The sequence below is a fragment of the Sphingopyxis terrae subsp. terrae NBRC 15098 genome, from assembly GCF_001598815.1.
GTDB classification, from domain to species: domain Bacteria; phylum Pseudomonadota; class Alphaproteobacteria; order Sphingomonadales; family Sphingomonadaceae; genus Sphingopyxis; species Sphingopyxis terrae.
Genome location: NZ_BCZQ01000004.1, coordinates 113,687 through 169,493, shown reverse-complemented (window position 1 = coordinate 169,493; position 55,807 = coordinate 113,687). Strand labels below are relative to the sequence as shown.

Annotated in this window: 54 protein-coding genes and 4 tRNA genes (2 of these 58 cut by a window edge); 26 read left to right on the top strand and 32 right to left on the bottom strand. The window is 64.4% G+C overall.

Going from position 1 to position 55,807, the window contains the following annotated elements; all coding sequences use genetic code 11:
• The 9 genes in view from nuoG to STE01S_RS03530 are tightly spaced (at most 35 nt apart) and all read right to left on the bottom strand, a layout consistent with a single transcriptional unit that may run on beyond the window.
• Positions 1-1,517, bottom strand: partial view of an NADH-quinone oxidoreductase subunit NuoG gene (gene nuoG, locus STE01S_RS03565; protein WP_062764934.1) — the 5' portion only. Its footprint begins 496 nt before the window's first position; the window shows 1,517 of its 2,013 coding nt (coding positions 1-1,517); the start codon lies at positions 1,515-1,517; its stop codon lies beyond the left edge, outside the window.
• Positions 1,517-2,806 carry an NADH-quinone oxidoreductase subunit NuoF gene (gene nuoF / locus STE01S_RS03560; RefSeq protein WP_003051586.1) on the bottom strand — a complete coding sequence of 430 codons (1,290 nt, stop codon included), beginning with the start codon at positions 2,804-2,806 and terminating at the stop codon, positions 1,517-1,519. The genes nuoG and nuoF overlap by 1 nt, the downstream gene beginning before the upstream one ends.
• Positions 2,806-2,967 (bottom strand): hypothetical protein, encoded by a 162-nt coding sequence (locus STE01S_RS20260; RefSeq protein WP_156001421.1) that lies wholly within the window; start codon positions 2,965-2,967, stop codon positions 2,806-2,808. Before STE01S_RS20260 ends, nuoF begins: the two co-directional genes overlap by 1 nt.
• Positions 2,967-3,635 (bottom strand): complex I 24 kDa subunit family protein, encoded by a 669-nt coding sequence (locus STE01S_RS03555; RefSeq protein WP_062764931.1) that lies wholly within the window; start codon positions 3,633-3,635, stop codon positions 2,967-2,969. The genes STE01S_RS20260 and STE01S_RS03555 overlap by 1 nt, the downstream gene beginning before the upstream one ends.
• Entirely contained in the window at positions 3,628-3,864 is a 237-nt protein-coding gene (locus STE01S_RS03550) for a hypothetical protein (protein ID WP_062764929.1), read from the bottom strand. Before STE01S_RS03550 ends, STE01S_RS03555 begins: the two co-directional genes overlap by 8 nt.
• Entirely contained in the window at positions 3,861-5,078 is a 1,218-nt protein-coding gene (locus STE01S_RS03545; protein ID WP_040590797.1) for an NADH-quinone oxidoreductase subunit D, read from the bottom strand. Before STE01S_RS03545 ends, STE01S_RS03550 begins: the two co-directional genes overlap by 4 nt.
• A 35-nt stretch (positions 5,079-5,113) precedes the next feature.
• Positions 5,114-6,031, bottom strand: coding sequence for an NADH-quinone oxidoreductase subunit C (locus tag STE01S_RS03540; protein WP_062764927.1), 918 nt, complete (start codon positions 6,029-6,031; stop codon positions 5,114-5,116).
• Positions 6,031-6,585 carry a NuoB/complex I 20 kDa subunit family protein gene (locus tag STE01S_RS03535; protein ID WP_003051575.1) on the bottom strand — a complete coding sequence of 185 codons (555 nt, stop codon included), beginning with the start codon at positions 6,583-6,585 and terminating at the stop codon, positions 6,031-6,033. Before STE01S_RS03535 ends, STE01S_RS03540 begins: the two co-directional genes overlap by 1 nt.
• The gene (locus STE01S_RS03530; RefSeq protein ID WP_062764924.1) at positions 6,582-6,956 is read right to left on the bottom strand and encodes an NADH-quinone oxidoreductase subunit A; all 375 of its coding nucleotides are present in this window, start codon (positions 6,954-6,956) and stop codon (positions 6,582-6,584) included. The genes STE01S_RS03535 and STE01S_RS03530 overlap by 4 nt, the downstream gene beginning before the upstream one ends.
• 215 nt (positions 6,957-7,171) lie before the next feature.
• Between STE01S_RS03530 and STE01S_RS03525 the strand changes: the two genes are divergently transcribed.
• Positions 7,172-7,657 (top strand): YbjN domain-containing protein, encoded by a 486-nt coding sequence (locus STE01S_RS03525; protein WP_062764922.1) that lies wholly within the window; start codon positions 7,172-7,174, stop codon positions 7,655-7,657.
• 75 nt (positions 7,658-7,732) lie between these two features.
• On the opposite strand, the gene STE01S_RS03520 is transcribed toward STE01S_RS03525, so the two are convergent.
• From STE01S_RS03520 to STE01S_RS03510, 3 genes are all read right to left on the bottom strand, one after another.
• Positions 7,733-8,551, bottom strand: coding sequence for an inositol monophosphatase family protein (locus STE01S_RS03520; RefSeq protein WP_003051566.1), 819 nt, complete (start codon positions 8,549-8,551; stop codon positions 7,733-7,735).
• 99 nt (positions 8,552-8,650) lie between these two features.
• A complete protein-coding gene (gene efp / locus STE01S_RS03515; protein ID WP_003051563.1) occupies positions 8,651-9,214 on the bottom strand; it encodes an elongation factor P in 564 nt (187 codons plus the stop codon).
• A 104-nt stretch (positions 9,215-9,318) separates the two neighbouring features.
• Positions 9,319-11,280 carry an OPT family oligopeptide transporter gene (locus STE01S_RS03510; protein WP_062764920.1) on the bottom strand — a complete coding sequence of 654 codons (1,962 nt, stop codon included), beginning with the start codon at positions 11,278-11,280 and terminating at the stop codon, positions 9,319-9,321.
• A 137-nt stretch (positions 11,281-11,417) separates the two neighbouring features.
• Here STE01S_RS03510 and STE01S_RS20255 point away from each other — a divergent pair, with 137 nt between their 5' ends.
• Positions 11,418-11,564 carry a hypothetical protein gene (locus STE01S_RS20255; protein WP_156001419.1) on the top strand — a complete coding sequence of 49 codons (147 nt, stop codon included), beginning with the start codon at positions 11,418-11,420 and terminating at the stop codon, positions 11,562-11,564.
• A gap of 10 nt (positions 11,565-11,574) precedes the next feature.
• Here STE01S_RS20255 and thiE read toward each other — a convergent pair whose 3' ends face one another.
• A complete protein-coding gene (gene thiE, locus STE01S_RS03505) occupies positions 11,575-12,204 on the bottom strand; it encodes a thiamine phosphate synthase (protein ID WP_062764917.1) in 630 nt (209 codons plus the stop codon).
• Positions 12,205-12,239: 35 nt separating this feature from the next.
• On the opposite strand from thiE, the gene STE01S_RS03500 reads away from it, so the two are divergent.
• Complete coding sequence (locus tag STE01S_RS03500) at positions 12,240-12,641, top strand: hypothetical protein (RefSeq protein ID WP_255265869.1); 402 nt, start codon at positions 12,240-12,242, stop codon at positions 12,639-12,641.
• On the opposite strand, the gene STE01S_RS03495 is transcribed toward STE01S_RS03500, so the two are convergent.
• The 6 genes from STE01S_RS03495 to tkt all read right to left on the bottom strand — a co-directional run bounded on the left by STE01S_RS03495 (position 12,638) and on the right by tkt (position 19,006).
• Entirely contained in the window at positions 12,638-13,294 is a 657-nt protein-coding gene (locus tag STE01S_RS03495; protein ID WP_062764911.1) for an O-methyltransferase, read from the bottom strand. The genes STE01S_RS03500 and STE01S_RS03495 overlap by 4 nt on opposite strands.
• Positions 13,294-14,184 (bottom strand): fructose bisphosphate aldolase, encoded by an 891-nt coding sequence (locus STE01S_RS03490; protein WP_062764908.1) that lies wholly within the window; start codon positions 14,182-14,184, stop codon positions 13,294-13,296. Before STE01S_RS03490 ends, STE01S_RS03495 begins: the two co-directional genes overlap by 1 nt.
• 85 nt (positions 14,185-14,269) lie before the next feature.
• Positions 14,270-14,635, bottom strand: a complete 366-nt coding sequence (locus STE01S_RS03485; RefSeq protein ID WP_162928194.1) for a hypothetical protein — start codon at positions 14,633-14,635, stop codon at positions 14,270-14,272.
• 24 nt (positions 14,636-14,659) lie between these two features.
• The gene (locus STE01S_RS03480) at positions 14,660-15,856 is read right to left on the bottom strand and encodes a phosphoglycerate kinase (protein WP_062764903.1); all 1,197 of its coding nucleotides are present in this window, start codon (positions 15,854-15,856) and stop codon (positions 14,660-14,662) included.
• A 137-nt stretch (positions 15,857-15,993) separates the two neighbouring features.
• Positions 15,994-17,001, bottom strand: a complete 1,008-nt coding sequence (gap, locus tag STE01S_RS03475; protein ID WP_062764900.1) for a type I glyceraldehyde-3-phosphate dehydrogenase — start codon at positions 16,999-17,001, stop codon at positions 15,994-15,996.
• A gap of 37 nt (positions 17,002-17,038) precedes the next feature.
• A complete protein-coding gene (gene tkt / locus STE01S_RS03470) occupies positions 17,039-19,006 on the bottom strand; it encodes a transketolase (protein WP_062764897.1) in 1,968 nt (655 codons plus the stop codon).
• 147 nt (positions 19,007-19,153) lie between these two features.
• Between tkt and STE01S_RS03465 the strand changes: the two genes are divergently transcribed.
• From STE01S_RS03465 to STE01S_RS03445, 5 genes are all read left to right on the top strand, one after another.
• The gene (locus STE01S_RS03465; protein ID WP_062764894.1) at positions 19,154-19,354 is read left to right on the top strand and encodes a hypothetical protein; all 201 of its coding nucleotides are present in this window, start codon (positions 19,154-19,156) and stop codon (positions 19,352-19,354) included.
• Positions 19,347-19,775, top strand: coding sequence for a cell division protein ZapA (locus STE01S_RS03460; RefSeq protein WP_003051532.1), 429 nt, complete (start codon positions 19,347-19,349; stop codon positions 19,773-19,775). The genes STE01S_RS03465 and STE01S_RS03460 overlap by 8 nt, the downstream gene beginning before the upstream one ends.
• A gap of 224 nt (positions 19,776-19,999) precedes the next feature.
• Positions 20,000-20,578 (top strand): 5-formyltetrahydrofolate cyclo-ligase, encoded by a 579-nt coding sequence (locus tag STE01S_RS03455; RefSeq protein ID WP_062764891.1) that lies wholly within the window; start codon positions 20,000-20,002, stop codon positions 20,576-20,578.
• A complete protein-coding gene (locus tag STE01S_RS03450; RefSeq protein WP_003051523.1) occupies positions 20,575-20,817 on the top strand; it encodes a DUF2842 domain-containing protein in 243 nt (80 codons plus the stop codon). The genes STE01S_RS03455 and STE01S_RS03450 overlap by 4 nt, the downstream gene beginning before the upstream one ends.
• Before the next feature lie 58 nt (positions 20,818-20,875).
• Positions 20,876-22,147 carry a hypothetical protein gene (locus tag STE01S_RS03445; RefSeq protein ID WP_162928193.1) on the top strand — a complete coding sequence of 424 codons (1,272 nt, stop codon included), beginning with the start codon at positions 20,876-20,878 and terminating at the stop codon, positions 22,145-22,147.
• 32 nt (positions 22,148-22,179) lie between these two features.
• On the opposite strand, the gene STE01S_RS03440 is transcribed toward STE01S_RS03445, so the two are convergent.
• A tRNA-Asp gene (locus STE01S_RS03440) sits at positions 22,180-22,256 on the bottom strand.
• Positions 22,257-22,299: 43 nt separating this feature from the next.
• Positions 22,300-23,496, bottom strand: coding sequence for an AI-2E family transporter (locus STE01S_RS03435; protein WP_062764885.1), 1,197 nt, complete (start codon positions 23,494-23,496; stop codon positions 22,300-22,302).
• Between the two features lie 209 nt (positions 23,497-23,705).
• Here STE01S_RS03435 and STE01S_RS03430 point away from each other — a divergent pair, with 209 nt between their 5' ends.
• From STE01S_RS03430 to STE01S_RS03415, 4 genes are all read left to right on the top strand, one after another.
• Positions 23,706-24,707, top strand: a complete 1,002-nt coding sequence (locus STE01S_RS03430) for a DUF11 domain-containing protein (RefSeq protein ID WP_062764882.1) — start codon at positions 23,706-23,708, stop codon at positions 24,705-24,707.
• An 11-nt stretch (positions 24,708-24,718) separates the two neighbouring features.
• Entirely contained in the window at positions 24,719-25,183 is a 465-nt protein-coding gene (locus tag STE01S_RS03425) for a hypothetical protein (RefSeq protein WP_255265868.1), read from the top strand.
• 73 nt (positions 25,184-25,256) lie between these two features.
• Positions 25,257-26,321, top strand: a complete 1,065-nt coding sequence (locus STE01S_RS03420; protein WP_062764878.1) for a DUF11 domain-containing protein — start codon at positions 25,257-25,259, stop codon at positions 26,319-26,321.
• A 61-nt stretch (positions 26,322-26,382) separates the two neighbouring features.
• Positions 26,383-31,512 (top strand): DUF11 domain-containing protein, encoded by a 5,130-nt coding sequence (locus STE01S_RS03415; RefSeq protein ID WP_062764875.1) that lies wholly within the window; start codon positions 26,383-26,385, stop codon positions 31,510-31,512.
• Positions 31,513-31,572: 60 nt separating this feature from the next.
• On the opposite strand, the gene STE01S_RS03410 is transcribed toward STE01S_RS03415, so the two are convergent.
• The 4 genes from STE01S_RS03410 to thyA all read right to left on the bottom strand — a co-directional run bounded on the left by STE01S_RS03410 (position 31,573) and on the right by thyA (position 36,245).
• A complete protein-coding gene (locus STE01S_RS03410; RefSeq protein WP_062764873.1) occupies positions 31,573-32,883 on the bottom strand; it encodes a dihydrolipoamide acetyltransferase family protein in 1,311 nt (436 codons plus the stop codon).
• A 5-nt stretch (positions 32,884-32,888) separates the two neighbouring features.
• Positions 32,889-33,893, bottom strand: a complete 1,005-nt coding sequence (locus STE01S_RS03405) for an alpha-ketoacid dehydrogenase subunit beta (protein ID WP_003051495.1) — start codon at positions 33,891-33,893, stop codon at positions 32,889-32,891.
• Positions 33,894-33,919: 26 nt separating this feature from the next.
• Positions 33,920-35,215, bottom strand: coding sequence for a 3-methyl-2-oxobutanoate dehydrogenase (2-methylpropanoyl-transferring) subunit alpha (locus STE01S_RS03400; protein ID WP_062764870.1), 1,296 nt, complete (start codon positions 35,213-35,215; stop codon positions 33,920-33,922).
• Positions 35,216-35,309: 94 nt separating this feature from the next.
• A complete protein-coding gene (gene thyA, locus STE01S_RS03395; protein WP_255265867.1) occupies positions 35,310-36,245 on the bottom strand; it encodes a thymidylate synthase in 936 nt (311 codons plus the stop codon).
• Between the two features lie 131 nt (positions 36,246-36,376).
• Between thyA and STE01S_RS03390 the strand changes: the two genes are divergently transcribed.
• Positions 36,377-36,805, top strand: a complete 429-nt coding sequence (locus STE01S_RS03390) for a JAB domain-containing protein (protein WP_062764867.1) — start codon at positions 36,377-36,379, stop codon at positions 36,803-36,805.
• Positions 36,806-36,911: 106 nt separating this feature from the next.
• Positions 36,912-36,988, top strand: a tRNA-Pro gene (locus STE01S_RS03385).
• 181 nt (positions 36,989-37,169) lie between these two features.
• Here STE01S_RS03385 and STE01S_RS03380 read toward each other — a convergent pair.
• A complete protein-coding gene (locus STE01S_RS03380) occupies positions 37,170-38,045 on the bottom strand; it encodes an N-formylglutamate amidohydrolase (RefSeq protein ID WP_255265866.1) in 876 nt (291 codons plus the stop codon).
• A gap of 151 nt (positions 38,046-38,196) precedes the next feature.
• Here STE01S_RS03380 and cpdR point away from each other — a divergent pair, with 151 nt between their 5' ends.
• The 5 genes from cpdR to STE01S_RS03355 all read left to right on the top strand — a co-directional run bounded on the left by cpdR (position 38,197) and on the right by STE01S_RS03355 (position 42,945).
• Positions 38,197-38,574, top strand: a complete 378-nt coding sequence (gene cpdR / locus STE01S_RS03375) for a cell cycle two-component system response regulator CpdR (protein ID WP_062764864.1) — start codon at positions 38,197-38,199, stop codon at positions 38,572-38,574.
• A gap of 73 nt (positions 38,575-38,647) precedes the next feature.
• Positions 38,648-38,722, top strand: a tRNA-Val gene (locus STE01S_RS03370).
• A 51-nt stretch (positions 38,723-38,773) separates the two neighbouring features.
• Complete coding sequence (locus STE01S_RS03365) at positions 38,774-39,688, top strand: Rossmann-like and DUF2520 domain-containing protein (RefSeq protein WP_082813204.1); 915 nt, start codon at positions 38,774-38,776, stop codon at positions 39,686-39,688.
• 13 nt (positions 39,689-39,701) lie between these two features.
• Positions 39,702-42,011, top strand: coding sequence for an ATP-dependent helicase (locus tag STE01S_RS03360; protein WP_062764862.1), 2,310 nt, complete (start codon positions 39,702-39,704; stop codon positions 42,009-42,011).
• Positions 42,012-42,084: 73 nt separating this feature from the next.
• Entirely contained in the window at positions 42,085-42,945 is an 861-nt protein-coding gene (locus STE01S_RS03355) for a DUF4349 domain-containing protein (protein WP_082813203.1), read from the top strand.
• A gap of 71 nt (positions 42,946-43,016) precedes the next feature.
• On the opposite strand, the gene STE01S_RS03350 is transcribed toward STE01S_RS03355, so the two are convergent.
• Positions 43,017-43,092: transfer RNA gene (locus STE01S_RS03350), tRNA-Ala, on the bottom strand.
• Between the two features lie 90 nt (positions 43,093-43,182).
• On the opposite strand from STE01S_RS03350, the gene STE01S_RS03345 reads away from it, so the two are divergent.
• Entirely contained in the window at positions 43,183-44,199 is a 1,017-nt protein-coding gene (locus STE01S_RS03345; RefSeq protein ID WP_082813202.1) for an NADP-dependent oxidoreductase, read from the top strand.
• 30 nt (positions 44,200-44,229) lie between these two features.
• On the opposite strand, the gene STE01S_RS03340 is transcribed toward STE01S_RS03345, so the two are convergent.
• Complete coding sequence (locus STE01S_RS03340) at positions 44,230-45,591, bottom strand: DEAD/DEAH box helicase (protein ID WP_062764856.1); 1,362 nt, start codon at positions 45,589-45,591, stop codon at positions 44,230-44,232.
• A 135-nt stretch (positions 45,592-45,726) separates the two neighbouring features.
• Entirely contained in the window at positions 45,727-46,257 is a 531-nt protein-coding gene (locus tag STE01S_RS03335; protein ID WP_062764853.1) for a hypothetical protein, read from the bottom strand.
• A gap of 177 nt (positions 46,258-46,434) precedes the next feature.
• On the opposite strand from STE01S_RS03335, the gene STE01S_RS03330 reads away from it, so the two are divergent.
• From STE01S_RS03330 to STE01S_RS03320, 3 genes are all read left to right on the top strand, one after another.
• A complete protein-coding gene (locus STE01S_RS03330) occupies positions 46,435-47,877 on the top strand; it encodes an FAD-binding oxidoreductase (protein ID WP_062764851.1) in 1,443 nt (480 codons plus the stop codon).
• A gap of 92 nt (positions 47,878-47,969) precedes the next feature.
• On the top strand, positions 47,970-48,746 hold the full coding sequence (locus STE01S_RS03325) for a SapC family protein (RefSeq protein ID WP_003051455.1): 777 nt from the start codon (positions 47,970-47,972) through the stop codon (positions 48,744-48,746).
• 12 nt (positions 48,747-48,758) lie between these two features.
• Complete coding sequence (locus STE01S_RS03320; protein WP_058811671.1) at positions 48,759-49,313, top strand: cytochrome b; 555 nt, start codon at positions 48,759-48,761, stop codon at positions 49,311-49,313.
• Positions 49,314-49,331: 18 nt separating this feature from the next.
• On the opposite strand, the gene STE01S_RS03315 is transcribed toward STE01S_RS03320, so the two are convergent.
• Positions 49,332-49,541 carry a DUF1674 domain-containing protein gene (locus STE01S_RS03315; RefSeq protein WP_062765139.1) on the bottom strand — a complete coding sequence of 70 codons (210 nt, stop codon included), beginning with the start codon at positions 49,539-49,541 and terminating at the stop codon, positions 49,332-49,334.
• A 55-nt stretch (positions 49,542-49,596) separates the two neighbouring features.
• Between STE01S_RS03315 and STE01S_RS03310 the strand changes: the two genes are divergently transcribed.
• Positions 49,597-50,892: an RsmB/NOP family class I SAM-dependent RNA methyltransferase gene (locus STE01S_RS03310; RefSeq protein WP_062765137.1), complete on the top strand. Its 1,296-nt coding sequence runs from the start codon at positions 49,597-49,599 to the stop codon at positions 50,890-50,892.
• Between the two features lie 6 nt (positions 50,893-50,898).
• Here the strand turns inward: STE01S_RS03310 and STE01S_RS03305 are convergent, their stop codons facing one another.
• Positions 50,899-51,894 (bottom strand): glycosyltransferase family 2 protein, encoded by a 996-nt coding sequence (locus tag STE01S_RS03305; RefSeq protein ID WP_062764848.1) that lies wholly within the window; start codon positions 51,892-51,894, stop codon positions 50,899-50,901.
• Between the two features lie 183 nt (positions 51,895-52,077).
• Positions 52,078-53,796, bottom strand: a complete 1,719-nt coding sequence (locus tag STE01S_RS03300) for a DUF885 domain-containing protein (protein WP_062764845.1) — start codon at positions 53,794-53,796, stop codon at positions 52,078-52,080.
• A 128-nt stretch (positions 53,797-53,924) separates the two neighbouring features.
• On the opposite strand from STE01S_RS03300, the gene STE01S_RS03295 reads away from it, so the two are divergent.
• Both STE01S_RS03295 and STE01S_RS03290 read left to right on the top strand, forming a co-directional pair.
• Complete coding sequence (locus tag STE01S_RS03295) at positions 53,925-55,214, top strand: MFS transporter (RefSeq protein ID WP_062764842.1); 1,290 nt, start codon at positions 53,925-53,927, stop codon at positions 55,212-55,214.
• A 132-nt stretch (positions 55,215-55,346) separates the two neighbouring features.
• On the top strand, positions 55,347-55,807 hold the 5' portion of the coding sequence (locus STE01S_RS03290) for an RBBP9/YdeN family alpha/beta hydrolase (protein WP_003051425.1). It continues 199 nt past the right edge of the window; 461 of the gene's 660 nt are visible here — the first part of the coding sequence; its start codon is at positions 55,347-55,349; the stop codon falls past the right edge of the window.

The window sequence follows — 55,807 nt, the reverse complement described above, 5'->3', positions numbered from 1 at the left end:
AGGAAGAAGGTCAGCTTGGGCTTGGCGGCGATGATGTCCTTGATCCCGCCCGGCTGCGCATAGCCGAGCATCAAGGCCCCCATGCGCGCTGCCGAGAAATGGACGACATTGAAGCCGTTCCAGCCGTCCTTGACCGCATCGACGCTCTTGGCGAGCGCCAGCGCGGCGCCATGGACGCCCGGCACCGACAGCGCGCCGCCGCCGAAGATCAGCATCGGGCGCTCGGCGCCCTTGAGCGCATCCATCGCTGCCTTGGGCAGTTTCGCGACCAGCGAGGCATCGTCGCCGAGCCATTCGGTCTTGTAGGTGAGATCGACTTCGGGCCCGATGCCGAACACTTTCGCGCCCTTCTTCCACACCGCCTTGCGAACGCGCGTGTTGATGAGCGGCGCTTCCCAGCGCAGATTGGTGCCGACGAGCAGGATCACGTCGGCATTTTCGGCCTGCGCAATCGTGGTATTGAAATTAACCGCCGACAGGCTGGTGACGTCATAGGCGAGGCCCGTCTGGCGCCCTTCGAGCAGGTCGGAGCCGAGCGCATTCACCAGCGCCTTCGCCGCGAACATCGTCTCGCAATCGGCCATGTCGCCGGCGATCGCCGCGACCGACTTGCCGGCGTTCGCCGCCTTGATCGCGGCAAAGGCTTCGGCCCAGCTCGCCTCGACGAGCCTGCCGTCCTTGCGCACATAGGGGCGGTCGAGGCGGCGGCGCATGAGGCCATCGACATGGTGGCGCGTCTTGTCGCTCGCCCATTCCTCGTTCACATCGTCGTTGACGCGCGGCAGCACGCGCAGCACCTGGCGGCCGCGGCTGTCGATACGGACATTGGTGCCGACCGCGTCCATCATGTCGATGCCTAATGTCTTGGTCAGTTCCCAGGGCCGCGCCTCGAACGCATAGGGCTTGCTGGTCAGCGCGCCGACCGGGCAAAGATCGACGACATTGCCCGACAGCTCGCTCGCGACCGCGCGCTCGAGATAGCTGGTGATCTGCATATTCTCGCCGCGATAGATCGCGCCGATATCCTCGACCCCGGCGACTTCCTCGGCAAAGCGGACGCAGCGCGTGCACTGGATGCAGCGCGTCATCACCGTTTTGACGATCGGCCCCATATATTTCTCGGTCACCGCGCGCTTGTTCTCGTCATAGCGCGAGGCACCGCGGCCATAGGCGACCGACTGGTCCTGCAGGTCGCATTCGCCGCCCTGATCGCAGATCGGGCAGTCGAGCGGGTGGTTGATGAGCAGAAACTCCATCACCCCTTCGCGCGCCTTTTTCACCATCGGGCTATCGGTCTTGATTACCTGCCCTTCGGCGGCGGGCAGCGCGCACGACGCCTGTGGCTTCGGCGGGCCGGGCGCGACTTCGACCAGGCACATGCGGCAATTGCCGGCGATCGACAGGCGTTCATGGTAGCAGAAGCGCGGAATTTCCTTCCCCGCCATCTCGCACGCCTGCAGAACGGTTGCGCCCTGCGGAACGTCGATTTCTACGCCATCTACGGTAACTTTAGGCATTATTCGGCTGCCTCCATCACGCCGCCATTTTCGCGAATGCGGCGTTCGAGTTCGGGGCGGAAGTGGCGGATCAGGCCCTGGATCGGCCACGCCGCCGCATCGCCGAGCGCGCAGATGGTGTGGCCTTCGACCTGCTTCGTTACGTCGAAGAGCGTGTCGATCTCGCTGATGTCGGCGTCGCCGGTGCGCAGTCGCTCCATCACGCGCCACATCCAGCCGGTGCCTTCGCGGCACGGCGTGCACTGGCCGCAGCTTTCATGCTTGTAGAAGTAACTGATGCGGCTGATCGCCTGAACGACGTCGGTCGACTTGTCCATCACGATCGCGGCGGCGGTGCCGAGGCCCGAGCCGAGTTCCTTGAGGCCGTCGAAATCCATCGGCGCGTCCATGATCTGAGCCGCCGGGACGAGCGGCACCGACGAACCGCCGGGGATCACCGCGAGCAGATTGTCCCAGCCGCCTCTTATGCCACCGCAATGCTTTTCTATGAGGTCGCGGAACGGGATACCCATCTCTTCCTCGACGACGCACGGGCGTTCGACATGGCCCGAGATCTGGAAGAGCTTGGTGCCCTTGTTATTCTCGCGCCCGAAGCTGGAGAACCACGCCGCACCGCGCCGCAGGATCGTGGGGACGACCGCGATGCTTTCGACATTGTTGACCGTCGTCGGGCAGCCATAAAGGCCCGCACCCGCCGGAAACGGAGGCTTCAGGCGCGGCTGGCCCTTCTTGCCTTCCAGGCTTTCGATCATCGCGGTTTCTTCGCCGCAGATATAGGCACCGGCGCCGCGATGGACGAAGACGTCGAAATCATAGCCCGACTTCGCCGCATTCTTGCCGAGCAGGCCGGCGTCATAGGCCTCCTGCACCGCCGCGAAGAGTGTCTCGGCCTCACGGATGAACTCGCCGCGAATGTAGATGTACGCCGCGCGCGCACGCATCGCATAGCCCGCGATCAGCGCGCCCTCGATCAGCTTGTGCGGATCGTGGCGGATGATCTCGCGGTCCTTGCACGAGCCGGGTTCGGATTCGTCGGCGTTGATGACGAGGAAGCTCGGGCGGTCGGCGCGCGGTTCCTTCGGCATGAACGACCATTTCAGGCCGGTCGGGAAGCCCGCGCCGCCGCGGCCGCGCAGGCCGGACGCCTTGATTTCCTCGATGATCGCGTCCTGGCCGCGAGTCATCAGATCCTTGGTCTTGTCCCAATCGCCGCGCGCCTGCGCACTTTTGAGGTTCCACGGCTGATAGCCATAGAGATTGGTAAAGATGCGATCCTTGTCGGCGAGCATCAGTTGGTCCCACCCTTGTTTTGCATCATCTTGTAAACGACGTAACCGAGCGCGAGGATCAGCAGCGGACCGATCAGCGCAAAGGTCACGCGCAGCACGAAACCCAGCACGACAAGCGCGCCGATGATCGCCAGGATCGTGATGATGTCCTTCTGGGTCATCACCAATCCTTCCGATAGTCGTGGTTGGCCTTGACCATGTCTTTCAGGGTCGTCGGGCCGCCTTCGGGATCGCTCGTATGACGCTGCGCATTCTGGGTGCCGGTCTTGGGCTGCTTGCCCGCCGCCAGATCCTCGAGGATGCGGGTCATGCTGTCATAGTCGAGATCTTCGTAATTATCGTCGTTGATCTGGACCATCGGCGCGTTGGTGCAGGTGCCCATACATTCGACTTCGGTCAGCGTGAACAGCCCGTCGGGCGTCGTCTTGCCCTTGGTCATCCCGCGGTTCTTGCACGCCGCCATGACATCGTCCGACCCGCGCAGCAGGCACGGCGTCGTGCCGCAAACCTGCACATGATAGCGGCCGACCGGCGCGAGATTGTACATGGTGTAGAAGGTCGCGACTTCGTAGGCGCGCATGAACGGCATATCGAGCTCGGCCGCGACATATTCGATCACCGGCACGGGCAGCCAGCCCTGCGTCTGCGTCTCGGCACCGACCTGGCGCTGCGCGAGATCAAGCAGCGGCATCACCGCCGAGCGCTGACGCCCCGCCGGGTAGCGCGCGATCACGGCCTTCGCCTTCTCGGCATTTTCCTTCGTCCACGCAAAAGCGCCCCAGCGCGCGCGGACCTCGGCTTCGTCGGGGATTTGGGGTGCGTCAGCCATTGTTGCTGCCCATATTTGAATTGCGTTCCCGATACTTGAGCTGCAGCCAACGGCTGCCGAACAGCACCAATTCGATCATCACAACAACCTTACCGATGCCAATCAACCAAACGATCGCTTTGCTGGTGTCGGGATCGCGAACATCGAAAAACCACTGTGCGACCAAGAGCACAACGAACGTGGATGCCGCCTGTGCGAGCCAGCCCTCGGTGTGCTTGAGCGTTCTCACCGGTCGCACTCCCCGAACACGACGTCGATGGCGCCGATGATCGCGGTGGTGTCGGCGAGCATGTGGCCCTTGCACATGAAGTCCATCGCCTGCAGGTGCGAAAACGCGGTTGGGCGGATCTTGCAGCGGTACGGCTTGTTGGTGCCGTCGCTGACCAGATAGACCCCGAATTCGCCCTTGGGGCTTTCGGTCGCCACGTAAACTTCGCCCGCCGGGACGTGAAAGCCCTCGGTGTAGAGCTTGAAGTGGTGGATCAGCGATTCCATTGATTGCTTCATCTCGCCGCGCTTGGGCGGTGAAACCTTGCGGTCGAGGCTGGCAACTGGGCCGCTGGGCATGTCGCGCAGGCACTGCTTGATGATGCGCGCCGACTGATAGACTTCCTGTACGCGGACCATGAAGCGGTCGTAGCAGTCGCCGCGCGTGCCGACGGGAATGTCGAATTCCATCTTGGCATAGGCGTCATAGGGCTGCGACTTGCGCAAATCCCACGCGATGCCGCTGCCGCGGATCATCGGGCCCGAGAAGCCCCACGCCAGCGCGTCTTCCTTGCTGACCACGGCGATATCGACGTTGCGCTGTTTGAAGATGCGGTTGTCGATGACGAGGCTCATCGCGTCGCCGAACAGTTCGGGCAGGCGCTTGTCGACCCATTCGCCGATGTCGACGAGCAGCTTTTCGGGAACATCCTGATGGACCCCGCCGGGGCGGAACCATGCCGAGTGCATCCGCGCTCCGCTCGCGCGTTCGAAGAAGTTGAGGCAATCCTCGCGCAGTTCGAACACCCAAAGGTTCGGCGTCATCGCGCCGACGTCCATGACGTGCGACCCGATGTTGAGCATATGGTTGCAGATGCGCGTCAGCTCGGCGAACAGCACGCGCAGATATTGCGCGCGTTCGGGCACTTCGAGATCGAGCAGCTTCTCGATCGCCAGCACATAGCTGTGCTCCATGCCGAGCGGCGAACAATAGTCGAGCCGGTCGAAATAGGGCAAAGCCTGCAGATAGGTCTTATACTCGATCAGCTTTTCGGTGCCGCGATGGAGCAGCCCGACGTGCGGGTCGACGCGTTCGATGATCTCGCCGTCGAGTTCCATCACCATGCGCAGCACGCCGTGTGCCGCGGGGTGCTGCGGACCGAAGTTGATCGTGTAATTGGTGACGACCTGATCGCCCGCCGTGTCGGCGGTATCGACCGGATAGCCTTCGAACATGTCGCTTCCGTGGTGCCGGACCGTCGCATTATCGGTCATGCGTCACCTCCTGCTTTGGGCTTGCGCGGCTTGGCCGGAGCCTTGGCAGCCGCCTTGGGCTTTGCCGGAGCCTTTTCGGCCTTCTTGGTCGCGGGCGTCTTCGCCTTTGCCGCAGGCTTGGCCTTGGCACTGTCCTTGCTCGGCTTCGCGGCTTCCTTATTCGCCTTGTCGCCCGCACCGGTCTGTTTGGCATTGTCGGTCGTCTTGGGCGTCGGCGGCGGCGCCTTCTTGGCCTCGTCGGCCTTCTTGACGGCCTCTGCGGTCATCGGCGTCGGCGCGCCCTTGCCCGGCGCCTCACCGGTGCCGCCCGCCTTTTCGTCGCCGGGAAGGATATAGTCGGCGCCTTCCCACGGGCTGAGGAAGTCGAAGCTGCGGAAATCCTGCGCCAGCTTGACGGGTTCATAGACGACGCGCTTGTCCTCTTCGGAATAGCGCAGTTCGGTATAGCCGGTCAGCGGGAAGTCCTTGCGCTGCGGATGCCCCTGGAAACCATAGTCGGTCAGGATGCGGCGCAGGTCGGGATTGCCGCTGAACAGCACCCCGTACATGTCGAACACCTCGCGTTCGAGCCAGCCGGCGTTGGGCCACACGGCAACGATGCTCGGCACCGGGGTTGCTTCGTCGGTCAGCACCCGGACGCGCAGACGATGGTTCCGGGTCACGCTGAGCAGATGATAGACGACTTCGAACCGCTCGGGACGGTCGGGATAATCGACCCCGGCGATCTCCATGAGCTGCTGATAGGCAAGTTCGTCGCGCAGGCCGACCATCACCCCGGCAACCGCTTCGCGGCGCACGGTGATGCTGTCCTCGCCCACGGCGAAGACATGCGCGATCAGATCGCCGCCGACGACTTTCTTCAGTGCCTCGACAATGCCGTCGCGCGGCGCGATCAGGGGAGCGGGACTGGCCATCAGCGTTCGATCGTTCCGGTGCGGCGGATTTTCCGCTGCAACTGCATGACGCCGTAGAGCAGCGCTTCGGCGGTCGGGGGGCAGCCGGGGACATAGATGTCCACGGGCACGATACGATCGCAGCCGCGCACCACCGAATAGCTGTAGTGGTAATAGCCGCCGCCATTGGCGCAGCTACCCATCGAAATCACATATTTGGGGTTCGACATCTGGTCGTAAACGCGGCGCAGCGCCGGGGCCATCTTGTTGCACAGCGTGCCCGCGACGATCATCACGTCGGACTGGCGCGGGCTGGCGCGCGGCGCAACGCCGAAGCGTTCCATGTCATAACGCGGCATGTTGACGTGGATCATCTCGACCGCGCAGCACGCGAGGCCGAAGGTCATCCACCACAGCGAGCCGGTGCGCGCCCAGTTGAACAGATCCTCGGTCGAGGTGACGAGAAACCCCTTGTCGCCGACCTCTGCATTGAGATCGTCGAAAAAGCTCTGGTCCGGGGCGGTCCCCGGAGCGACCGGCATCGAGCCGGGGGTCAGGATGGTCGAATTGCTCATTCCCAATCCAACGCCCCTTTCTTCCACGCATAGACAAGACCGATCGCGAGCTCGGCCAGGAAAATCATCATCGTCGCCCAGCCGGCCCAGCCGATTTCCTTCAGGCTGACCGCCCAGGGAAAGAGGAAGGCCGCTTCGAGATCGAAGATGATGAACAGAATCGCGATGAGATAGAAGCGCACGTCGAACTGGCTGCGCGCATCCTCGAAAGCGGGAAAGCCGCACTCATATTCGGTCAGCTTCGCCGGATCGGGCTGATGCGCCCCGGTCAACCGCGCCACGCCCATCGGCAGGAACACGAACGCCGCCGACAGCGCAACGGCGACGCCCAGGAATATCAGGATCGGCAAATATTGAGTCAGATCGACCATGGGAGCTCGCAGTCATGATTTCGGGCGTTTGCCACCCCGTTTCTGCGGGCGCTTTAGGCCAGCATGGCGCTGCCCGCAAGCGCTGCGGACAGGAAAATCGCGTTGCGAACGCCAAAAGCGCGGGGAACACTGGCAAGGACGGGCGAAGCTATGTTAGGCGGCTGAACGGGACGCGTGTTGCGGCACGATTTGCCGCCATCCAACTGGGGGACTTTATGCGCCAACTGCCATTTGCCACTGCTCTTGCCACACTTGCCGCGACCGCGCTCGGCGCGGCGCCGGCCCATGCCGAACTGGTTACGCCCAAGAATCCTGCGGCGATCGTCGCGATCGTCGAATCGCAGGGCTGGCCGGCCAAGCTGGTGACCTCCAGCGATGCCGATCCCTATATCGAGAGCAGCCGCAACGGTCTGAAATTCCTCGTTCTGTTCATGAACTGCAACGACGCGCACAAGGAGTGCAAGACGCTGCAATATTATATGGGCTTCAACGACGCGAAGAATGTGTCGTTCGAAAAGTTCAACAGCTGGAACAAGGAAAAGCGCTTTGCGCGCGCCTATCGCGACAATGAAGGCGATCCGGTGCTGGAAATGGACGTCGATGTCGATTTTGCCGGATTGCCGCGCGAAAATCTGGGCGAAAGCTTCAACACCTGGGCGTCGCTGATGGACGCCTATCGCGAGTTCATCTACGACGATTGATCCGGCGAAACGCGGACAGCGAAAAGGCCATCCCGGTTATCCCGCGGATGGCCTTTTTTGCGCTTGCATAACCGGTCAGGCGTTGCGCAGAGCGCCCGCGACCAGCTTTTGCAGCTTGGAATGCACCGCGCCGCTGCCCGCGATGAACTCGCTGCGCTCGATCGCCCGATCACCGCCGCGGAAATCGCTGACGAAGCCGCCGGCTTCGCGCACGAGCAACATGCCCGCCGCGACGTCCCAGATCGACAGATCGGCTTCCCAGAAGCCGTCGAACCGCCCCGCGGCGACCCATGCGAGGTCAAGGCTGGCGGCGCCGAAGCGGCGGATGCCCGCAACTTCGGGCGCAACTGCACCGAAAATACGGCTCCACTGACCGAAATCGCCATGGCCCATATAGGGGATGCCGGTGGCGATCAGGCATTCATTGAGATTGCGGCGCGACGAGACGCGCAGGCGCCGGTCGTGCAACCAAGCACCGCGGCCACGTTCGGCCCAATAGCTTTCGTCGGTAACCGGCTGATAGATCAGCCCCGCGGTGACATCGCCCCAGCCGCCGCCGAGCTTAGGTTCCTGCACCGCGATCGAAATCGCGAATTGCGGGATCGCGTGCAGAAAGTTGGAGGTGCCGTCGAGCGGGTCGATGATGAACCGCGGCTTGCCGGGCTCGCCTTCGATCTCGCCAGCTTCCTCCATCAGGAAACCCCAACCCGGACGGGCGTGGGTGAGTTCGTCATAGAGCGTGCGCTCGGCCGCCTGGTCGGCCTTGGACACGAAATCCGCCGGTCCTTTTTGCGAAACCTGCAGATGCTCGATCTCGCCAAAGTCGCGGCGCAGCTTCGTACCCGCCTTGCGCGCGGCACGTTCCATGACGGTGATGATGCCGGATACGGCCATTTTCGTTTCCTTCAACGCGTCGGCCCCGCGGAGGCGGGGGCCGCTGGCTGCGTTGCGCCAGATTGCTAGCGGCCCCCGCCTTCGCGGGGGCGACGTTACTTAGTCAGCGCGGCGGACATATTCGCGGTCATAGACGTTGACCACGATACGCGTGCCACTGGTGATGTGCGGCGGCACCATGACCCGCACGCCGTTGTCGAGGATCGCGGGCTTGTACGACGAGGAGGCCGTCTGGCCCTTAACCACCGCGTCGGCCTCGACGATCGTCGCTTCGATCTGTTCGGGCAGTTCGACCGAGATCGGGCGCTCTTCCCACAGTTCGAGCACGACTTCCATGCCGTCCTGCAGGAATTCGTGGGCTTCGCCGACGACATCCTTCGAGATGGTGATCTGTTCGTAGCTGTCCTTGTCCATGAACACGAGGTCGTCGCCCTCGGCATAGAGGAACTGGAAATCCTTGGTGTCGAGGCGGACCTTTTCGACCGTATCGGCGCTGCGGAAACGGTTGTTGAGCTTGCGCCCGTCGATCAGATTCTTGGCTTCGACCTGCATATAGGCGCCGCCCTTGCCCGGCTGCGTGTGCTGGATCTTGGTGACCTTCCAGATGCCGCCCTCATATTCGATAATATTGCCGGGACGGATTTCAACGCCGGTGATTTTCATCGCGCACACTCGCTAGTTCAAGGATGGAAAGAGCCGCCGGCGCAGCGGGTGCGCCGGTCACAGGAGCGCGCCCTTAGCCGCCTGCGCGGCCAAGGGCAAGCGCGTTAGACGCTTTCGGTGGCGCGGCGCGTGCGCCGATAGCTGTATGCGATCAGCGCGACGAAGAGCGAAAGGCCGACGATGATCGCCGTCGGCTCGAAGCTCTCCCCGACGAGCGCCAGCGGCGCATCGCTTCCCGAACCCGCGACGACGCCCGCGAACAATACCCCGAAAATGCTCTCGCCAACGATGAAGCCCGTCGCCAGCAAGACGCCCATCCGGCTGTAGAATTCAGGGCGAGCGCTGCGTTCGGCGCGCTTTTCCCAGAAATGGCCGATCACCGCGCCGATCGGAATGAGCAAGGTCAGCGACATCGGCAGATAGATGCCCATGCCGACGCCGAGCGGCGGCAGGCGCAGCTTGCCCATGCGCCCCAATATCTCGTCGGCGGCGATGATCGCGGCGCCGATCAAGGCACCATAGCCGATCAAATCCCAACGCAGGTCGCCGCCGAGCACGCCTTTGGCCAGCGCGCTGATCAGGGCCGCTTGCGGCGCCGGCAGCGCATTGGCGCCCGCCCCCGCGGCACCGGCAAAGCCAAATGCCTGGTTCAACAGGTCGAGCACCGGCGGAATGATGAGCGAACCGAAGCCGACACCGATAACCAGCGCGAGCTGCTGCTTCCACGGCGTCGCACCCACGAGCTGGCCGGTCTTCAGATCCTGGAGATTGTCGTTGGAAATCGTCGCGACCGAAAAGACGATCGCAGTGGTGAACAGCGCATAGGCGACAAGCGCGGCAGTATCGGCTTCACTGTGATTGCGCCCGAAGAAGAGGAGCAGCATCAGCGAAGCGGCAATGATGGCGAGGATGCCGACGCCCGACACCGGACTGTTCGACGCACCGATCAGGCCGGCCATATAGCCGGTGACGGCGGCGATGATCGCGCCGACGAACAGCACGAACAGCAGCGTCGCGAAAATGACGCCGACCGGATTGGCCGCGATCGGGCCGCCCTGCGCAAAGAACCACAGCAGTCCGGCGATCGGGATCAGCGAGCCCAGGATCGTCCCCGCGACGATGCCGAAGGACAGGTCGCGCTCGCCCAGTTCGACCACCTCGCCCGCGCCGCGCGCCCGCGACGACGCGATCGAGCCCTTGATGCCCTTGACGATCGGGCCGACGATCTTGAGCAGCGTCCACAATGCCGCGACCCCGATCGTCCCGGCGCCGATGAAGCGCACCTGCTGCGAAAACACCATGCCGACCACATCGTCGACCGGTCCGGTCAGCCCCTGCGCCGCGGTCAGCGCGGGCATCAGACCCGCCCATGCGATGACCATGCCGATGAACATCGCAACGCCGACCGACAGGCCGACAAGATGCCCGACGCCGATCAGCGCGAAGGACAGGCTGCCGCTGACGCCGGTGGCGCCGGCGCCGAGCTTGAAATTCTTCGACACTTCGAGCGCCGCGAGCTTCATCGCGCCAAGCAGCGAGAAACCGGCGCTGATCAGCGATCCGAGCAGGATCGTACGCAGGCCGCGCTGATTCTCCTCGGCCCCCTCGCCCGCGCGCGACCCGACCTTGAGCACTTCGGCCGCGGCGACGCCTTCGGGATAGGGAAGGTCCGACCCGGCGACGAGTGCGCGGCGCAGCGGGACCGAAAACATCACGCCCAGCGTTCCGCCGATGAAACAGACGGCGGCGGTCGTCCAATAGGGGAAACCCTGCCACCAGCCGACGATGACCAGACCGGGCAGGACGAAGATGATGGCCGCAAGCGTCCCCGCCGCGCTGGCGATCGTCTGGACGATATTATTCTCCAATATCGTTGCCCCCGAAAGGAAGCGCAGGATCGCCATCGAAATGACCGCGGCGGGTATCGAGGTTGCAAAGGTCAACCCGACCTTCAACCCCAGATAGACGTTTGCCGCCGTGAACAGCAGCGTGATCAGTCCGCCGAGGACGATCCCGCGGACGGTGAGTTCGCGCATCGAAACGCTGCGCTGGTCGGTATCGGACATAAATTTCTCCCCGCGCGCTGTGTTGCGGGCGGCGCGGAATTAGGCAAGTCAAAACAGGCGTGGAAACGCGACGAAGCGAAACCGAATTGACGCTTCGATCCAATCATCGCCGCGCAGCGCGGCGCATAGAGCCGGGCATGACGACGACCCTTCCCGATCCCAAGCCGCATCCCGGCCCCGAAGCGGCCGCTTCGGTCAAGCGCCCGGCGCCATGCGTGGGGCTGTTCGGTTGGCGCAAGTGCGACGACGCACCGCGTGACGAGCATCCGCGCACGCGGACCTGACGCGCGCGGCCTAATCCGCTGCCATCAGCGCGGCGAAAGCCTGCACCGCCGCGGCCGGGCCGTCCGGATGGTTCCAGACGCCGCCCGATACCGCAAGGAAATCGGCGCCAGCATCGATCAACAGCTCCGCATTCTCGACCGTGATCCCGCCGATCGCAACGCAGGGCAGCTCGAACAGTCCCTGCCACCAGCTGAGGATTTCGGGCTCGGCGCGATATTCGACCGCCTTTGTCGTCGTGGGGAAGAAGGCGCCGAAGGCGACATAATCCGCCCCCGCTTCGCCGGCATCCATCGCAAGGTGGCGGCTGTTGTGACAGGTTACGCCGATCTGCGCGCCGGGGCCGAGCAGCCGCCGCGCCTCCTGCGGATCGCCGTCCCCCTGCCCCAGATGGACGCCATCGGCCTTGAGCCGCTTCGCCAGCGCCATGTCGTCGTTGACGATGAAGGCGACATCGTGCGCGGCGCAAATCGCCTGTAGCGGTTCGGCAAGGCGCGCCGCTTCGTGCTGGGTCAAACCCTTGACGCGGAACTGGAACGCGGCAACCGGGCCGGCGGCCAGCGCCGCTTCGAGTTGCGCCGGAAAGTCGCCGCCGACATCGGGCGGCGAGATGAGGTAAAGCTGGCAGGTCGGTTCGGTCATGGCGGGTTCATAGCTACGCCGCCAGCATGCCGCAAATGCAGAAGATGTTTCGCGCCACCACCCTGTCCCTCGTCACTGCTGCGACCGTTTCGGCCTGCGCAGCGAGTCGCGACGTTACCGCATTGCCCGACGCCGCCAATGTCGCCATCGGCCAGCGCGCCTATGCCGACGGGCCGCTGATCCAGCCGGTTGCGGTGATCGAGGACAGTCGCTGTCCCGTCGGGGTCGCCTGCGTCTGGGCAGGCCGTGTCCGCGTAAAGATGCTGTGGCTTCGTCCCAATGGCGACGCACAGCCTTTCGAAGTGGTGCTAGGCGAACCGACGCCACTGGCCGACGGCACGATCACGCTCGAATCGGTGCATCCCGACAAGCGCCCCGACCGACCGATCAAGCCCGGCGATTACCGCTTCGCCTTCCGATTCATGGGCGGTCTTTAGGCGACCCGCGCCAGCACGAAGCCGTCCCATCCCTTCGCGCCGACGGTCTGCAGCGCGGTCGCGTCGATGCGCGGGTCGGATTGCAGAAAGTCGAACAGCGCGCGCGTTCCTTGAATACGGGCATCGTCACTCGCGGCATCGAGCACGCCGCCTTCACGCACGACATTGTCGACGATGATCGTCGTGCCGCTGCGGCCGAGGCGGATCGCTTCGGCGACATAATCGACATTCCTCTGCTTGTCGGCGTCGATGAAGACCATGTCGAAAGGCGCGACGTCGGTCATCGCGGCAAGGCTGTCCATCGCCGGGCCGACCCGGATCTCGGCCCGATCAGAGAGGCCGGCGCGATCGAGATTCGCCTGCGCGACGCGGGCATGCATGTGGTCGACTTCCAGCGTCACCAGCGCGCCATCGTCCGGTAGCGCCCGCGCGAGCCAGATCGTCGAATAGCCGCCGAGCGTCCCGATTTCGAGGATGCGCCGCGCGCCCGCCATTTGCGCGAGCAGATAGAGCATCTTGCCCTGCGCCGCCGACACGTCGATCGGTGGCAAGCCGTTTTCGGCATTGTGCGCGAGTGCAGCCGCCAGGATCGCGTCGTCGCCAATCAGCTTCTCGCCGATATAGGTGTCGACGCGGTCCCAGCTGTCAGCCATCAGGCGACCGACGCGGCGTGAATTTCGTCAATCGCGCTGCCGAGCGAGCCATTGAATTCCGCGTCGCTCATCGACGCGCGCAAATCTTCCAGCAGCGCGCGGCTGAAGCTCGCGATGATGCCAGGGTTGCGCGCGAGTTCGGCGCATGCTTCGGGGCGCGCGAAGCCGCCAGACAGCGCGACGACGCGCAGCACCTTGGGATGATCGACGAGCGGCTGGAACAGTCCCGCTTCGGTGGGCAGCGACAGCTTGAGCATGACCGGCGCGCCGGTCCACGCGTCGAGCGCCGCGACGAGTTCGGCAAGTAGCAGCCGGTCCGCTGCATCGCGCTCGGCGCTCTTGATATTCACTTCGGGTTCGATGATCGGCACCAGGCCGTGCGCGGCGATGCGCGCGGCTTCGGCAAATTGCTGCGCGACGATCGCCTTGACGCCCGCCGGGTTGGCGAGATTGACGACGCTGCGCATCTTGGTTCCGAACACGCCCTTCGCAACCGCCCGCTCGCACAGCGCGTCGAGATCGGCATTGGGCTTCATCAGTTGCACACCGTCAGCTTCGGCTTCGAGACCCTTGTCGACCTTGAGGAACGGGACCACACCGCGTTCCCACAGCAGGGCGGGAATCGGCTTGCCATCGGCTTCGCCGTCCATCGTGCGTTCGAACAGGATTGCGCCGATCACCTTATCGCCGTTGAAACAGGGCGCCGTCACGATCCGGCTGCGCATTGCATGGATCAGCGCGAACATTTCCTCGTCGCCCGAATATTCACCTTCGTCGATGCCATAGCCCTTAAGCGCCTTGGGCGTCGAACCGCCGCTCTGGTCGAGCGCGGCGATGAAGCCCTGGCCCGATTTGATCTTTTCCAGCATCTCGGCATTGGCGGTCGTCATAACGTCTCCGTGGATTTGCATACGTATGGTGCGGCGCGCATAGCGGCCCGTCGCCCGGGACGCAATGCGATGGAAAAGCGGCCGATCAGCAACGCGTCAGCGTCGGCCCCTTGGTCAGACTGGTCTTGCCGCCGCGCTTGTCGCGGCTATCGACGCGCACGAGGGTGCCGCCGTTCACCATCTGCTTCAATTCGTCATCGCCGCACATCAGCCGGCGCATCTGCTCGATCGGCTGCAGAAAGGCGGTCTGTGGGTAAGTGTCGAGGTCGCGGTCCATGACAAAGACCTGCACCCCGTTATCGAGACCCTTGTAAGACAATTCCCATCCCTTGGGGATCGAGAATTCGGACATGTAGAAATCCGCGATGATGGCGCCGGGGAACTCCTCGGCGGCCATGGCCGGAATACTGATCGCGGCAAGAGCAAGTGCAGCGAAAAACCTCGTCTTCATCTCGGCAGCCCCCTTCAGCCCCTATCAACTCCGCAACGCATCGACACCGGGAAGCGGCTTTCCTTCCATCCATTCGAGGAAGGCGCCGCCTGCGGTCGAAACAAAGGTGAACTCGTCCGCAACGCCGGCATGGTTGAGCGCGGCGACGGTATCGCCGCCGCCGGCAACCGAAATCAGCGACCCTTCGCGCGTCAACGCCGCCGCCGTCCGGGCGAGCGCGACGGTTGCGGCGTCGAACGGCGCAATCTCGAAAGCGCCGAGCGGACCGTTCCACACCAGCGTGCGGCAGCTTTTCAGCACGTCACCGAGCGCCTCGACCGCCGCAGGCCCGACATCGAGGATCATCTCGTCCGCCGCGACTTCGTGGATGTTCACGGTGCGCGTCGGCGGGTTCGCGGCAAATTCTTTCGCGACGACCACGTCATAGGGCAGATGGATGGTGCAGCCTGCGGCATCCGCCGCGTCGAAAATCGCGTTGGCGGTATCGACGAGGTCGTGCTCGCACAGCGACTTGCCGACATCGACGCCGCGCGCCGCGAGGAAAGTGTTCGCCATCCCGCCGCCGATGATCAGATGATCGACCTTGCCGACAAGGTTGCGCAGCACGTCGATCTTGCTCGACACTTTCGCGCCGCCGACAACCGCCGCAACCGGATGCGCGGGATTGCCGAGCACGGCGTCGAGCGCCTTGAGTTCGGCCTCCATCGCGCGGCCGGCATAGGCGGGCAGCCGATGGGCAATGCCCTCGGTCGAGCCATGCGCGCGGTGCGCCGCCGAAAAGGCATCGTTGACATAGATGTCGCCGATTTCGGCAAGCGCATCGGCGAACGCGGGGTCGTTCTTTTCCTCACCCGCATGAAAGCGCGTATTTTCGAGCACGGCGACGTCGCCGGGCGCGAGGACGGCAACGCCCGCCTTGGCGCCTTCGCCGATGCAATCGGGAATGAACATCACCGAATGGCCGAGGACGTCGGCGACGCCGTCGATGACGAGGCTGAGCGACTGGGTCGGGTTCTTCGCCCCTTTCGGACGGCCGAAATGGGCGAGCAGCAGAACGATGGCACCCTTGTCCGACAGTTCGCGGATCGTCGGCATCGCTGCGCGAATTCGCGTGTCGTCGGCGACGGCGCCGTCGGACATCGGCACGTTGAGATCGACGCGCACCAGCACCTTCTTGCCGGTGACGTCACCGATGTCGTCGAGCGTCTTGAAATCTGCCATCTCTCACTCCGATCCCGGAGTGTTCCCCCGCGAAGGCGGGGGTCCATCTCCTGCGCTCTTGTCCCCTGATCACCGCCGGTTTCATTCCGATGCGGTCGGAGAGGGGCCCCCGCCTTCGCAGGGGCACCAGAATATTGTTAAAGGAACTTCGCGATCACGCCCGCCGTGTCGATCATGCGGTTCGAGAAGCCCCATTCATTGTCGTACCAGCTCAGCACGCGCACCAGCTTGCCGTCGATAACCGCGGTTTCGAGGCTGTCGATGGTCGAGCTGGCGGCATTATGGTTGAAGTCGATCGAAACCAGCGGTTCCTCGGTATAACCAAGGACGCCCTTCAGCGCGCCTTCGGCGGCAGCCTTGAGCACCGCGTTCACTTCTTCCTTGGTCGTTTCGCGCGACGGGGTGAAAGTGAGGTCGATCACCGACACATTGGGGGTCGGAACGCGGATCGACGATCCGTCGAGCTTGCCCTTCAGTTCGGGCAGGACGAGGCCGACGGCGACCGCAGCACCGGTCGAGGTCGGGATCATCGACATTGCGGCGGCACGGGCGCGGCGCGGATCGTCGTGGATCTGGTCGAGGATCTTCTGGTCGTTGGTATAGGCGTGGATCGTCGTCATCAGGCCGCGCTCGATACCGATCGCTTCGTGCAGCACCTTCGCGAAGGGCGCGAGGCAGTTGGTGGTGCAGGACGCGTTCGAGATGATCCGGTGATCGGCGGTGATCTGGCTGTCATTGACGCCGTAAACGACGGTCAGGTCGACTTCCTTGGCGGGCGCCGAAATGAGTACGCGCTTCGCGCCCGCGTCGAGATGCTTCTGGCCGCCGGCTTTGTTGGTGAAGAAGCCGGTGCATTCCATCACGATGTCCACGCCGTTGGCGGCGTGCGGCAGGGCGGCGGGATCGCGCTCGGCAGTGACCTGGATGCGCTTGCCGTTGATGATCAGGTCGTTGTCATCGACTTCGACGGTGCCGTTGAAGGCGCCATGAACCGAGTCATGGCGAAGCAGGCGGGCATTGGCCTTGGCATCGCCCAGATCGTTGATCGACACCAGTTCAAGGTCGTGATCGGTGCGCTCGAGAAGGGCGCGCGCCACATTGCGGCCGATGCGTCCGAAACCGTTGATTGCGACTTTCACTGCCATGTCGGTTAGTCCTTTCTGCGGAAGGTGGCGGCCGGTCTTATGCGCCGAGCCGCGCCAGAATCTTGGGGGTGATGGCGTCGACCGTCAGGCCGAAATGCCGGTAGAGATCGTCGATCGGCGCCGACGCGCCGAAGCTGTCGATGCCGAAGCGCAGGCCATGGCGGCCGGTGTAGCGTTCCCAGCCGAAGGTCGTCCCGGCCTCGATCGAGACGATCAGGGCATCGTCGGGCAGCAGATCGGCCTGATAGGCCGCATCCTGTTCGTCGAACAATTCGGTCGACACCATCGAAACGACATCGGCACCCTGCCCCGCCGCTTCGAGCTTTTCGGCGACATCGAGCGCCAGCGACACTTCGGAACCGGTCGCGACCAGCACGACCTTGCGCGCCGCGGCGGCGCTGCGAAGGCGATAACCGCCTTTCAAGCAAAGATTTTCCGTGACGTCATGACGCAGCGGCGGCAGATTCTGGCGCGTGAGTGCGAGGAGCGTCGGACGGCTGTCCTGCGCGAGCGCGATCGCCCAGCATTCGGCCGTCTCAACCGCGTCGGCCGGGCGCATCACGAGCAGATTGGGCATGGCGCGCAGCGACTGCAGATGCTCGATCGGCTGGTGCGTCGGTCCATCCTCGCCGAGCCCGATGCTGTCGTGCGTCATCACGTAAACGACGCGCTGACGCTGGAGCGCTGACAGGCGGATCGCGCCGCGGCAATAGTCCGAAAAGACCAGGAAAGTGCCGCCATAGGGGATCACGCCGCCGTGCAGCGCCATCCCGTTCATCGCCGCCGACATGCCGAATTCGCGGATGCCATAATAGATGTAGCGACCCGAATAATCGTTCCGGTTCAGCGGCTTGGTCGACGATGTCTTGGTATTGTTCGAGCCGGTAAGGTCGGCGCTGCCACCAACAAGCGAGGCGATGTCGGCGGTGAGCGCGGTCAGCGCATTTTCCGACGCCTTGCGCGTCGCGACCTTCGGCGGTTCGGCAACCAGCCCGTCGAGATAGGCCTTGAAAGCATCACCCGGCGCGACCTTGCCGCTCAGGCGATCCTCAAAATCCGTTTTCTTATCGCTACTTGCAAGGCGATCATTCCACGCAGCATGAAGTGACTGGCCGCGCTGGCCAAAGCCGCGCCATGCGTCGGCAATGTCGGCGGGAATGACGAACGGTTCGGCGGTCCAGCCCATATTGGCGCGCGCCGCCGCCACCTCGTCGGCGCCGAGCGGCGAGCCATGCGTCGCCGATGTGCCCTGCTTGTTCGGCGCGCCGAAGCCGATCAGCGTCTTGCACGCGATCAGCGACGGGCGGCCGTCCGCCAGCGCCGCGTCGATCGCGCGGCGAATATCGGCAGCATCATGGCCATCGCAGCTGTCGACATGCCAACCGGTCGCCGCATAACGCGCTTTCACGTCCTCGCTGGTCGAAAGGTCGGTCGACCCGTCGATCGTGATCTTGTTGTCGTCCCACAGCACGATCAGGCGGCCGAGGCCCAGATGGCCGGCCAAGCCGATCGCTTCGTGATTGATGCCTTCCATCAGGCAGCCGTCGCCGGCGATGACCCAGGTGCGATGGTCGACGAGGTCGTCGCCGTAAATGGCATTGAGATGGCGCTCGGCGATCGCCATGCCGACCGCGGTCGCAAGCCCCTGACCCAGCGGCCCCGTGGTCGTTTCGACGCCAGCGAGTTCGAAATTTTCGGGGTGCCCGGCGCAGGGACTGTTCAGCTGGCGGAAATTGCGGATTTCCTCCATCGTCGGGTGCGCATAGCCCGCGAGATGGAGCGTCGCATAGGCGAGCATCGAGCCATGGCCCGCCGACAGGACGAATCGGTCGCGATCGGCCCATTTCGGATCGGTCGGATCGAATTTCAGATAATCCGAATAGAGGACGGTCGCGACGTCGGCCATGCCCATCGGCATCCCGGGGTGACCGCTGTTCGCGGCCTGTACGGCGTCCATCGCAAGCGCGCGGATCGCGTTGGCGAGCTGGCGTTCGGGCAGTGTCATCTTTTCCCCGCTTATGTCTGGGCTGGCGTGCGCGACTGCCCTTTGCGGCGGCGCCGCCGAGAGTCAACCGCCCGCGGCAAGAATTCGCGCGCATTTCGGCGCCGACAGGCGATTGCACCCCTCCCCCGGCGCTGCTACCCCTGTGGCATGGAACTCGATCTCGACGAATCCAGCCTCGCCATCGGCCGCATCGAGCGCGCGCTGAGCCGCATCGAAAAGAGCCTGGCCGAGCGCGCAGAACGCGGCGCATCCGTTCAACCGACAAGCGATCAATCGGCCCTGAAAGCCGAAGTTAACGCTGTTATCGGTGAACTGGACCGACTGATTGCGGAGGCGAATCGTGGCTGATGTCCGACTGAACATAGCCGGGCGCACCTATGACCTGACCTGCGCCGACGGCGAGGAGCCGCAGCTTCAGAAGCTCGCCGGGCTGATCGACGAAAAGGTCCGCGCCATCCCCGGCAGCACCGAGGTACGCCAGCTTCTCTTCGCGGCGCTCATGCTCGCCGACGAGGCGCAGGAAGCAAAGGCCAAGGTCGACAGGTCCGAGCCCCAATCCGATTCGCTGCGCGCCGCGGTTGCGCTAGCGGAAAGCCGCGAAACGCAGGCGCGTGACGAACTCGCTGCGGCCCGCAGGGAAATCGAGGCACTTAAGGCCGCGCCGCCGCCCGCTGTAGCAGCCGCGCCGCGCACAACGCACGACCGCGCACTGCTCCAGATCGCCGACCGGATCGAAGCGCTCGCCGCAAAGGTTGAGCAAAGCGCTTGAGGATGGGGCCCCGCGTCCCTAAATAGGCATCGGCGGGTACTGCCCGGCACGAGCCGTTGCGAAAATCCCTGAGGCGATACATCATCCAAGGGAGCTGTCCCTGCCCGGACCCTAGTCCGACGTACATGGCCCCCACCTGACGTTACTGGCGTCAGAGGATCTTCCGGAAACCGACCCATGGTGGTCCCGCCAACCCGACAGGCTTTGAAGGAGGCCCGGCCCGCATGACGCCCGACCTCGCTTCGCAGAAACAGGCGCTGCGCGAACGATTGCGTTTTCGCCGCCGCCATTTCGTCGCCAATCTCGACCCGATGGGGCGGCTCGCTGCCTTTCGCGCCGTTCCCGACACGCTCCGCAAGCTGCTCGATGCCAGCCCTGCCGTCGGCGCCTATGCACCGTGGGGCGACGAACCCGATATCCGACCGCTGCTGCTGCTGGATGGCCGGCGCATCGCGCTGCCGCATCACGCAGACCGCACGGCCGCCATGACCTTTCGGATATCGGACGATGGCGATGCGCTTCGAAAAGGGCCGTGGGGATCGCCCCAGCCGCCCGACAGTGCCGAAATCGCGCATCCCGACATCATCCTCTGCCCGCTCGTCGGTTTCGACCGCCACGGCGGCCGTCTCGGCCAGGGAGGCGGGCATTATGACCGGTTCTTTGCCGAAAATCCGGCAGTTCCGCGTATCGGGATCGGCTGGTCGGTGCAGGAAGTTGACACTGTTCCCATTGAACAAACCGATATTTTGCTCGATGCGGTCCTGACCGAGCAGGAATATATCATTACCGGAGACCGATTGTGAGCGAGCCCCCCGCCGATCCGCAGCCAAGCTGGCGCAAGCCGACCGGCATCCTTCTGATCTTGGCGCTGATCACGGCGTGGGCGGCGGCCGTCGTCAGCCTCTCGCCGTGGGTCGGCGGCTGGCCGGTGCTGGTGCAGGCGATTTTCTATCTCGTCGCGGGGATCGCCTGGGTATGGGTGCTGCCGCTGCGGCCACTGCTGTGCTGGATGGAAACCGGGCGCTGGCGCGCCCCACAATAGGGATTGGCACCGCCCGATTATTCGATAGCCTGCGCGCACCATTGGGGAGGCAGGCGCGATGCGGGTATTTATGGGAACGGCGGCTGTCCTGTCGCTGATTTTGGCGAGCACCCCGGCGGCGGCGCGTGATGACGGCCTGCGCAAGCAGGTGAAGGCGCTCGTCAAGGCGTGCCCCGCCGCTGCCAAAGGCTATAATCTTGCCGCCTTGACGCCCGACGGCCTGGCCACGCCGGACTATCGGGCAAGGTTTGAAGAATGGGCCGGGGCGCCCGATCCCGATACGCAACCGGGTAGCGGCGGCGCAACGATCATGCTGCGCGGCGTGATCGGTTCAAGCATCACGCAGGATATCCGCTTTTCGACCGTCAGCACCCTGTGGCGCGACGCGGCCGGGGCATGGCAAGTCTTGCGCGTCGATCATGGGACGCTGCCGCCCGTGCCACCGCCCCCGCCGCCCCCCGAATTGTTCGAAGAGCCCGATGCGGCCTATGGTTTCATGACCGAGCAGGTCAAGCCCGCCCCCGACAAGAGCCGCCGCGTCCAGCGCGGCCGCCTGCTTCCGGCGGCGGCGGCGGAACTCGATCGCCTGCTTGCCGATCCCTGTCTGCAACTCGAACAGATGGGGCTGACGGCGCACCGCAGCAAAAGCGAGGTTCCGCCCTGCCCCTTCGACTATGCCGGGTCGACGATCGAGGTGACGCGCGATGCGCGAAGCTGGCTGATTTCGACCGATTGCCGGCGCGAATTGCCGAGCGCGAAGATCGCCGACATTCTCTTTTATCCGCAGGCCGATGTCCCCATGCCCGACTGGGACAGGACAGCGTGCGCCGATTGCGTCCGCTATGTCCTTGTCGCCGAATATTTCCGGCGCGCCGAGCGGACTGGCGACGCCGCGACCGATGCGGTGATCACCCGCGCTTATGCTGCCGTTGCCGGACGCGATTATGCCGGGGCGCGGCGCTTGCTCGAGCCGTTGGCAAGCGAGACGTCCGCCTATCCGCTGCGTTGGCTGCTGATGCCCGAACTCGCGTGGCTACGCGACAAGACCGGCGATACGGACGGCGCAATCACGCTGCTCGCCATCGCAGGCGCAGCGGCCGATTATCAGCGAGGCCGGCTGCGCTGCGATGCCCCGATCGGCAATCTCACCGAATTTCAGGACGTCATGCAGCGGCGTTTCGGCATTGCGCAAATCTGCGATGCGCCGGAGCAACTCGCCATCCCCGACGGGTTCGATATGGCGTCGGTGGAGCTTGCCCGGCAGAAGGCCGGTGCGATCGAATATCCGATATACTCACGAAAGACGGAAGCGACCCAAGCCAAGGATTGAAGGAGGCGCCACCTGCCGAAATTCAGGGCAAGTGGCGCGAGTGACGGGGCTCGAACCCGCGACCTCCGGCGTGACAGGCCGGCGCTCTAACCAACTGAGCTACACCCGCTTGCGCTTGGGAGCCGCGCCAATATTGCCCTCGTCCCGACCTGTCAACCGTCCCGATCAAACTCTTTTCGATTTAATCGCTCGCGCATCTCTTCGGTCGCGGTGAGCGTCCCATGTTCGAATAGAAAACCGGCAAGATCAGGCGTGCCGGTCGAGGCAAGGACGGTCTGCACGATCAGGAGCAGCGGCACCGCAAGCAGCGCCCCCGGCGTCCCCCACACCCATCCCCAAAAGCTGAGCGAGACGAGAATCAGCAGTGGATTGACGGTCAGCCGCCGCCCCAACACCAGCGGCGTGATCAAATTCGCCTCGACCAGATGCACCCCAATGAAGATGACGGCCGGCAACAGCGCGACCCCGACCGCATCGAAGGTCATCAGCCCGCCCAGACCCAGGAGCATCGCGGCGACGATCGGCCCGAGATAGGGCACGAAATTGCACAGCGAGACGATGCCGCCCCACATGAAGGGCGACGGCATGCCAAGCGCCCACAGCAACAACGAGACGATCAGTCCCAGCAGCGCATTGATCATCGTGATCGTCGCGAGATAGTCGGCAGTCGCATCGACGACATTCTGGATCACGCGCGCGGTCTGCATCGCGCCGTCGAAGCTGCCGCGCCGGCGGATCGTGCTGCGCCGCAGCCGCGTCCATCCCGCGAGGAAGAAGAAGATCACGAGAACCGCGAAGAGAAGCTGCACCGCAGCCGCCGGCGCGGCCGAGATGAAATAGTCGACGACCGAGGTTGGCGTTGTGGCGGCCATGGCCTGCGCGGTCGCTTCGGACCCGCTCGCGACCGAGGTCAATGTGCGGTCGACGAATTTCTGCAAGGTCGAATAGAAATCGATCACCGGCGCCAGATTGGTCTGGATGCGCGGGATCGATTCGGGGATGCGCGCGAACCATCCCGTCGCCGGAACGACGATGATCGCCAGCGCCGCGTTGACCAGCATCAGAAAGCTCGAGAGCGCCAAAAAGGCCGCCAGCGCCGACGGAACGCGGCGCCGCTCGAGCCATTCGAGCAGCGGAACGAGGGCAATGGAAACGACGATCGCCGCGGTGAGCGGCAGGAAGAATTCGGCGCCGGCCTGCAGCGCGAAGGGCAGCCCCAGGCAGAAGGCCGCACCAATGATAAGCGTCAGCGCCGCGAGCAACCGGTCCCGACGAAAATCATCGATCTCAACGCGTTGCGCTGCGTCTTTGAGCAAGGGTGGCACCTCCGGGTGCTCGCTGTCCTCCATTGCGTCGATCGCTCCCGTTGAACCCGATCCTCTTAGGCGCACTTTGGCGTCGGCGCCAGTGGCGCCCGAATGGATTGGCCCAATGGTGCGCCATTATTGCCCTGTCCCCATTTAGGACAAAAGGCCGAGTATTTTCACCATTTTAACCAGAAATTACCCTTTTTCCGCGAGGACGGCTCCCAAGGACCAGCAATTATGGAGCCAATTCGATGATGAAAGCGCCTGTGGGGGGCGCGAAGCATCAGCTTCTTCGACCCTCTTATTCCGCCCTGTTGCTTTGCGCGCTCGCCCTGCCGATGCAGGCGCATGCCGCCGGTACGGTAGCCGGATCAACCATCAGCAACACCGCCAGCGCCAGCTTCGACAACGGAGCGGGGACGCAGACGATCGATTCGAACACGGTCAACCTGCGCGTCGACGAGCTGCTCGACGTGACGGTTGCCTCGAACAACCCGTCGGATGTCGCAACGACGCCCGGTGGGACCAACCAGCTGCTTACGTTCACTGTGACCAACACCGGCAACGGGCAGGAAGCGTTCGGGCTCAGCACGATCGCCAATGTCGGCGGCGACAATTACGACCCGACCATCACCGGCATCTATATCGACAATGGCGACGGCATCTTCGATCCCGCCACCGACACGCTCTATACCGCCGGGTCGAACGATCCGGTGCTCAACCCCGACCAGAGCGCGCGCATTTTTGTCGTTGCGACGACGCCGGGGACGGTCGCCGACAATGATCGCGGCATCGTGACGCTGGTCGCGGCGGCCAAGATCGGCACCGGCGCCCCGGGCACCACCTTCGCGGGCCAGGGCCAGGGCGGCGGCGATGCGGTCGTCGGTTCAACCGGCGCCGACGGGCAGGACAATGGCGCCTACAAGGTGTCGGCGGCCACCGTCACGCTCGTCAAATCGGCGGTCGTCGCCGATCCGTTCGGCGGCAGCGAGCCCGTTCCGGGCGCGACGATCACCTACACGATCACCGCGACGGTCGCCGGCACGGGGTCGGTCGGCGGTCTTGCGATCACCGACAATATTCCGGCCGACACATCCTATGTCACCGGTTCGATCACTCTTGGCGGCGCGCCGCTGAGCGATGCGAGCGACGCCGATGCCGGCGACTACAACGGCACGCGGATCCGCGTGCAGCTCGGCACCGTCGCGGGCGGCCAGACCCGCACCGTTACCTTCAAGACCAAGATCGACTGATGGAGATTCGCATGCGCAAGGCTCTTTTCCTTCTGATCGCCGCCCTCGCACCGGCACAGGCGTTCGCCGCCAACCAGGTCGCGCTCGACAATAATGTCTTCGTCGAGCGGGTGACGACCGACGCGGCCGGCAAGCAGCGCGTCCTGCTCGAGGAACCGAAGGTCGTCGTTCCTGGCGACCGGCTGGTCTTCGTGCTCAACTATCGCAACGCGGGCGCGCAGCCTGCCGACAAGTTCGTCATCACCAATCCGATGCCCTCAGCGGTCCGTTTTGCGGGCGCCGGCGATATGCCGCCGCTCGTCTCGGTCGATGGCGGCAAGATGTGGGGACAGCTCGCCGATCTGACCGTGCCGATGGCCGACGGAACGCGCCGCCCGGCGCAGCCCGCCGATGTCACACACGTTCGCTGGGCGTTCCAGAAGCCGATCCCGGCGGGAGCAACCGGCAAGCTCATCTTCAGGGGAGTTGTAAAATAACCCTCTGATCATAACCGCTTAAAGGTCACCGGCGGTGGGGCAATAGGGGACCGAACAAGCCTGGAGTTCAGCTATGACCAGCAAGCTGACTTATGTGGGCGCCATCGGAATGACAGCGATCGCGTTGATCGCTGCCAGCCCGGCCTATGCGGCCGGCACGACCGCGGGCACCACCATTACGAATAACGTCACCGTCGACTATCAGGTCGGCGGCGTCGCACAGGGCCAGCAGACCGCGTCGAACAGCTTCGTCGTCGACCGCAAGATCAATCTGCTTGTCGAAGAAGTGGGTAGCGTCACGACCGAGGTCGTGCCGGGGCAAAGCAATGCCGTCACGACGTTCCAGTTGACGAATACGTCGAACGAAGTGCTCGATTTCGCACTGACGGCCAGCCAGATCGCTGGCGGGACGGCTGCGCATGGCGGCACCGACAGCTTCGATGTGAGCAACGTCCGCATCTACCGCGACAATATATCTTCGGGTACGGTCGGCAGCTTCGATGCGGCCGATACGCTCGTCACCTATATCGACGAGCTTGCAACCGATACGCCTATCCGGCTGTTCGTCGTCGCCGACGTCCCGGCCGGTGTTTCCACCGGTGCTGTTGCGGGCGTCCAGCTGCGCGCGACGGCACGCGAAGGTGGGGCTTCGGGCACGCAGGGCGCCGCGATTACGCAGACTGCCGGGGCCAATACGGCCGCCAAGGACACTGTCTTTGCGGACGTCGCCGGGGTGAATGACGCCAATCGCGACGCGTCGCATAGCGCCGCCGACGATTATACGGTCAAGACCGCGACACTCACTGTAACCAAGACCAGCCGCGTGGTCGACGATCCGTTTAACGGAACGACGAATCCGAAGCTGATCCCGGGCGCGACGGTGGAATATTGCATCCTCGTCGCCAACGCCGCGGGCGGTGCCAGCGCCACGTCGGTCGCAATCAACGACAGCGTCCCGACGCAGTTGACCTATGTCGCCGGTTCGGCGCGGGTCAACGGCACGGTTACGGCAGGCACCTGCAACACCGACGGCGTCGCGGCAGGGACCAACTATGCCGCGCCGGTCGTGTCGGGCACCGTTGCGACGGTGGCCGCGGGCGACACGCGCACCCTGTTGTTCCGCGCGACCGTCAACTGACAGGACCAGCGAAGGGGGCGGCGGCGCGCACGGCGCGGCACCGTCCCCTTCAGGACCGGCAATGACCTTCGGATCGAAAGCCCTCTCCTATGTGACCGCCCTGGTCGCGGCAGCCCTGCTGCCTGCGGCACCCGCGGCGCATGCGCAGGTGATTTCGAATACCGCGTCGGCGCAGTGGACGGGCAGCGGCGGCGTGGCGCAAACGCTCTCCAATCGCGTCGATGTGACGGTGGTTGCAAGGCCGCCCGAGCAGCCGGTCATAAGCACCTACCGCCTGGTCGACAGCGGCGGCACCAAATCGGTTCCGGTCGTTCCGACGCCCTGCGGCGGGTCGATCATCGCCGCACAGGGCCTGAGCGCCGCGAGCGCGGGCCAACTCATCCAGCTTGCCGGACCCTATGCCGGCCTGCCGACCAACCCCGCGTCGCTGCAGAGCACCGCCAGCTTCCGCGCGGGCGAAATGCTTGTCGTCGGCGTCACCCTCGCCTCCGCAAATACCGATCCGGCGCAGCGCGATCTGCTGCCCGTCAGCATCGACTTGCAGAATGGCGATCATGAACAGATCACGCTGACCGAAACCGCGCCAAACAGCGGCGAATTTGTCGGTATCATCAACACGATCGGCGTTCCGCCCGCCGTGGTTGCCGGCGATTGCCGCCTGTCGGTCACGCCGGGCGCGCCAATTCAGGTCCGCGTCACCGATCGCGCCAATGCGAGCCTTGTCGCCATCGCGACGATCGACTTTCTGGTCGATCCCTTCGGCATCGTCTTCGACAGCGGCGATGGTTCGCCCGTCGCGGGCAGCCGCGTCACGCTGATCGACGCAGCAACCGGCCAGCCGGCGCAGGTGTTCGGCGACGACGGAACCTCCTCCTACCCGTCCACGGTCGTCACCGGGCAGAATGTCACCGACAGCGGAGGCACGGTCTATACCTTCCCCGCGGGCGACTATCGCTTTCCCTTTGTGGCGCCCGGCACCTATCGACTGCTCGTCGAACCGCCCGCGCCTTACACCGCGCCCTCGGCTTCCAGCCCTGCGGATCTTGCCAGCTTGCGCCGTCCCGATGACGGTCAGCCCTTCACGATCACCGACGCGAGCTACAGCCGCGCCTTCACGCTTTCCAGCCCTGCCCCGGTGCGGGTCGATATTCCCGTCGATCAGCCCGGCCAGCCATTGGTGATCGCCAAGACGACTTCGACGCAGGTAGCGGTGCCTGGCGATGTCGTCCAGTATCGCATTACGGTGTCGAACCGCGATGCGCGGCGGACGACCGGTGCGGTGACGGTCAGCGACCAGTTGCCCGCCGGGATGCGCCTTCGCGCCGATACGGTCCGCATCGACGGCACGCGCGTCGACCCGACCGTCGCAGCCGACGGACGCAGCTTCAGCGTCGCCCTCCCCGCAATTGCGCCCTCGGCGTCGGTGCTGCTGACCTATGTCGCCGAAGTCACCGTTTCGGCGCAGCCGGGGAGCGCGCTCAATCGCGCGACGGCGCAGGACAACCGCGGGACCGTCAGCAATGTCGCCGAAGCGACGATCGCGATCAAACGCGACCAGCTTGGCGACCGTATGACGATCATCGGCCGTATCACCGACGGCGGCTGCGCCGTCGACCCGGGCAAGGCGCGCGGAATCGGCGGCGTCCGCGTGATGCTCCAGGACGGCAGCTACACCGTCACCGACGAGGATGGGCGCTATCATTTCGAAGGCGTTCGCCCCGGCCTGCACGTCGTCCAGATCGATCCTTCGACCCTTCCGCTCGATCGCGCGCCGGTCGATTGCGCCCGCTCGACCGTCGATGCCGGCAGTGCGATCTCGCGCTTCGTCGAAGGTCGCGGCGGTTCGCTGAAGCGCGCCGATTTCCGCGCCGCGATAAGCGCGCCGCGCGCCGCCCCGGCAACCAATCCTGCCGAAACCCGCAAAACCCTCAGCGATCCCGAAGCCGCAGGTGCCAATCGCGACTGGCTTGCCGGCCAGGCACCCGGCATCGGCTGGTTGTTCCCCGAACCCGATCATAATCCGCGCGCCAAGTCGATCCGCGCCGCTGTCAAGCATCTGCCGGGACAGCGCGTGACGCTCAGCATCAGTGGCAAGCCGGTCAATGCGCTCAATTTCGAGGGCGTCAGCAAGTCGGCCGACGGGAGCGTCGCCGTCAGCGTCTGGCGCGGGATCGAGATTACCGAGGGTGAGAATCGCCTCGAAGCAAAGGTCGAGGATGCGAACGGCGCGCCATTGCAGACGATCCAGCGCAATGTCCATTATTCGATCACGCCGATGCGCGCGACGCTGGTGCGCGACAAATCGGTGCTTGTGGCGGACGGTGTCACGCGCCCGGTGATCGCGGTGCGTCTGACCGATCGCGACGGCAAGCCGATCCGCGCGGGACTGACGGGCGATTTCAGCGTCCCCGCACCCTATTACCCGGCGGTCGAGGCCGAAGCGCAGCAGGCGCGCCAGCTTGCCGGGCTCGAACGCGCGCAGCCGGTCTGGAAGACCGAAGGCGACGACGGGCTGGCCTTCATCGAGCTCGAACCGACGACCGCTTCGGGAACACTGACGATCGATTTCCGCTTTCGCGATACCAAAGTCGAGCGCCAGCAGACGATCGAAACCTGGCTCGATCCGGGCAATCGCCCCTGGACCGTGGTGGGCTTTGCAGCCGGCACGCTCGGTTACAATACGCTGGACGACCGGATGGAAGCCGTCGCGGAGAAGCTCGACGACCTCAACGCCGACGCCCGGCTCGCGCTCTATGCCAAGGGTCGCATCCAGGGCAAATGGCTGATGACGCTGGCCTATGACAGCGACAAGGAACAGGACGACGCGCGATTTGGCGGCGTGATCGATCCGCGCGCCTATTACACCATCTACGCCGACCGCAACGAGACGCGCTATGATGCCGCGTCGGTTCGCAAGCTCTATCTGCGGCTCGAACGGCCGCAATTCTATGCGATGTTCGGCGATTTCGAGACGGGCATTTCGGAGCCGCAGCTCGCCCGCTATCAGCGCGCGCTCAACGGTGCCAAGGCGGAGTATCGCGGGCGCAACCTCGCCGCGACGGCCTTCGCCGCCGATACGCCCTACCGCTTCCGCCGCGACGAGATTCAGGGCAATGGCCTGACCGGTCCCTATCAGCTCGCTGCGCGGGACATTCTGCCGAACAGCGACCGCATCACGATCGAAACGCGCGACCGGCTGCACAGCGAACGCATCGTCGATAGCAAGACGCTGACGCGCAACATCGACTATGACATCGATTACGCCGCTGGCACGCTGCGCTTTCGCGAGCCGATACTCAGCCGGTCCTCGGCGCTAGATTCGCAGTTTATCGTCGCCGAATATGAAGTCGATGGCGTCGGCGAACGCGTGCTCAATGCCGGCGGCCGCGTAAGCTATCGCAGCGACGACGACCGGCTGCGCGTCGGCGCGACGCTGATCCACGACGAGGATAATGATCGCAAAACCAACCTCGGCGGCGTCGATGCGCGCTTCCGGCCCGATACCGATACCGAGGTTCGCGCCGAAATCGCGGTCAGCGACGCCAGCAGCAAGGCGGGCAGCAGCAACAGCAGTGCCACCGGAACCGCGAAGGCATGGCTGATCGAGGCCGAGCATCACAGCAGCAGCGCCGACTTCCTGGCCTATGTCCGCGAACAGGAAAGCGGATTCGGCACCGGTCAGATCAGCAGCAGCGAAAACGGCACGCGCAAGTTCGGCTTCGACGGACGGCTGCGCGTTGGACGCCAGCTTTCGGTGACGGGCAGCGCGTGGCAGGAAGATTATCTTGACACCGATGCCCGCCGCCGGGCGGCGCGCGCGCTGGTCGAATATGACAATGGCACCACGCTGCTGCGCGCCGGACTGACCCACGCCGACGACCGGCTCAGCGACGGCAGCACGAACAAATCCGACATCGTCCAGCTCGGTGCGACGCAGCGGCTGTTCGACAAGCGCCTCGAACTCGATGCGCAGAGCGAATTTGCCTTGGGCGGACAGGATGCAAGCGTCGATTTCCCGACCCGTCAGCGGCTCGGCGCGCGGTTCGCGATCACGCGCGACGTCAATCTGGTCGGTAGCTACGAAATCGCCGACGGCAGCAGCGTGAAGGCCCGCACCGCGCGGCTGGGCTTCGACCTCGCGCCGTGGGCCGGGGCGCGCCTGCTCGCGACCGCGAACCAGCAGGATATCAGCGAATATGGCCCGCGCAGCTTTGCGGCCTATGGCCTGTCGCAGTCGCTGCGGCTCGGCGAGCGTTGGTCGGTCGATCTGTCGGTCGACGGAAACCGCACCTTGGGCGGTATCCGCGCGGGCGATGTGTTGAACGCGGGTCAGCCTGCGGCGTCGGGTGGTTTCCTTGCGGGCAACGGGACGCTGACCGAGGATTTCGTGGCGGTCAGCACCGGCGCCACCTATCGCGCCGATCGCTGGACGATCACGGGCCGCGCCGAATATCGCGATGGCGAGCTTGCCAATCGCTATGGCCTCACGCTCGGCGGGCTGCGCCAGCTTGGCGAAGGCCGGGCGCTCGGCGCGCTCTTCACCTATGCGAAGGCCAGCGGCACCGGCACCACGCCATCGACCGAAGTGATCCAGTTTGAACTCAGCTGGGCGCATCGTCCCGCCGATTCGCGGCTGTCCTGGCTCAACAAGACCGAAGTCCGTTCGGACAAGGTGCGCGATGCAGTCGCGGGTCAGGCCGGGCCGATCGGCGGCGCCGCGCTGACAATCGATGGCGATGCCACCAGCCGCCGCGTCATCAATAGCCTGTCGGTCAACTGGTCGCCGCTCGGTGATCGCGGCGATCGGCGCGACGGCGATGGGCTATGGTATGAACGCGGCGAATTCGGCTTCTTCTGGGGCACGCGCTATAATTTCGACCGCTTCGGCGCCGATGACGTCAAAGGCTGGTCGAACATGTTCGGCGCCGACTTCCGCTTCAACCTGGGCGAGCATGTCGATGTCGGCGCCTCGGGCAGCGTTCGCGTCGGAACCGGCGGCGATACCGTCGCCTGGGCCGCCGGCCCGACGCTGACTCTCGCGCCGATGACCAATGCGAATGTCACCTTCGGCTATAATTTCGCGGGCTTCCACGACCGCGATTTCGAGGACGCGCGCTTCGCCCGCTCGGGCGCCTATGTGACCTTCAAGCTGAAGTTCGACCAGACGAGCTTTGCCGGGCTGGGATTGTAACGCAGCTTGGATAGCCGTCATTGCGAGCGCAGCGAAGCTCCTCGCAATGACGACATAGACTCAGTCCGCGAACAGCAGAACCGGCGTCTCGATCAGCTTCTTGAGCGCCTGCACATAGCGCGCGGCGTCCCAGCCATCGACAACGCGGTGGTCGCAACTGATCGACAGGTTCATCAGCTTGGCGCGGCGGATGTCGTCGCCGTCGAAAACCGGGCGTTCGACGATCTTGTTCGGGCCGATGATCGCGACTTCGGGCCGGTTGATCACCGGGGTCGTTGCGATACCGCCGAGCGGGCCGAGCGAGGTGACCGTCAGCGTTCCGCCCGTCAGCTCCTCTACCTTCGCCTTGCCCGTGCGTGCGGCCTCCGCCAACCGGCCGATTTCGCTCGCGAGCTGCCACACATTCTTGTCCTGTGCGTCGCGGATCACCGGGACCATCAGTCCGGCATCGGTCTGCGTCGCCATGCCGAGATGGACGGCACCATGCCGCGTCACAACACCCGCTTCGTCGTCGTAACGCGCGTTGATCATGGGAAATTCGGGAATCGTGCGGCAGATCGCGACGATCAGGAACGGCAGCATCGTGAGCTTCGGCCGGCCGCCGCGATTGGCGTTGAGGTCGGCGCGCATCGCTTCGAGCGCGGTGACGTCCATTTCCTCGACATAGGTGAAGTGCGGGATCGCGCGCTTCGACGCCGCCATATTCTCGGCGATCTTGCGGCGCATGCCGATGACCTTGACCGGTTCGTCGGCGCGGGCGCGGCTGGCGCCCGGGGCGTGATAGCCCTGCCCGCCGCTGTAGCGGAGGAATGCGTCGAGATCGGCATGGCGAATCCGCTCGCCATCGGAATGGACCTGCCCCAGATCGATGCCCAAATCCTTCGCCCGGGCGCGAACGGCCGGCGATGCGAGGATGGCTCTACCCTGTTCCGTTCGGGCTGGGCTTGTCGAAGCCCCGTCCCTCTTTTCAACGGTGGAAGACAAGGACGGCGCTTCGACAGGCTCCGGGCGAACGGCTTGGAGGGACGGCGGCGCTTCCGCCACCGCAGCCTCTTCTACACCCGGCGTTTCGGCCGCGATGTCCTCTTCGAATTCCTCTTCGGCGATCATGTCTTCGACCGCGGCTTCGCCGTCGGTTTCGATCACCGCCAGCGTCGAGCCGATCGAAACCATGTCGCCGACGTCACCGGCGAGTTCGACAACGACCCCCGACACGGGCGATTCCATTTCGACCGTCGCCTTGTCGGTCATCATGTCGGCCAGCTGGGCGTCCTCCTCGACGCGCTCGCCGATCTTGACGTGCCAGGCAACGATCTCGGCCTCGGCGATGCCCTCGCCAATGTCGGGCAGGCGAAATGAATAGCGAGCCATGGCGGTCAATCCTTCATGATCTTTTCGAGCGCGGTCGCGATGCGCACCGGCCCGGGGAAATAAGCCCATTCGAGGCTGTGGGGGTAAGGCGTGTCGAAACCCGTCACGCGCTCAACCGGCGCCTCGAGATGATAGAAGCAGCGTTCCTGAACGAGCGCCGCCAGTTCGGCGCCAAAGCCTGAGGTGCGCGTCGCTTCATGGATGATGAGGCAACGCCCGGTCTTCTTTACCGAGGTTTCGATCGCATCGATGTCGAGCGGCAGCAGCGTCCGCAGGTCGAGGATTTCTGCGTCGACGCCCATCTCCTCGATCACCGTCTTGGCGACGTGGACCATCGTGCCATAGGCGAGCACCGTCACCGCCTCGCCGGCGCGTACCGTCGCCGCCTTGCCGAGTTCGATGCGATAATAATCTTCGGGAACCGCGCTCGCATCATGCTTCGACCAAGGCTCGACCGGGCGGTCGTAATAGCCGCTGAACGGGCCATTGTAGATACGTTTGGGTTCGAGGAAGACGACGGGGTCGTTATCCTCGATCGCTGCGATCAACAGGCCCTTGGCATCATAGGGGTTCGACGGAATGACCGTCTTCACGCCGCAGATATGCGTCATGATGCTTTCGGGCGACTGGCTGTGCGTCTGCCCCCCGAAAATGCCGCCACCAAAGGGGGTGCGCACCGTCATCGGGCAGATAAAATCGTTCGCCGAACGATAGCGCAGTCGTGCCGCCTCGCTCACGAGTTGGTCGAGCCCGGGGTAGATATAGTCGGCAAACTGGATTTCGGGGACGGGACGCAGGCCATAAGCGCCCATGCCGACGGCGACGCCGATGATGCCGCATTCGTTGATGGGGGTATCGAAAACACGCGTCTTGCCGTGCTTTTTCTGCAGGCCCGCGGTGGCGCGAAAGACGCCGCCGAAAAAGCCGACGTCCTCACCCATCACGACGGTGTTAGGATCGCGTTCGAGCATGATGTCCATGGCGCTGTTGATCGCCTCGATCATGTTCATCGTCTTGGTCTGGGTTTCGCCGGCCATCATTCGGGCTTCCAATTGGGGCCGAACTTCTTTTCCTGTTCGGCCAGCATTTGATCGCACTGCTCCTTGAGATGCCAAGGCATTTCCTCGAAGACATCCTCGAACATCGTTTCGAACGGCTGGTGCATGCCGTGACCCAGAATCCCGAGCTTTTCCGACTGCTTCTGCGTCGTCTTTACCAGATCGTCGAGTTCGGCGCGCAGCGCATCATGCTGCGCATCGTCCCATTCGCCGAGCGCGATCAGATGCTGCTTCAGGCGCGCGATCGGATCGCCGAACGGCCAGGCGCTCGCTTCCTGTGCCGCGCGATAGGCGCTCGGGTCGTCCGAGGTGCTGTGCCCTTCGGCGCGATAGGTGAAATGTTCGATCAGCGTCGGACCGTTATTCGTCCGCGCCCGGTCAGCCGCCCATTGCGTCGCGGCATAGACGGCAAGCGGGTCATTGCCGTCGACGCGCAGGCCGGCGATGCCATAGCCGACGGCGCGCGCCGCAAAAGTCGTCCGCTCACCCCCGGCAAAACCCGAAAAGCTGGAAATCGCCCACTGGTTGTTGACGACGTTGAAGATGACCGGCGCGTTATAGACGGTCGCAAAGGTCAGCGCCGAATGGAAATCGCCTTCGGCCGACGACCCTTCGCCGCACCACACGGTCGCGATGCGGCTGTCGCCCTTCGAGGCCGATGCCATCGCCCAGCCGACTGCTTGGGGATATTGCGTCGCGAGATTGCCCGAAACGCTGAAAAACCCGTGCTCGGGCGCCGAATACATGATCGGCAATTGCCGCCCGAGCAGATGGTCGCCGCGGTTCGAATAGATCTGGTTCATCATCTGGATCAGCGGATAATCGCGCGCGATCAAGATGCCTTGCTGGCGGTAGCTGGGAAAGCACATATCGGCGCGGTCGATCGCCATCGTCGAGGCGACCGAGGTCGCCTCCTCGCCGGTGCATTTCATGTAAAAGCTGGTCTTGCCCTGGCGCTGGGCGCGGAACATGCGGTCGTCGAAGGCGCGGACGAGCATCATGTAACGCAGCATCGCGCGCAACCGTTCGGCGCTGAGCTTCGGATCCCACGCGCCCTTCGCCTGCCCGTCGAAATCGAGCACACGGACGAGGCCGTAGCACATATCGCGCATCGCATCGGGCTTGGTCGCTTCGCCCGGGCGCGGGGTCGCTTCGACCGCCGGAACTTCGATATCGCCAAAGTCGGGCGTGTCGCCGGGACGATAGCGGGGTTCGGGAATATGGAGCGACAGCGGCGGCAGATTGCTCGCCGGGCGCCGATGCGTTTCGGGCATATATTCGTCCCTTCAGGGCGCGAATCGCCGCGCCGTTATATTTCAATTGTACGACATATTATTACTTCCTGCATAGCAATGCAATGTCGGCCTCTCAGACCGCAACAGGCGCGGAAATATGCGCCTGCGGGGCGTAATTCTCGACCGCGAAATCGTCGAACGCATAATCGAAAATGCTCGAAGCCTGCCGAAGGATGCGAAGGCTCGGTGCGCCCGATGGAACGCGCCGAAGCTGCTGCTCCACGAGCTCGGCGTGATTGAGGTAGAGATGGACGTCGCCGCCGGTCCACACCAGTTCATGGGCATGAAGACCGCATTGCGCCGCAACCATCCGCGTCAGCAGCGCGGCTTCGAATATGTTGAAGGCAAAACCCAGGCCCAGGTCGCACGACCGCTGGAACAGAAGGCACGACAGTCCGCCGTCGCTCCGCACATGAAACTGATAGGTCATGTGACAGGGCGGCAGCGCCATGCGGTCGAGATCGGCGACATTCCAGCCGGTGAAGATATGCCGGCGCGATCCGGGGTTGTTGCGGAGCGAGTCGATCAGCGCGGCAATCTGGTTGTGCCCCTCTTCCACACGGCGGAACAGGCCCTCGCCCGCCGGCTCATAGCGTGGCCAATTGACCCACTGATGACCGTAGACCGGCCCCAGATCGCCCCACGCCGCCGCGAAATCAGGATCGGCGACGATCCGCGCCTCGAACGCTTCGGCGTCGATCTGCTCGCCCGTCGCGCGGCGATATTTCTCGAGCGGCCAGTCGGTCCAGATGCGGACGCCCTGCGCAACGAGCGGTCGGATATTGGTGTCGCCGGTCAGGAACCACAACAGCTCGCGCAGCGCCGTTTTCCAGTACACGCGCTTGGTTGTGAGCAAGGGAATGGCATCGTCGCGCAGCGAAAAGCGCATCGTCTCGCCGAACAGCGAGCGCGTCCCGACCCCGGTGCGGTCGACGCGTTCGTCGCCTTCGGTCCATATCCGACGCATAAGGTCGAGATATTGAAGTTCATAATGGATGGATTCGGACAAGACTCGCTCCCGGCATTGCGGCCTCTTTGCTAGGCGGCAGCGACGCGGCCCGCAAGCGCCCCGCCCGACCTCGCACCGTTTCGGCCCAGTCCCGGCTTGGCGCGCGCGGGCACGGGGCGCAGATTTCGGTGATGGCGCTCGCTTTCCCACCTGCCCGCCCCTTCGATGGCACGACGCTGAGCGGCTTCGTCGATCGCGACGCGGAGGACGCGGTGGCCCGCGATCTGCTGCGCGCCGAGTTCCCCGCTGACCGCGAGCGGCTGATCCTGGCCGGATTCGATGGTTTCGGGCGCCTGATGCGGATCGAATGCTGCGAAGGCGGTATCGACGGCCGTTGCACGATCGCCCCTGCCTGCTGGCACCGGCTGATCGGCCGGGGCGCCGCGACCGTGTTGATGGCGCATAATCATCCATCGGGCTGCGCCTACCCGAGCGAAGCCGATCTGGCTGCGACCGGCGAGGCGATGGATTTTCTCCGCCGAATCGCCGTCGATTTGACCGATCATCTGATCTTCGTCGATCATGGCCATTTCAGCTTTCGCCGCGCGCAATTGCTCTAAATCGGCGAATATCGCCAAAGCTGCCGATTGACGCTTGAAGTTCCGAAAAGGCGCGTCTAGAGGACCGCCCTGCCCTCGCGCCGGTCCGCCGGCGCCAGAGATCGGTCGGGGAGTAGCTCAGCCTGGTAGAGCACTGTCTTCGGGAGGCAGGGGCCGGAGGTTCGAATCCTCTCTCCCCGACCAGTTTCGCATTGCTGCAGATTTTGCACAGACGCGTCTTGTAACGTGTCGCGACCCATCCTAAATTGATGCTACGCCGCCGTGGTTTTCCCCCTTTCCATCGCGGCGAGCGCCTCGTCCTAGCGGACGTGGGTGCGTCCTCCCTGGACCCTGGCCACCTCGTACTCCGGTACGAGGTGGTTTTTTATTCGGCGGCCAGCGGCAGCATGTCGCCATCGGGACGCATCTGCCCCGCCCCATCGATCAGGCCGGCGAACCAGCGTGCAAGCGCGCCCGAACGGGCCGCATCGACGCTCTTGTCGGGATGGAGATAAAGACTCCGGTCGATTTCGATCTGAACCGCGTGGACGCCCGCCAGCGGTCGCCCGTGCGTCCGCACGATATGCCCACCCGCATAGGGCTGGTTGCGCGTCACGGCGACGCCGAGCCGTGCGGCACTGTCGAGAAGCAGATCGGACAGCCACTCGCCCGCGGACGTGCCGAAGCGATCGCCGATCACGATGCGCGCCCCATGACCTGGCTGTCCGGACGGAATCGAAGGCATGCTGTGCAGGTCGATCAGAATGGCGTGCCCGACGCGATCACGCGCCGCAGCGAGTTCTTCGGCAATTGCTGCATGATAGGGCCGGTGCAGCGATTCGAGACGCCAGTGCAGCGCGGCCCGGTCGATCGGACGTTTCCACAATGTCCCGCAGTCGGCGAGCCGCGTCGGCACGACGCCCAGCCCGGCGCGCTCCTTGCGGCCCGGCGCCGAAAATTGTGCGCGAAGCGGCACTGCGACCTCGGCGGGCGCCATCTGCCCCTCGCCGCGATTGCAATCGGCGACAGCGCGCGCCCACAGCGCCTGCACCACTGTCGCGCCGGCCTCGACCGCACCCGCCGCGATGACATCGCACCAGCGATCCTCCAGCCGCTCGAGATCGGCGATCGGCACGCGCGCCGCTGCAAGTATTTCAGGCGGATAGAGGCGCCCGGCATGCGGGATCGACACGACGACGGAGCCTGGCGCGTCGGGACGTTGGACCGCGATTGCGGCGGGCGGAAGGGTGCGGTGGGGCATTGATATAAGAGGGTGGCAAAAAAGCGCCGACGAATCCAGCGGCGCGGGAATTTGTTAAATCTCTCCCGCTATGACACAGTTTCATTCGAGGGGTGCGGTACGCGCGATTACACGATCGGGCGCAGCCGGAAGACAGGGGCAGAATTTTACGATGATCCGCATCTTGCTCGCCGAAGATGATGATGTGATGCGCGAATATCTGGCGCGGGCGCTGACCAGCGCGGGTTATCATGTGACCGCGGTCGACCGCGGGACCGAAGCGGTCCCCTATATCGATTCGGGCACATTCGACCTGCTCCTCTCCGACATCGTGATGCCCGAAATGGATGGTATCGAGCTGGCGCAGCACACCGCAAAGGCGGCGCCGCAAACGCAGGTGATGTTCATCACCGGATTCGCGGCGGTATCGCTGCGCGCCGAAGAGAATGTCCCGCAAGCCAAGCTGCTGTCCAAGCCCTTTCACCTCAAGGATCTGGTGCGCGAGGTCGATATGCTTTTCGGCCGCGCCGATCGCAGCAACCAACAATAATTTCAACTTTGCGCGCGAAGGGCTTGCCAGCCTGCGCCGAGGCCTTTAAGGGGCGCGTCACCCCAAAACGTGTGGGCGTGTAGCTCAGTGGTAGAGCACTGTGTTGACATCGCAGGGGTCGCAAGTTCAATCCTTGCCACGCCCACCATTTTCCTCCCTTTCGATTGGCCCTGATCCCTTCGCCGGGTGGCGGCAGACCATGATCTGCCGTATCGCAGACATCATGAACATCGACATATTTCGGCGGATCGGAATCGTCGGCTCGGGCCGCGTGGCGCGCGCCTTGGCGCTCGGACTGAAGCCCGCGTCGCACCAACCGCCCTTGCTATGGGGACGTTCGCCCGAGCAACTGGCCGAAGCGGAGCGGCAAGTCGATGGCATCGAAACCACCCCCACCCTTGGGGCACTCGTCCAAACATGCGATGCGATTGCGATCGCCGTTGCCGATGACGCCCTTTCCGGCATCGTGGCCACGTTGGCGGCCGAAGCATCCAAGACGCCGTCCTCGCCTTTCGTTTTCCACGTCAGCGGCCGCAGCGGAGCCGCGCTTCTGGAGCCGCTGCGCGATGCGGGCTGGCTGACGGCCGCTATCCATCCGGCGATGACCTTCACCGGCAACCCGCCGGGTGAAGTCGCGCGGATGGCGGGCGCGCGCTTTGCGATCACCGGATCGAGTGCCTACGCAGCCGTGCAAGCCAGGCGGGTCGTCGGCCTGCTCGGCGGTGTTGCGGTCGAAATTCCGGAAGAGCGCCGCGCGCTTTATCACGCGGCGCTCTGCCACGCGTCGAACCATCTCGTGACGCTGATTGCCGATGCCGCGCAGGCTCTTGAACGCGCGGGAGTCGACGCGCCGCGCGCGCTGCTCGCGCCGCTGGTGCAGGCTGCTCTGGACAACAGCCTCGACCGCGGGTTCGGTGCCCTTTCGGGACCGTTGTTGCGCGGCGACGTTCAGACGATCCGCGATCATGTTGCGGCGCTTGCCGCGCATGATCCCGACCTTGTCGCCGCATATCGGGCGATGGCGGTTGCCACGATAGACCGGCTCGAACACGAGGGCGCACGGCCCGACGCAGCGCTGCGCCGCGCACTGGACAGCAGCGGCGCTGTTCCCTAATCGTTCGCGCATAATGGACACCCCCTCATCCCTCCCCGATCTGCCGCCGCCCTCGCCGTCGGATCCGCCCTATCTGCAGGGCCTGAACGGCCCGCAGCGGCAGGCCGTTCTCACCACCGAAGGGCCAGTGCTGATGCTCGCCGGGGCTGGCACGGGCAAGACCGCCGCACTGACGGCGCGGCTGGCGCATATCATCGCGACGCGGCGCGCCTGGCCGTCGGAAATCCTGGCCGTCACCTTCACCAACAGGGCAGCGCGCGAGATGCGCGAACGCATCGGGCGGATGATCGGCGACGCGGTCGAGGGCATGCCCTGGCTGGGCACTTTTCACAGCATCTGCGCGAAAATGCTGCGCCGTCACGCCGAACTCGTCGGCCTGCAAGGCAATTTCACCATCCTCGACACCGACGACCAGCTTCGCGTGCTCAAGCAGATCATCCAGGCCGAGGGACTCGATGAAAAGCGCTGGCCGGCGCGCCAGCTCGCGGCGCTGATCGACAAGTGGAAGAACCGCGGCCTGACGCCGCCCGACCTTGATGCGGGCGACAGGGAAGCCTATGCCGACGGCAAGGGCGGCCATTTCTATGCGCTGTATCAGGCGCGGCTGAAGACGCTCAACGCCTGCGATTTCGGCGACCTGCTGCTGCACATGCTGGTGATCCTGAAAAATCACCGCGATGTGCTCGAACATTATCAGCAGCGCTTCAAATATATCCTCGTCGATGAATATCAGGATACCAACGCCAGCCAGTATCTCTGGCTGCGGCTGCTGGCGCAGGCGCGCAAGAATATCTGCTGCGTCGGCGACGACGACCAGTCGATCTATTCGTGGCGCGGCGCCGAGGTCGCCAACATCCTGCGCTTCGAAAAGGACTTTCCCGGCGCGACGGTAATCCGGCTCGAGCAGAATTACCGATCGACTCCGCAGATATTGGCGGCCGCGTCGGCGCTGATTGCGCAGAACAGCGACCGCCTCGGCAAGACGCTGTGGACCGAACTCGATGCGGGCGACAAGGTGCGCGTCGTCGGCGTGTGGGACGGCCCCGAAGAAGCGCGCCGGGTCGGCGAGGAACTGGAAGATTTGCAACGCCGGCGTGTCTCGCTCGACCGCGCCGCCATCCTCGTCCGCGCGCAGTTCCAGACCCGCGAATTCGAGGATCGCTTCATCGCGATCGGCATGCCCTATCGCATCGTCGGCGGCTTCCGCTTCTATGAGCGCGCCGAAATTCGCGATGCGCTCGCCTATTTGCGCCTCGTCCAGTCGCCTGCCGACGATCTGGCGTTCGAGCGGATTGTCAATGTCCCGAAGCGCGGATTGGGCGACAAGGCAGTGGCGCGTATCCACCAGTTCGCACGGATCGACCGGACCCCGCTGTTTCATGCGGCGTCGCGGATCACCGAAACCGACGAGCTGACTCCGCAGGCGCGGCGCCAGCTCGCCAATTTCGTTGCGATGATGCGCGGCTGGCAATCGAAGGCGGGCGAGCTATCGCACCCCGAGCTGACGCAGCTCATCCTCGACGAATCGGGCTATACCGCGATGCTGCAGGCCGATCGCAGCGCCGAGGCGGCGGGACGGCTTGAAAACCTCTCCGAACTCGTTCGCGCGATGGAAGAATATGACTCGCTCGAAGCCTTCCTCGAGCATGTCAGCCTGGTGATGGACCGCGACAATGACGACCAGACCGAAACGGTGACGATCATGACGATCCATGCCGCCAAGGGCCTCGAATTCGATCATGTCTTCCTCGCCGGATGGGAGGACGGCGTCTTTCCGTCGCAACGCGCGATGGATGAAGGCGGGACGGCGAGTCTGGAGGAAGAGCGCCGGCTGGCCTATGTCGCGATCACCCGCGCCCGTCAGCGCGCCAGCATCTATCATGCCGCGAACCGGCGCATCTACGGCCAGTGGATGAGCAGCATCCCGAGCCGCTTTATCGGCGAAATCCCGCCCGAGCATGTGGCAAGCGAGAACAGCTTCGGCGGCGGCCAGAGCCTTTGGCGGGCCAACTGGTCGGCACAGGGCGATCCTTTTGCGCATGTTGCCGAGCGCCAGCCGGCCCGCACCATGACGCGCGGCCCGGCGTGGCAGCGCGCCGTCGCGCAATCATCGACCGTCACCCGCGCGCCCGCGCCGTCCGAGCGAGCGCCCGCCGCATCGGTGGGGGCCAAGCCGCGCGCCGACCTCGCCATCGGTATGCGCGTGTTCCACGAAAAATTCGGCTATGGCGAAATCATCGACATTGACGGCAACAAGCTGGAGGTCGAATTCGAGCAGGCGGGCGCAAAGCGGGTGCTCGACGGCTTTGTTCGCGCCGCCTGAAATATATTGTCTACTGTTTAAGTTGTGATACTCCATCGCGGCGGCCGACGAGTCGCGCTTTGGGAGAATCTTCATGCGAAATAAGCTCTTAGCGGGCGCGATGGCGCTCGCCCTGATCGGGTGTTCGGAAAAGCCCGCAGATGATGCCCAGGTTGCGACGTCCGACGGAGCACCCGCCACCGAAGCGGCAAGCGATGACGCCGGTGGCGACATCCCCCTCCAGGCCGCGCCCGGCGTCGCCTTCGACTATTCCTATACATTTCGGCTCGCCGACGATCGCATCGCGAAGGTGCAGGAAGAGCATGCGGCGGCTTGCGAAGCACTGGGTGTTCAACATTGCCGCATCGTCGACGTGCGCTATCGACTCGACGACGAAAAATTTGTGGAAGCACAAACGCGGTTCAAACTCGACCCTGGAATCGCGCGAAAATTCGGTTCGAGCGCAATCGCCAGCGTCGAGAAGGCAGCTGGTGTGCTGGCAGATGCAAGCGTCAACGGCGAGGATGTCGGAACGGAAGTCCTCGCCTCGCAACAGCGGAGCGCCGGGGCGCAGGCCGAGGTCGCCCGGATCGAGGACCGGTTGAAGCAAGGCGGCCTCGATAAAAGCGAGCGCGCCGAACTTCTCTCCCAGATCAGCGCCATGCGGGGGCAGCTGGGCGAGGAGCGCCAGAGCCGTCGCACCGGCGAGGGCCGCATCGCGTGGACGGACGTTGCGTTCAACTACGCCAGCGACGGCGGCGTACCCGGTATCGGCAACCGAAATCCGTTCGGCACCGCATGGGCAACCCTGCTCGGCAGCGGCGGGACATTGCTGTCGGTCCTGCTTTTTGTTGGCGCCGCGGTCCTGCCCTGGGCGTTGATCGCGGGCACGGCGATATTCCTGTGGCGCCGTTTTCGCCCTCGCAAAGCCAAACCGTCAGCCCCGGCGGCATAGCGCCCGACGTCCGGGGGCAGGGCGCGACTGTCCCCGGTCGATACGTTTCCGGCGTATAGGGGAAAGGTCGCTGGTGGAGCCGAGGGGAATCGAACCCCTGACCTCTGCAGTGCGATTGCAGCGCTCTCCCATCTGAGCTACGGCCCCGCGACGGGGCGCTCTTAACGGGACTGGTTGACACTGGCAACGGCTTTTCTGACGATAGGAAATATCTTCGGATAATTGGGGGAACAATCTATGGCGAAGGCATGGCATCTGGTGCGTCGTCCGCAAGGATTGCCGACGATCGACGATTTTGCGCTGCACGCGCTTCCCGATCTGCCGCTCGAAACCGATCAGCTTCGCGTGCGCAATCACTGGCTGTCGGTCGACCCCTATATGCGCGGCCGGATGAACGATGCCAAAAGCTACGCCGCCTCCTTCCAGCTAGACCAGCCGATGACCGGCGGGGCGATCGGCGAAGTGATCGAAAGTGCAATGGACGGCTTCGCGCCGGGCGACATCATCCTGCACATGGGCGGCTGGCGCGACGGCGGAACCATCGGGCTGGAGATGACGCCGACCAAGCTGCCTGCCGATCTGCTCGCCGCTGGCATGCCGCCCCAGACCTTTCTCCACAATATGGGGCTGACCGGGGGCACCGCGTGGATCGGCCTTCTCCGCATTGCAGCGGCAAAGCCCGGCGACACGGTTTTCGTGTCCGCCGCCGCAGGCGCCGTTGGCTCGGCGGTGGTCCAGATCGCCAAAGCGCGCGAGATGACCGTCATCGGCTCCGCCGGCGGCGCAGAAAAATGCGCCTGGGTCGAGGATCTGGGAGCCGATGCCGTTGTGGATTACAAGGCGGGCCCGCTTATCCCCGCGCTTACCGAAGCGCTGGACGGCCTCGGCAAAAGCGGCGTCGACGTCTATTTCGACAATGTCGGCGGCGATCATCTCGACGCGGCCTTCGCGGTCGCCAATGATTTCGCCCGCTTTGCCATCTGCGGCATGATCGACGTCTATAATGACGGAAAGCCCCAGGAAATGCGCAACCTGATCCGGACGATCCCGGCGCGTATCCGCATGGAGGGCTTTATCTATACCGACCAGTTCTTCGACTGCATGGAAGAATTCTACGCCGACATGGCAGGGCTGATCGCGAGCGGTGCGGTGACGATGCGTGAAACCGTGCGCGACGGAGTCGAAGCGGCGCCCGACGCGTTCCTTGGTTTGTTTTCCGGCGCGAATATCGGAAAGATGCTCGTCCGCGTCTGACGCGAACGCACCGCCAATCCGGACCCGGTTTTAGCTACTGAAACCGACCGAAAGGAAGCCCGGCATCGGGCCGTTCCAGCCGTCGTCGGGTTCGTCGTCGCGAACCGGCTTCTGGCGCGGCGCATCGGGCGTCTTGCGTTCGGGGCGCCTGGATGCGCTGCTTTTGGATTCCGCGCGGGGCGCATCGTCCTTCGATTTCGGTTTCGCACCGCCGCGCCGGCTCTTCTTCGCTTGCGGCGGTTGCTTTTCCTCAATCTCTTCGGTGGGTTCCTGACGCTCGCCGCCCGCAAAGATATCGATCTTGTGGCCGGTCAGCTTCTGGATGTTGTCAACCGCCTCCGCATCGGACGGGCTGACGAGCGTGAAGGCCCGGCCCTTCGCCCCTGCCCGCCCGGTACGTCCGATGCGGTGGACATAGTCGTCGGGATGCCAAGGCGCGTCGAAGTTGAAGACGTGGCTGACGCCCTTCACATCGAGACCCCGGGCCGCGACGTCGGACGCGACGAGGATGTTGATATCGCCCTTTTTGAAGCGATCGAGTTCGGCAATGCGGCTCGACTGATCCATGTCGCCATGGATCTCGCCCGCGCGATAGCGGTAGCGTTGGAGCGATTTGGCGAGCTCACGCACGGTCGTCTTGCGATTGCAGAAGATGATCGCGGTGCTGATATCCTCTTCCTCGAGCAGCCCGCGCAGCGTTTCGCGCTTGCCGCGCTCGCTGGTCTTGACCAGGAACTCGGTAATATTGACGTTGGTGCTCGCGGGCCGCGCGACTTCGATCGTCTTGGGATTCGACAGGAATTTGTCGGCGAGCTTCTTGATCGGCGGCGGCATCGTCGCCGAAAAGAGCAAGGTCTGGCGATTCGCCGGCAGCTTGGTGCAGATATTCTCGATGTCCGGAATGAAGCCCATGTCGAGCATCCGGTCCGCCTCGTCGATGACGAGGAGGTCGCAGCCGGTGAGCAATATCTTGCCGCGCTCGAACAGGTCCATCAGGCGGCCCGGCGTCGCGATCAGCACATCGACGCCCCTTTCGAGCGCCTTGATCTGATCGCCCATCTGGACGCCGCCGATGAGCAACGCCATCGAAAGCTTGTGATATTTGCCGTATTTTTCGAAATTCTCGGCCACCTGCGCCGCAAGTTCGCGCGTCGGTTCGAGGATCAGCGAGCGCGGCATAAGCGCGCGGGCGCGTCCATGCGCCAGAATGTCGATCATCGGCAGCACAAAGGATGCTGTCTTGCCGGTGCCCGTTTGCGCGATGCCGATAATGTCGCGCATCATCAGAACCGAAGGGATGGCGCCCGCCTGGATCGGTGTCGGTTCGTCATAGCCCGCTTCGGTCACAGCGCGCAAAAGTTCGTCGGAAAGGCCGATGTCGGCAAATTTCATAAGGTCATCATGTCCGGAAAAATGTTGTAGCACGGCTTCCCACGCCAGCCGTTGCTGCCGCGCCCCTAGGGGAAGTGGCGGTGAAAAGTCAAGAAAAGCCGACCGATCTGGCCGAAAAATCGCGCGCCGCCCCGCTCAGTCGTCGTCGCGCGCCACCGGGACGAGCAAGCGAAACTCGTCTACCTCGCACTTTGCGCCGGTCCGCGCATGGATTTCGTCACGGCCTTTGCACAGCTGCCCGTCCTTGTTTCCCTTCATGTAGAATCCGGCATAGAAGTCGAGCGCCCGACAGCCGCGGTTCAACTGGGCACGCAGCAACTGCTTCTGGCGGGTGATCAGATCGATGCTGTCGCGCTGCACTGCCTCCATCCGCACGATGTTCTTCATCGCGACGCAGCGCGGCCCCTTCTTTTCCTTCCAGACCACCTGCGCTTCGCGCGGATGAATGGGCGGTGGCGGCGGCGCGGGGGCTGCGAAATTATTGATCGGACTACGCTGTGCCGGAACACGGATGATGATCTGCTGCTCGATCACGACTTGGAAAAAGCCGGCATCAGGGGGAGCAATGGCGGGCATGGACGCCTCCACCGGCGGCAGCGTTGCCGCGATGGGCACGTCCGACGCGGGCGCAGCCGCCGCGACCAGCAGGGCCAGCGCCGTCACCATGGATGCGCCCGCTCCGCATCACTGTGCCAGGCCATGGCGTTCACCCGATACTCCCGTTCGCTGCAAAGCCCCACAAGGTGGCAATTCATCTGCCAACCCTTTAACGACCATGATTGAACAGCAAATGAATTGATGTCGACCCCTATTGCGCGCCCGCGCCCCAACGAGACGCCCTGCATGACCCAACCGCCCTCCGCCGACCTGCTCAACCACCTCACCGATCTGCTGGGCCCCAAGGGGTTCAGCCGCGATACGGACGATATGGCACCCTGGCTCACGGATTGGCGCGGCCGTTATCGAGGCCAAGCGGCCGCCATGCTTTCCCCGGCCAATCGTGACGAGGTCGCCGCAGTCGTCAGGCTCTGCGCCGCGGAGCAGGTTGCCATCGTCCCGCAAGGCGGAAACAGCGGCATGGTTGGTGGCGCAACGCCCGACGCGACGGGCAACCAGCTTCTGCTCAGCCTGCGGCGCATGAACCGGATCCGTGATATCGACGTCGCCGCCGGATTGGCGATCGTCGAAGCGGGGGTCGTGCTCGAACATCTGCATGGTGCAGCCCTTGCGCACGGACTGCGCTTTCCCTTGACCCTCGGCGGCAAGGGGTCAGCGACGGTCGGCGGGCTGGTTTCGACCAATGCCGGCGGAACGCAGGTACTGCGGTTCGGAACGATGCGGGCGCTGGTCGAAGGCGTTGAGGCGGTTCTGCCCGACGGCGAGCTTCTCGACGCGCTGGCCCCGCTCAAGAAGGATAATCGCGGCTATGACCTGCGGCATCTGTTTTGCGGCGCCGAGGGCACGATCGGCGTCGTCACCGCCGCGACGCTGCGCCTCGTCCCCGCCGCCGCCGCGCGCTGCACGGCGTGGATCGGCCTTGCTTCGCCCGACGATGCGCTGCGCCTCCTGCGCCGGCTCGACGCCGCGCTCGGTCGCACGCTCGAAGGCTTTGAACTCATCCCCGACGCCTGCCTGCAGGCCGTGCTGCGCCATATTCCACAGACCCGCGCGCCGCTCGCTGCCTCCGATCCCTGGTATGCGCTCGTCGAGCTGGCCGGTGATGATGGTGATGCGTTGACCGAAGCGCTGGAATCATCGCTTGCAAAGGCACTCGAGGACGGGCTGATCCGTGACGTCGCGATTGCCAAGAGCGAAAGCGAAAGCGAGCAATTCTGGCGTCTGCGCGATTCGATCTCGGAGGCCGAGCGCGCCGAAGGTCCGGCCCTCCAGCATGACGTCAGCGTTCCAGTCGACCGGATGCCGCAGTTCATTGCGGAAAACCCCGCGCGCCTCGATGCCGCATTTCCGGGTACCCGGGCGCTGTCCTTCGGCCATCTTGGCGACGGAAACGTCCACCATCATGTCCAGCCACCAATGGGCGTCGACGGTCGTGCATGGCTCGCGGCGCATGGTGAGGACGCAAGCCGGATCGTCTACACCCACGTACTCGAACTCGGCGGCTCGATCTCGGCCGAACATGGTATAGGGCAGATGAAGCGCGACATGCTCGCCGAACTCGACAGCCCCGCCCGCCTCGCCGCGCTGCGTGCGGTGAAAGACGGACTCGATCCGCTGGGGCTATTCAATCCCGGCAAGTTGGTCGCCCAGAAGGCGCCCTTGGCCTAACGCCCCTTGCGCCGCGCCGCGCCTGCCAATAAGGCGCGCGATTATTCCTTTCGCCCTCGATCCCTTTGGGGGCGCCAATCCGGAGTTTCATCATGGCCACAGCGCCCGCCAACAACCTGCCGCTTTTCTATGGCGACCTCGTTCCGCTTTCGAGCGTCGATCACGTCGATTTCCACGCCCGTCCGCTCGCCGAAGCGAAGTTTCTCGTCGGCCAGCATGCGATTCCGCTGACCGCCGACGAATTCACCTCGGCTTGCCGCTTCTTTCCGATTATCTTTTCGGCTGGCGACAATCCGGTTCCGCTGGCGCTCATGGGCCTCAACGAAGGCGTCAACGTCTTCGTTGACGACGAAGGCAAGCTGAAGAATCCGGTTTATGTTCCGGCCTATATTCGCCGCTACCCCTTCCTTCTCGCGCGCCTCAACCCGGGCAGCGAAGAATTGTCGCTCTGCTTCGACCCGACCTCTGGCGCCGTCGGCAAGTTCGACGAGGGCGACGCCCTGTTCGTTGACGGCCAGCCGAGCGAACAGACCAAAGCCGTGCTCGATTTCTGCCGCAACTTCGAAGAAGCCGGGCAGCGCACCGGCATGTTGGTCGATGAACTCAAGAAGGCCGACCTGCTGATGGACGGCGAAGTCGCCATCCAGCCCGACGGTTCGGACAAGCCCTTCGTCTATCGCGGTTTCCAGATGGTCGACGAAAACAAGCTGCGCGAACTGCGCGGCGATGTGCTGCGCAAGCTGATGCAGAACGGCACCTTGCCGCTCATCTATGCGCACCTGCTTTCGCTCCAACTGATGCGCGACATCTTTGCCGAACAGGTAAAAGCTGGCAAGGTGCCGGCAATGACGGACGCCCCCGTCGCCTAAGGAGAACGCGATATGGCCACCCTCGCCGATGCCGGATCGACCGCCGACCCGCGCTATACGAAGGTGGCCATATGGCTGCATTGGCTGATCGGCCTTTCGGTCATCGTCAATATCGGCCTTGCGATGCTGACCGAAGGTCTTCCGCGCGAAGCGCACCGCGAAGCGATGAACGTCCACAAGGCGCTGGGGATAACGATCCTCGTGCTGACCGCGCTGCGCATATTGTGGCGCCTCGGGCACAAGCCTCCGCCGCTTCCCGCCGGAACGCCCGCATGGCAGCGTCCGGTCAGCAAGATCCTGCATTTCCTGTTCTATCTGCTGCTGATCCTGCTGCCGCTGTCGGGCTGGGTCTGGATGTCCGCCGCCGATCGGCCGATCGACTTCTTCGGATTGTTCACCGTGCCGTCGATCGCCGCGCCGTCAAAAGCGCTCGCCGACACGCTGCACGAACGGCACGAACTTTTGGGCATCACCATGCTCGTGCTCGTCGTCATCCACATATTGGCGGTGCTGAAGCATCAATATGTCGACCGCACCCGCCTGATGGGCCGGATGAACCCCTTCTGATCGGGGCGCGGCGGCCGATCAGAAGTCGATCGCCAGACCCTTCAATTCCCAGTCGCCATAGCGTACCGGGTTGCGGCCGCCGGGCTGCGCCTCCGCGGCATCTTCGACAATCGGTTGCGGCTTGGGCAGCGGTTCGTTGGTCCAGTTTGCGGGCGGTCTGACATCGCCGGGACGCTTGGTCGCGCGGGGCGTGCCGCCGATGTGGTCGGATTGAGGATCGTGCGCCATGATGCATCCGATATAGGACGTAGTGATGAAGAACGCCAACGATAGCCGACGGAAAATGCCCGAGGGCCGCGGGCGCCGGTCACGAGGCGGCGAAAGCGAGCCCGCCGGCACCGCGCCGCGCCGGGCAGCGCTGCGTCTGCTCGATGCGGTCCTGCGCCGCGGCGAGGCGCTCGACATCGCGGCGCATGCCGCCACGCAGGGCCTCCCGCCGTCCGATCGGGCCTTTGCCATTGCCATCGCGTCGGAAACGCTGCGCTGGATGGTCGACCTCGATGCGCTGATCGATAGCGCAACGCCCCAGCCGCTGCCCGAGGACGTGAAGTCGCGCGCCGTGCTGCGGCTCGCGCTCGCCCAATTGCTCGCGCTCGGCAGTCCGCCGCATGCGGTGGTTGCCACCGCGCTGCCGCTCGTAGCGGGTGGGCCGCGGCGACTGGTTCACGCGCTTCTGTCGCGCGCACAACAAGACGCGTGGAAACTACCCGAGCGCGCGAGCCTGCCGCCCGCGACGGCGGCGCGCTGGCACGATGCCTGGGGCGCCGAGACGGTTGCCGCGGCCGAACATGGCTGGAGCGCACCGCCGCCGATCGACCTGAGCTTTGCAGCCGAGCCCGACGCCGCGGGATGGGCCGAAGCCCGATCGCTCGCACCGCGGCACTATCGCCTGCCGCGGGGCAGCGCGGTCGAAGACCTGCCCGGCTTCCGCGATGGCGGCTGGTGGGTGCAGGATCTTGCCGCCAGCATCCCGGCCCGCCTGCTTGCTCAGGGCAATGGCCGATCGGTGTTCGACCTGTGCGCCGCGCCGGGCGGAAAGACGATGCAGCTCGCCGCGGCGGGCTGGGCGGTGACGGCCGTCGACACCAGCGCGCGCCGGCTCGAACGACTGACCGACAATTTGCGCCGGACGCAGCAGACCGCGGAGATCATTCAGGCTGACATACGGCGCTGGGAGCCGGACGCACAGGCCGATGCCGTGCTGCTCGACGCCCCCTGTTCGGCAACCGGCATTTTCCGTCGCCATCCCGATGTGCTGCACCGCGTCGAAGACCGCCAGATCGACGAGCTTGCGGTGCTGCAAGGCGAGTTGCTCGCGCGCGCCGCCGGTTGGGTCAAGCCGGGCGGGTCGCTCGTCTATGCGACCTGCTCGCTGGAGCGCGCCGAGGGTGAGGAGCAGATCAAGGCGTTTCTGGGCACTAATTCGAAATGGCAGATCGACCCCGTACTGCCTGACGAACTGCCGCAGGGCGTAACGCCGGATGCGATGGGCTGCGTCAGAACCTTGCCGGGAATGCTGGCCGATGTGGGCGGGCTCGACGGCTTTTTCGTGGCGCGGCTGCGCGCGCCGTCAACCTGACGCGCGTCAGACGAAAACCCCGGCGACGAGCGAACTCGCCAGCCGGAACGCCCGATCGACGCGCCGATTGACAAGGCAGCGCACCACCGTACGGGTCGCGGCCTCCAGCCGCACGCCGCTCGCCAGCCGCTTGCAATAGTCGACGAACTCACTGTCGGCCATGCTGGCGACAGCATAGCGGCGTGCGGCGATGATATCGGTCTCCACCATTCGCCCGATGCCCGGCTTTTTGAGCAGCGCATCGAGATCGGCGAGAGGCGGCAGCCGCGCCATGTCGCGGAAGGGATCGGCGGCGCCCGTCTTGCGCACCAGATGCGCGAGCCGGGCATAGGCGGCCTGTTCGGTCTGCTGCGCGTTGTTGGCGACGCTCATCTGTTCGGGCGACCGGCGATAGAGCAGCAGCGTGTCCGGCAGATTGTCGATATCAGCGATCTCGGAGAGCCGCAGAAAGAGGTCGTAATCCTCGCAATAGCCGAACGCCGGGCGATAGAGCCCGGCCTTTCGCAGCGCATCGGTGCGGAACATCACGGTCGGATTGGCGACCGCAGGCCGCAGTTCGAGTTCCGCGCGCACGTCATCGCAGCCCACCGGTTGCCGGAAATGACCGCTCCGTCGGCGCCCGCCATTGTCGATCTCGACATATTGCCCACCGAGCGCACCGAGCGTCGGCGTGCGATCGAAATGCGCCAGCTGCAGCGCGAAACGGTCGGGCAGCGAGATGTCGTCGGCATCCATACGCGCGACGAAGGGCGATTCGACCAGCCCAAGCATCCGGTTCATGCTCGCGACGATGCCCTGATTGGACTGACGAATCAGTCTGATCCGCCGATCGGTCGCCGCCTTGCGCGCGGCGATGTCCCCCGACAGGTCGGTCGAACCGTCATCGACGATGTAAAAGATAAAATCGCCCATCGTCTGGGCCAAAATGCTGTCGATCGCCGCTTCGACGAAGCGTGCCGCATTATACATGGGCATGACGACGCTGAGCCGCGATGCAGACATGTGGACCGACTTTCAAAAAGCCAGTCAGCTGATTGGGGCAACTGCTGGGACGATATCGATTCGCCATTATCCGCGCCCGGCAGGGCCGTCAATTTGGCTTAACCATGTCCCGGCAGCCCCAAATTGGGGCAGGTCGGTGCCGGCCAACCAACGGTCGGCCGGCACCTTGCGCGCTGAATGCGATCAGAAAACCGCCTTCGGGCTCGCTTCCTTCATCATCGCTGCGCGCACCATCGGAATCGGCGGACCGCCGTAGGAAAGGAATTCGTCGTGGAAGGCCTTCCACTTCGTCTTGTCTCCCTTGGTCCAATCCTCGCGCAGCTTGCGGATCATGAGCTTGCCCATCGTGTAGTTGAGATAGAGCGGATCATAAGTACCACGCGCCGCCTGCTGCCGCGCGTTGCCCTCGTCCTGATAACATTGCTCCTTGAACAGCTTTTCCGAATCCGCGACCGTCATCCCCTTGGTGTGGAGACCGATCGCCGACAGGTAGCGGCAGTTACGCAAAAGCGCGTTCGACAGCTGGCCGATGTGCGTTTCGGGGTCGCCATCGCCGAGCCCTGCATCCCACATCATTTCCTCGGTATAATGCGCCCAGCCCTCGGCGAAGGCATAGCCGACGAACAGCTTGCCGAAGATGCTCTCCGCGCGGTTCGAGTGCAGGAAATTGAGGAAGTGACCCGGCCAGACTTCATGGACCGAGGTGAAGAGCAGATCCTTCTTGCCCGGCACGAAGTCGAGCTGCGTCTGCTTGTCCCAGCTCGGGTCGGGCGGCGAGATGTAATAGACCGACGGCAGGCCCTTCTCATAGGGTCCGGGGATGTCGATATAGGCGCTGTTCTGCCGGTTGTAGGGCGGCGATTCCTCCACCTGCGCCTGTTCGGTGCCCGGGATCGATACCAGATCCTTTTCGACGAGGAAGGTGCGCAGCATCGGAAGCTGGCGCCGCGCCTCGGCCACCGGACCATCGGCGGGCTTGTCGGACCCCATCTTCTTCATGCAATCGGCGATCGTCATGCCCGCGGCATAGGTCGCGCACGCGGCCTTCAACGCATCCTGATTGCGCTTGAGGTCGGCCTGGCCGATCCGCTCGAGTTCGTCGAGCGGCGTGTCCACCGCTTCGTTCGTGAGCAGCATCTTCGAAAATTTGTCGGCGCCGAGTGCCCAGCCGTCGGCGCTGCCCGGCTGCGACGCCACATAGGCGGCAAGATCCTTCATCGCCGCGGCCGCTTTGGCCGCGACCTCATCGAACTGCTTTTGCAGCGCCGGGTCCTTCACATCGGCAAAGGCGGCCTTGGCATCCCCGGTGTAATAGTCGGCAAAGCCACCGAAGCCGGCGCTGCCATATTTGACGAAGGTTGCGGGCATCGGCAGTTTCAGATTGGCCTTGATTTGGGCAGCGGCGGCCGGAACCTTTTCGGCGTAGGAAATGAACGCCTTCATGCGCGTCGCCGGATCGGCATAGGGGCGCGAGATATAGACGTTGGGGTCGAGCTGCCCGACGTAGAAGGCCGGGTTTTTATGCGGGAAATCGGCGTCCTTCAAAAAGAAGAGCTGCCCCTGCGCGACATGGACGAGATAATCGCGCTCGAATTTCTCGGCATCGCTCATCTTGCCATCGAATGCCTGGGCATCGGCGATCGTTTTTTCGAGGAAAGCGATCTGCTTCTGCAATCCGTCCGCCGACCAGTCGGGAAGCTGACCGTCGAACTCATGCTTGCCCTGATAGACCGCAAAATTGGGATTCAGCGGGAAATAGCCGGCAAGGAACTGGTCGCGAAATTCGGTCCAGTTGGCGGCAGAGCCGGCGGACTGCGGCGCCTTTTCGGCGCTGCATGCGGCAAGTACGAGCAGCGCGCCGGCCATCGCCGCGCCGCCGAAGCGGGCAAATTTACGTGTCATTCGATGCGTCTCCCTTGATCGATGGCGACTGTCTGCCACCGCGTCCAACGGGCTGCACCCGATAATCGACGAACGGCGGCGACAAAGCATGCTGGACAGGCGCCAAAAGACGGTTAGGGCAAATCGCAATGGCCTCCTCCTCCTCCATCGACGGCCCGTCGAAGCCCCCCTCCCCGCTCAGCTTCGCCGATTATCGCTATTACTGGTTCGCGCGCTTCACCGCGGTCATGGCGACGATCGCGATGGTCGTCGTCATCGGCTATCAGCTCTATGATACGGCGCGCTCCAGCTATGGCATGTCGATCAAGGAAGCGTCGTTCCAGCTCGGCTTGCTCGGCCTCGTCCAGTTCATTCCGCTTGCCGTGCTGACCCCCGTCGCAGGTTGGGCCGCCGACCGGTTCGAGCGGCGGCGCGTCGCGATCTTTTCCAACATGATCGACCTGACGATCGCCGCGTCGCTCGGCTGGTTCACCTGGACCGACGGGCTGACGCTTCCGCTGCTTTTCACCCTCGCGGCGCTGCACGGCGTCGCCCGCGTCTTTTCGGGACCGGCGATGAGCGCGATCGCGCCCAATATCGTGCCGCCAACGGTGCTGCCGCGCGCGATCGCGATGAGCAGCATCGCCTGGCAATCGGCGTCGGTCGTCGGACCGGCGGCGGGCGGCCTGATCTATGCCGTCCATCCGACATCGGTGTATATCTTCGCAGCCGCCTTGCTCGTCCTTTCGGCCTTCACGGTCAGCAGGGTCCGCCCGGTGCTACCGCCGCCTGCCGAAGTGCGCCGGCACCCGCTGCGCGAGATGGTCGATGGGCTGCAGTTCGTCTGGACCGAGCGCTTTCTGCTGGGCACCATAACGCTCGACCTGTTCGCGGTGATCCTGTCGGGCGCGACCGCGATGCTGCCCGTCTATGCCCGCGACATATTGCACACGGGGTCCGAAGGGCTTGGTTTTCTGCGCGCGGCCCCCGCGGTCGGCGCCGCGATCATCGCATTGGGCCTCGCGTGGCGGCCCATCGAGCGCAACGTCGGCGTCAAGATGCTGTGGGCTGTCGCGGCATTCGGCGCCGGGACGGTCGCTTTCGGCCTGTCGACCAACTTCCTGCTGTCGCTCGCGCTGCTCGTGGTCATGGGCGCCGCGGACATGTTCTCGGTCTTCGTGCGCGGGACGCTGATTCAGCTCAACACGCCCGACCATATGCGCGGCCGCGTCAGCGCGGCGTCGGGGCTCGCCATCTCCGCGTCGAACGAATTGGGCGAAATGCGCGCCGGCGCGATGGCGGCGGTGCTTGGCCCGGTGAGCGCGGTGGTCGTAGGCGGCGTCGCGGCGATCGGTGTTACTGCGCTGTGGGCCAGAATATTCCCCGAACTGAGGCACGCCCGGACTTTCGAGGCGCGGTTCGACCCGGCGAATGATTGAGCGCTGTTGATGGCGTTTCGGCGCAAAATCGCCCCGCTTTGTCCAGCACCTATTGTCAATGTATTTAATTGAGTTAAAACGGACGCACCCGTCACCGCGGCTTCCCTTCCCTCTCTCGATGGAACGACCGCCATGCACAGCTCGACAATCCGCCACAAAATTCTGACCATCCCGGGCCTCGACAACAGCGGGCCGGGTCACTGGCAAAGCCTGTGGGAACAGAAATTCCCCGATTGCGAACGCATCGACCTTGGCAATTGGAACGCGCCGACCAAGGGCGAATGGGTCCGCCGCATCGCCGACACGATCGCGACCGAGGACGCGCCCGTGCTTGTCGCGGCGCATAGCCTGGGATGCCATGCCTTCGCCCACTGGTTCGCCGGCGCCAGCGCTTTCGCGCGGACGCGGATTGTCGGCGCGCTGCTCGTTGCGCCGCCCGACCTCGCTTTGCTGCGCCGTAGCAATCGCATCACCGGATTCGACGATACCCCGGCCTTTTCGGCTCGAACTCCGATGATCGTGGTTGCAAGCGACAATGATCCCTACGCCAAGTCCGCGCATGTCTGGCGCCTGTCGCGCAAGTGGGACGCGCG

Bases quoted from the DNA above. Each gene is read 5' to 3' on its own strand.
- nuoF (WP_003051586.1), bottom strand. From the start codon at position 2,806: ATGCTCGCCGACAAGGATCGCATCTTTACCAATCTCTATGGCTATCAG.
- STE01S_RS20260 (WP_156001421.1), bottom strand. From the start codon at position 2,967: ATGACCCAGAAGGACATCATCACGATCCTGGCGATCATCGGCGCGCTT.
- STE01S_RS03555 (WP_062764931.1), bottom strand. From the start codon at position 3,635: ATGGCTGACGCACCCCAAATCCCCGACGAAGCCGAGGTCCGCGCGCGC.
- STE01S_RS03545 (WP_040590797.1), bottom strand. From the start codon at position 5,078: ATGTTCGAAGGCTATCCGGTCGATACCGCCGACACGGCGGGCGATCAG.
- STE01S_RS03540 (WP_062764927.1), bottom strand. From the start codon at position 6,031: ATGGCCAGTCCCGCTCCCCTGATCGCGCCGCGCGACGGCATTGTCGAG.
- STE01S_RS03535 (WP_003051575.1), bottom strand. From the start codon at position 6,585: ATGAGCAATTCGACCATCCTGACCCCCGGCTCGATGCCGGTCGCTCCG.
- STE01S_RS03530 (WP_062764924.1), bottom strand. From the start codon at position 6,956: ATGGTCGATCTGACTCAATATTTGCCGATCCTGATATTCCTGGGCGTC.
- STE01S_RS03525 (WP_062764922.1), top strand. From the start codon at position 7,172: ATGCGCCAACTGCCATTTGCCACTGCTCTTGCCACACTTGCCGCGACC.
- STE01S_RS03520 (WP_003051566.1), bottom strand. From the start codon at position 8,551: ATGGCCGTATCCGGCATCATCACCGTCATGGAACGTGCCGCGCGCAAG.
- efp (WP_003051563.1), bottom strand. From the start codon at position 9,214: ATGAAAATCACCGGCGTTGAAATCCGTCCCGGCAATATTATCGAATAT.
- STE01S_RS03510 (WP_062764920.1), bottom strand. From the start codon at position 11,280: ATGTCCGATACCGACCAGCGCAGCGTTTCGATGCGCGAACTCACCGTC.
- STE01S_RS20255 (WP_156001419.1), top strand. From the start codon at position 11,418: ATGACGACGACCCTTCCCGATCCCAAGCCGCATCCCGGCCCCGAAGCG.
- thiE (WP_062764917.1), bottom strand. From the start codon at position 12,204: ATGACCGAACCGACCTGCCAGCTTTACCTCATCTCGCCGCCCGATGTC.
- STE01S_RS03500 (WP_255265869.1), top strand. From the start codon at position 12,240: ATGCAGAAGATGTTTCGCGCCACCACCCTGTCCCTCGTCACTGCTGCG.
- STE01S_RS03495 (WP_062764911.1), bottom strand. From the start codon at position 13,294: ATGGCTGACAGCTGGGACCGCGTCGACACCTATATCGGCGAGAAGCTG.
- STE01S_RS03490 (WP_062764908.1), bottom strand. From the start codon at position 14,184: ATGACGACCGCCAATGCCGAGATGCTGGAAAAGATCAAATCGGGCCAG.
- STE01S_RS03485 (WP_162928194.1), bottom strand. From the start codon at position 14,635: ATGAAGACGAGGTTTTTCGCTGCACTTGCTCTTGCCGCGATCAGTATT.
- STE01S_RS03480 (WP_062764903.1), bottom strand. From the start codon at position 15,856: ATGGCAGATTTCAAGACGCTCGACGACATCGGTGACGTCACCGGCAAG.
- gap (WP_062764900.1), bottom strand. From the start codon at position 17,001: ATGGCAGTGAAAGTCGCAATCAACGGTTTCGGACGCATCGGCCGCAAT.
- tkt (WP_062764897.1), bottom strand. From the start codon at position 19,006: ATGACACTGCCCGAACGCCAGCTCGCCAACGCGATCCGCGCGCTTGCG.
- STE01S_RS03465 (WP_062764894.1), top strand. From the start codon at position 19,154: ATGGAACTCGATCTCGACGAATCCAGCCTCGCCATCGGCCGCATCGAG.
- STE01S_RS03455 (WP_062764891.1), top strand. From the start codon at position 20,000: ATGACGCCCGACCTCGCTTCGCAGAAACAGGCGCTGCGCGAACGATTG.
- STE01S_RS03445 (WP_162928193.1), top strand. From the start codon at position 20,876: ATGCGGGTATTTATGGGAACGGCGGCTGTCCTGTCGCTGATTTTGGCG.
- STE01S_RS03435 (WP_062764885.1), bottom strand. From the start codon at position 23,496: ATGGAGGACAGCGAGCACCCGGAGGTGCCACCCTTGCTCAAAGACGCA.
- STE01S_RS03430 (WP_062764882.1), top strand. From the start codon at position 23,706: ATGATGAAAGCGCCTGTGGGGGGCGCGAAGCATCAGCTTCTTCGACCC.
- STE01S_RS03425 (WP_255265868.1), top strand. From the start codon at position 24,719: ATGCGCAAGGCTCTTTTCCTTCTGATCGCCGCCCTCGCACCGGCACAG.
- STE01S_RS03420 (WP_062764878.1), top strand. From the start codon at position 25,257: ATGACCAGCAAGCTGACTTATGTGGGCGCCATCGGAATGACAGCGATC.
- STE01S_RS03415 (WP_062764875.1), top strand. From the start codon at position 26,383: ATGACCTTCGGATCGAAAGCCCTCTCCTATGTGACCGCCCTGGTCGCG.
- STE01S_RS03410 (WP_062764873.1), bottom strand. From the start codon at position 32,883: ATGGCTCGCTATTCATTTCGCCTGCCCGACATTGGCGAGGGCATCGCC.
- STE01S_RS03405 (WP_003051495.1), bottom strand. From the start codon at position 33,893: ATGAACATGATCGAGGCGATCAACAGCGCCATGGACATCATGCTCGAA.
- STE01S_RS03400 (WP_062764870.1), bottom strand. From the start codon at position 35,215: ATGCCCGAAACGCATCGGCGCCCGGCGAGCAATCTGCCGCCGCTGTCG.
- STE01S_RS03390 (WP_062764867.1), top strand. From the start codon at position 36,377: ATGGCGCTCGCTTTCCCACCTGCCCGCCCCTTCGATGGCACGACGCTG.
- STE01S_RS03380 (WP_255265866.1), bottom strand. From the start codon at position 38,045: ATGCCCCACCGCACCCTTCCGCCCGCCGCAATCGCGGTCCAACGTCCC.
- cpdR (WP_062764864.1), top strand. From the start codon at position 38,197: ATGATCCGCATCTTGCTCGCCGAAGATGATGATGTGATGCGCGAATAT.
- STE01S_RS03365 (WP_082813204.1), top strand. From the start codon at position 38,774: ATGATCTGCCGTATCGCAGACATCATGAACATCGACATATTTCGGCGG.
- STE01S_RS03360 (WP_062764862.1), top strand. From the start codon at position 39,702: ATGGACACCCCCTCATCCCTCCCCGATCTGCCGCCGCCCTCGCCGTCG.
- STE01S_RS03355 (WP_082813203.1), top strand. From the start codon at position 42,085: ATGCGAAATAAGCTCTTAGCGGGCGCGATGGCGCTCGCCCTGATCGGG.
- STE01S_RS03345 (WP_082813202.1), top strand. From the start codon at position 43,183: ATGGCGAAGGCATGGCATCTGGTGCGTCGTCCGCAAGGATTGCCGACG.
- STE01S_RS03340 (WP_062764856.1), bottom strand. From the start codon at position 45,591: ATGAAATTTGCCGACATCGGCCTTTCCGACGAACTTTTGCGCGCTGTG.
- STE01S_RS03335 (WP_062764853.1), bottom strand. From the start codon at position 46,257: ATGGTGACGGCGCTGGCCCTGCTGGTCGCGGCGGCTGCGCCCGCGTCG.
- STE01S_RS03330 (WP_062764851.1), top strand. From the start codon at position 46,435: ATGACCCAACCGCCCTCCGCCGACCTGCTCAACCACCTCACCGATCTG.
- STE01S_RS03325 (WP_003051455.1), top strand. From the start codon at position 47,970: ATGGCCACAGCGCCCGCCAACAACCTGCCGCTTTTCTATGGCGACCTC.
- STE01S_RS03320 (WP_058811671.1), top strand. From the start codon at position 48,759: ATGGCCACCCTCGCCGATGCCGGATCGACCGCCGACCCGCGCTATACG.
- STE01S_RS03315 (WP_062765139.1), bottom strand. From the start codon at position 49,541: ATGGCGCACGATCCTCAATCCGACCACATCGGCGGCACGCCCCGCGCG.
- STE01S_RS03310 (WP_062765137.1), top strand. From the start codon at position 49,597: ATGCCCGAGGGCCGCGGGCGCCGGTCACGAGGCGGCGAAAGCGAGCCC.
- STE01S_RS03305 (WP_062764848.1), bottom strand. From the start codon at position 51,894: ATGTCTGCATCGCGGCTCAGCGTCGTCATGCCCATGTATAATGCGGCA.
- STE01S_RS03300 (WP_062764845.1), bottom strand. From the start codon at position 53,796: ATGACACGTAAATTTGCCCGCTTCGGCGGCGCGGCGATGGCCGGCGCG.
- STE01S_RS03295 (WP_062764842.1), top strand. From the start codon at position 53,925: ATGGCCTCCTCCTCCTCCATCGACGGCCCGTCGAAGCCCCCCTCCCCG.